This is a genomic window from Paractinoplanes maris, from assembly GCF_023544465.1.
Taxonomy (GTDB): Bacteria; Actinomycetota; Actinomycetes; order Mycobacteriales; family Micromonosporaceae; genus Actinoplanes; species Actinoplanes maris.
Window position 1 is genome coordinate 339,994 of the sequence record NZ_JALPVL010000009.1, and the last position, 57,004, is coordinate 396,997.

A 57,004-nucleotide genomic window follows, 5' to 3' on the forward strand; every position below is an offset into this window, starting at 1 on the left:
CGTGACGATCGCGGCCGGCACGACGTACGTCGTCTCCTACTACGCGCCGACCGGCCGATACGCCACGGACAGCGGCTACTTCACGTCGTCCGGCGTCGACAACGGCTCGCTGCACGCGCTGCGCGACGGCGTCGACGGTCCCAATGGTGTCTACCGCTACGGCACCGGCGGCGGCTTCCCGTCCGCGAGCTGGCAAGGCAGCAACTACTGGGTCGACGTCCTGTTCACTCCCGGCACCTGAGGAGCCCCGATGCACAAACGGTCGTTGTTGCTCGCGCTCTGCCTGGCGCTGGTGGCCACGTTTCTCACCGCGCCGCGGGCGGCGTCGGCCGCCGTCTGCCCCTGCTCGATCTGGTCGGCGACGGCCGTCCCGGCCAACCCGGCCGAGGCCGACACCGCGGCCGTGGAGGTGGGCGTGAAGTTCCGCTCGGACAACAACGGCTTCGTCACGGGCGTGCGGTTCTACAAGGGGAGTGGCAACACCGGCACCCACGTCGGGCACCTGTGGAGCGCGGCCGGGATCAACCTGGGCACAGTCACGTTCACCAACGAGACGGCGACCGGCTGGCAGACCGCCACCTTCGCCGCGCCGGTGGCCGTCACGGCCAACACGACCTACGTCGCCTCCTACTACGCCCCCAACGGCCGGTACGCCGCGGACGACAACACGTTCGCGGCGGCCGGGGTCGACAACGCGCCGCTGCACGCGCTGCGGGACGGTGCCGACGGTCCCAACGGCGTGTACCGCTACGGCGCGGGCGGTGGTTTCCCGGCCAACACGTGGCAGGCGGCCAACTACTGGGTCGACGTCGTGTTCACCGACAACGGCGTCGACACCACCCCGCCGTCGGTGACCGCCGCGAACCCGGCGGCCGGCGCCACCGGCGTCCCCCCGACGACCACCGTGGGCGCGACGTTCAGCGAGGCGCTGCAGGCCGGTACGGTGACCATCGCGGTCGGCGGTGTGGCCGGGGCCCCGGCCTACGACGCGACGTCGCGCACTCTCACCTTCACGCCGTCCGGCCCGCTCGCCCCGTCGACGACCTATACCGTCACGGTCTCCGGCGCCCGAGATCCGGCCGGCAACACGATGACCCCGTACAGCTGGAATTTCACCACCGCCGCGCCCAGCGGGTCGTGTCCCTGCACGATCTGGGCGTCCACCGCCACGCCGGCCACCCCGGCCGTCAGCGACAACTCGGCGGTCGAGCTCGGCGTCCGGTTCCGCACCAGCACCTCCGGCTTCGTCACCGGCCTGAAGTTCTACAAGGGCAGTGGCAACAGCGGCACGCACACCGGGGCGCTGTGGACGAACACCGGCACCCGCCTGAGCACCGTGACCTTCACCGGCGAATCGGCGACCGGCTGGCAGACGGCCACCCTGCCCAGTCCGGTCGCGGTCACGGCCAACACGACATACGTGGCCTCGTACCACACGGACACCGGTTTCTATTCCGCCACCGCCAACGGCCTCGCCTCGGCGGTCTCCCGCGGTCCCCTGACCGCCCTGGCCAACGCGGCCAACAGCGGCAACGGCCTTTACCGGTACGGGGCCAGTGCCTTCCCCACCAGCGCCTACCAGGCCACCAACTACTGGGTCGACGTCGTCTTCGACACCACGGCCACCGACAGCACGCCGCCGTCGCTCACCACCCGCAGCCCGGCGGCCGGAGCCACCGGTGTGGCGACGACCGCGCGAGTGACCGCGACCTTCAACGAGCCGGTGTCCGGGGCCGCCCTCGCGCTCGCCGGTGTCACGGGCACCACGACCTATGACGCGGGCACCAGCACAGTGACCTTCACGCCGTCAGCCACGCTGGCTCCCTCGACCGATTACACCGCCTCGGTCAGCGGCGCCCGGGACACCGCGGGCAACCTCATGGCCCCGCTCACGTGGTCCTTCACGACGGCCGCCCCGCCACCGCCGCCACCGGACCAGGGCCCCGGCGGTCCGGTCCTCGTGGTCAAGACCGCGAGCGGCTTCACCCCGTTCCTGGCCGAGGTCCTGCGCACCGAGGGGCTCAACGAGTTCGCCACCGCCGACCTGTCCACGGTCACGGCGGCGACGCTCAGCCAGTACGACGTCGTGCTGCTCGGCCAGAGCACGCTGACCGCGGCCCAGGCCGGCCTGTTCACGGCCTGGGTCTCCGGCGGCGGCAACCTCATCGCCTTCCGGCCCGACAAACAGCTGGCGAGCCTGCTCGGCTTGACCGCCACCACCGGGACGCTCGCCGAGGGCTACCTGAAGGTCGACACGGCGGCCGCACCCGGCACCGGGATCACCGATCAGACGATGCAGTTCCACGGCACCGCCGACCGCTACACGCTGGCCGGGGCGCGAGCGGTGGCCACGCTCTATTCGACCGCGACCACCGCCACCACCAACCCGGCCGTCACCCTGGCCGACGTCGGATCGGCGGGCGGGCAGGCCGCCGCCTTCACCTTCGACCTGCCGCAGTCGCTGGTACAGACCCGGCAGGGCAACCCCGCCTGGGACGGGCAGGACCGCGACGGCGCGGGGCCGATCCGCTCGGACGATCTGTACTTCGGCGGGTCCTCGCCCGACTGGGTCAACCTGGCCAAGGTGGCCGTGCCCCAGGCCGACGAGCAGCAGCGCCTGCTGGCCAACCTGATCGGCGCGATGAACCTGGACCGTAAGCCGCTGCCCAGGTTCTGGTACTTCCCGCGCAGCCTCAAGGCGGTGGTGGTAGCCACCGGCGACGACCACGCCAACGGTGGCACGGTGGGCCGGTTCGACCAGTTCAGCGCCAACAGCCTGGCCGAGTGCGACTACGCCGAGTGGCGCTGCAACCGCTTCACCTCGTACGTCTTCCCGGACACCCCGTTGACCAACAGCCAGGCGGCGGCGTTCCAGGCGCAGGGTTTCGAGGTCGCCCTGCACCTCAACACGGGCTGCGCCAACTACACGGCCTCGTCGCTGGCGAGCACCCTCACCGGCCAGCTCGCGACCTGGCGGGCGAAATACGCCTCGGTCGCCGCGCCGGCCACCAACCGCACCCACTGCATAGTGTGGTCGGACTGGTCGTCGCAGGCCTCGGCCGAGGCGGCCAACGGGATCCGGCTCGACACGAACTACTACTACTGGCCGGGCAGCTGGGTGAACGACCGGCCCGGCTTCATGACCGGCTCCGGCATGCCGATGCGGTTCTCGGCGAAGGCGGGCGGACTGCTCGACGTCTATCAGGCGGCCACCCAGATGACCGACGAGTCCGGCCAGAGCTATCCGTTCACCGTCAACACGTTGCTCGACCGGGCGCTCGGCGCGGAGGGTTACTACGGGGCCTTCACCGCCAACATGCACACCGATCTGGGGACGACCTGGGACAGCGACCAGGTGCTCGAGTCGGCCCGCAGCCGCGGGGTGCCGCTGATCAGCGCGCTCCAGCTGCTCACCTGGCTCGACGGTCGCAACGGCTCCTCGTACTCGGGCATCTCCTGGTCCGGGACGGGGCTGTCGTTCACCGTGAACGTCGGTGCGGGCGCGACCGGGCTGACCGGCATGGTGCCGACCCTGGGGGTGGGTGGCCGGACGCTGACGACCCTGACCCGCGCGGGCACGGCGGTTCCCTTCACCCGTACGACTATCAAGGGTGTCGAGTACGCCATGTTCACCGCCGCCCCGGGTGCGTACTCGGCGGGATACGGTGGCGCCGCTCCCGCGGTGCGCGCTCCGGCGGGCGGCCCGGCGGCGACGGCGGACAGCCGGGCGCCGGGCACCTCCGCGGTGTCCGTGCTGGCCCAGGCCGACGGCACCGCGGCGGTGAGGTGGCAGACCGATGAGTCGGCCGCGGCCACCCTGCTGGCCGGCCCGGACCCGGCGGCGCTGGAGGCGTGGCCGGCCGACCGCGGCGGCACACGGCACCAGGCGGTGGTGACCGGCCTCGAGCCGGGAGCCACCTACCACTACCGGGTGCGCAGCACCGACCGCGCGGGCAACGTGACCGTGTGGCCCAGCGCCGATCGGCCACCGGCGACCTTCGTCTCGTCGGCCGCCGGGGTGGCCGATCACACCGCCGCCCAGTGGCGAACCGGGGGAGAGAAGAGGGTCTCGGTCACCAGCGACGGCGTGCGGCTGAGCGGTGGCGCCCGGAGCGGGACGCTGATCTCCCGGGTGCTCGACGCGGGCCAGATGGTGACGTGGGACAGGCTGACCTATGAGGCGGCCGTGCCGTCCGGCGCGTCAGCGCTCGTATATGTGCGGACCGGCAGCACGTCCAGCCCCGGCGCCTCCTGGAGCGGCTGGACGCTCGTGCGCCAGGGCGACCGGGTCGCCGGGAGCTCCCGCTACGCGCAATACCGCGTGGAGCTGAGAGCCGGCCGCGCCGGTCCGGTCTTCCGGGGCCTCAGCATCACCTCGGACGCCAAGCCGCGGGACACGCCGACCGAGACCGGCCGGTAGACCCCGATCGCGACGCTCGGCCCGGGAGTCCCGGGCCGAGCGGGGTGGGACGCCCCGGCCGAAACAGGACGCCGGGGCGACATCGGTGGCCGGCCAACCGGACCGCAACCAGAGGGCATCGGGGTAGCTCCCAAGTCGGCGCCTGCGAGGCCGAACCAGGTCTGTGAGAGCCCCGGTAGCGACCGGGACCACTTACCGGAAGGCAGTCGATGCGTTCTTCGATCACCAAGCGTCTGGCCCTGATCGCGATGATCCCCGCCACCCTGCTCGTCGTGGTCGCGTTCGCTTCGTCCGCCCAGGCCGCCGTCACCGGCTCCGCGAAGCTGCAGAGCGACATCGCGGTGCTGACCAACAAGCAGCGCGCGGCCCACGGCTGCAAGGCCGTCGTCGTCAGCCCGGCCCTGACCCGGGCCGCCGTCGGCCACAGCGCCTACCAGGCCCGCACCAAGACCATGAGCCACACCGGTTCGGCCGGTTCGACCTTCATCACCCGCTCGAAGGCCGCCGGCTACAGCCGTCCGCTGAGCGAGAACGTCGCCTACGGCTTCAGCAGCGCTTCCGCCGTTGTCGGGGCGTGGATGAAGAGCCCGGGTCACCGCGCGAACATCCTCAACTGCAAGGCGATCGCGGTCGGCGTCGGCGTGGCCTACGCCGGCGGCACCCCGTACTTCACCCAGGACTTCGGTTACTGACTTCCCGGGACAGCGCAGGGCCTCACCCGTCACGGGTGAGGCCCTGCCGTCGTTTCAGTACGCGCCGGAGCTGCGGGCCACCGCGCTCACCGTGCGCGCGAGGATCGCCAGATCCATGGACAGCGACCAGTTCTCGACGTAGGTCAGGTCCAACCGGATCGATTCCTCCCACGAGAGATCCGAGCGCCCGGACACCTGCCACAACCCGGTCAGCCCCGGCTTGACCACCAGCCGCCGCAACATGTCCGACGGATAGCCGGCCACCTCGCGGGCCAGCGGCGGCCGCGGCCCGACCAGCGACATGTCGCCCTTCACCACGTTCACCAGCTGGGGCAGCTCGTCGAGCGACAGCCGCCGCAGCCACCGCCCGACCGGAGTGACCCGAGGGTCCTGGCGCATCTTGAACAGCTCGCCGTCGGTGTCGTTGAGGTTGCGCAGCTCGGTCAGCCGCTGCTCGGCGTTCACCACCATCGTGCGGAACTTGTAGAGCACGAACAGCCGCCCGTCCTTGCCCACCCGCTCCTGCCGGAAGATGGCCGGCCCCCGCCCGCCGGGGGCGAACATCACCAGCCCGGCCACGACGGCCAGCACCGGCGCCCCGAGCAGCAGCAGGGTCAGCGCCCCGACCCGGTCGAAGACCGCCTTGACCCAGCGGGCGCTGCCCTTCAGGCGGGGGTGGTCGACGTGCAGCATCGGCAACCCGTCGACCGGCCGGATCGTGGTGCGATCGCCGGCCACGTCGACGAGCGTGCTCGCCACGATGAGGTCGATGTCGTCGGGCTCGAGCTGCCAGGCGAGCCGGCGCAACGCGGCACCGTCGATCTCGGGACAGGCCAGCACGACCACCGTGTCAGCCCCTGACCGCCCGACCGCGGCCGCCACCCCGTCGAAGGTGCCGTAGACCGGTGGCATCCCCGCGTCGAAGGCCGCGGCGCCGGATCCGGGGGGCAGGCACGCACCGATGACGCCGAGACCGTGGTGCCGCTCGCGCCGCAGCCGGCGGGTCATGTCGGCCACCGCGCGCCCGTGGCCGACCAGGATGACCCGGTGCAGCCGGTCGCTGCGGGCCCAGGAACGGTGCAGCCGCTGCCGCATCGCATAGCGCGCGGCCAGGTTGGCCAGCACCACCAGCGGCATCACGACGATGACATATCCCCTCGCCAACCGGAGGTCGAACGAGAACGAGACAATCGCCAGGGCCGCGGTCAGTGCCAGACCGGATCGGAACACCCGCACGTACTCGTCGGTGCCGACGAACAGATGGCGGGTCTCGTAGGCGCGATTGAGGAACAGGCACGCCACCCAGACCACGGGGAAAAGAAAAGTGACTACCAGATAGCCACTGATGAGCGGTTCACGGACGGGCGAGCCGAAGCGCACCAGCAGGGCCGAGGACGCCGCGCCGAGGCCGGCCACCGCGTCCAGCACCAGCAGGGCCCGGACGTAGCGGCTCTGCCAGCCATCGCGGGCGCTACCGGACGGCGGGCCGATGTCGAGCCGGGATTTTCGGGCGGAGAGGTCGAGGGTCGACGCTGATCCGACTGTCTGCACGCGGTGCCTCCGTCATCGACCGAGCCTGATCTGTCCGAGTTGCGGACATCGTGCACAATCGGTGTCCCCACGGTCACTCTCCAGGGACGCCTCGCCAAGACTGGCAACCCGGCGACCCCGCGCGCTACGCCTTTCCGTTCGTTCGAATTGGAGGATCGGATGATTCTGAGACCTGTTCGCGTCCAATGTGTCCAGATCGGACTATCGGCATGTCCGGCGCACAGTGTGGCGAAATAGCCAACTGCAGTATGCCTCTTACTACAGGCAATGCCGGTGGTCAATCATCCGCGACGGATGAGCGGCTGTCGTCAATGTGACGAAGGCTTTTCACGTACCGGCTGCATTCTTCATGACTCGGCAGCAATCCGGTCGCCCGAGCCTGCGCCAGTGACGGTGCCGCGCTGTCCTTGGTGGACAGCAGCGGCACGGCGGCCGGCCAGACGATGCCCAGCTCCGGATCGAGCGGATCGATGCCGTGCTCGTGCCCGGGGCGATAGGTGCTCGAACAGAGGTACGCCACGGTGGCCCCGTCGGTGAGCGAGCAGAACGCGTGCCCCAGCCCCTCGGCCAGATAGACCGCCCGCCGTTCCTCGTCATCCAGCCGCACCGACTCCCAGGCCCCGAAGGTCGGCGAGCCGACCCGCAGGTCCACCACCACGTCGAGAACCGCACCGGTCACACACGTCACATACTTGGCCTGCCCGGGTGGGACATCGGCGAAATGGATGCCTCGCACCACATCGCGGGCCGACGTCGACAGGTTGGCCTGGGCCAGATCCAGCGGATGCCCGACCGCGGCGGCCAGCGCGTCGAAGCGGTACCACTCCAGGAAGACCCCGCGCGAGTCACCGTGCTGGGCCGGAGTGATCTCGTACGCGCCCTCGATGGTCAACGGGCGAACCTTCACAGCAGACCACCCTCGACCAGCCGCAGGAGATATTCGCCGTAGCCGCTCTTCAGCAGTGGCTCGGCCAGCTCCCGCACGTCGTCGTCGGAGATGAAGCCCAGCCGCCAGGCCGCCTCCTCGACGCAGCCGATCTTCAGGCCCTGCCGCTCCTCGATCACCCGCACGTATTCCGACGCCTGCACCATCGACTGGAACGTCCCGGTGTCGAGCCACACCGTGCCCCGCTCGAGCACGGTCACGTCGAGGCGGCCCTGACGCAGGTATTCCTCGTTCACCGCGGTGATCTCGAGCTCGCCCCGCGCGCTGGGCACGAGGTCGCCGGCGATGGCCACCACGTCCGAGTCGTAGAAGTAGAGCCCCGGAACCACGTACGTGCTCTTGGGTTTCTCCGGTTTCTCCTCGATGGAGACGACCCGGCGGTCGCTGTCGAACTCGACCACGCCGTACCGCTCGGGGTCGGACACCGGATAGGCGAAGACGCGCCCGCCGCCCGGCTCGCGGAACCGGGCCAGCTGCCGGCCCAGGCCGACGCCGTGGAAGATGTTGTCGCCCAGGATGAGTGCGACCGGTTCGTCGCCGATGAAATCGGCCCCGATCCGGAAGGCCTCGGCGATGCCGTTCGGTTCCGCCTGTTCCGCGTACGACAGGGAGAGGCCCAGGCTGCGGCCGTCACCCAGCAGTCGCCGGAAGAGCGGCTGGTCCTCGGGTGTGGTGATGACCAGGATCTCGCGGATCCCGGCCGACACCAACGTGGTCAACGGGTAGTAGATCATCGGCTTGTCGAAGATCGGCATCAGCTGCTTCGACGTCGCGATGGTAAGGGGCCAGAGTCGCGAGCCGGTTCCCCCGGCGAGCAGAATTCCGCGCACGACCGAAGGTTACGCAGCGATCGCACCGTCTCTACACTCGCCAGCCGTGCACATTTTCGTGACCGGTGGCGCCGGTTTCATCGGATCGGCCTACGTCCGTGGCCTCCTGGACGATGACAAGCACGACGTGACGGTCCTCGATCTTCTGTCCTATTCGGGCAATCGCGACAACCTCCCGGAGACGCGCCCCCGCATGCGTTTCGTTCGCGGTGATATCACCGACGACCACCTGTTGCGGGAGCTTCTGCCGGGCCACGACGCGATTGTCCACTTCGCAGCCGAATCGCATGTGGATCGGTCGATTGAGGGGGCGATGCCGTTCGTCCGCACAAATGTGCTCGGCACGCAGACGTTGCTCGACGCCGCGCGGACGGCCGCGGTAAGTCGTTTCGTGCACGTCTCGACCGACGAGGTGTACGGCTCGATCGACGAGGGCTCGTGGACCGAGACGTGGCCGCTCGACCCGAACTCGCCCTACGCCGCCTCGAAGGCGAGCTCCGACCTGCTGGCGCTGGCGGCCCACCGTACGCATGGTCTGGACGTCGTCGTCACGAGATGCTCCAACAACTACGGGGACCACCAGTTCCCGGAGAAGGTGATCCCGCTCTTCGTCACCAACCTGCTGGACGGCAAGCCGATCCCGCTCTACGGCGACGGCGGCAACGTCCGCGACTGGCTGCACGTCTCCGACCACTGCCGCGGCATCCAGCTGGTGCTGGAGAAGGGCCGATCCGGCGAGGTCTACAACATCGGCGGCGGCACCGAGCTGACCAACCGTGAGCTGACCGGCCGCCTGCTCGAGGCGTGCGGCGCGGGCTGGGACATGGTGCGCCCGGTGACCGACCGCAAGGGGCACGACCGCCGCTATTCGCTGGACATCACGAAGATCGGCCACGAGCTCGGGTACGCCCCCCAGGTCACCCTGGACGACGGGCTGGCCGCCACGGTCGCCTGGTATCGCGACAACCGCGCCTGGTGGGAACCGCTCAAGGCGCGGGGAGCGGCCTGATGCGCTGGCTGGTCACCGGGGCCGGCGGCCTGCTCGGCCAGGATCTGCTGGCCGCCCTCGACGCGGCCGGCGAGACCGACGTGGTCGCGGCGACCCGCGCCGATCTCGACATCACCGACCCGGTCGCGGTCCGCGAGGCCGTCGGCGACCGCTTCGTCCTCAACGCCGCCGCGTGGACCGACGTCGACGGCGCCGAGGCTGACGAGGAGGCCGCGACCGCGGTCAACGGCGAGGCGCTGCGCCACCTGGCGTCCCCCCGCCTGATCCACTTCTCCACGGACTACGTCTTCGACGGGCGGGCCACCACGCCGTACGCCTCGGACGCACCGCGGGCACCGATCAACGCGTACGGCCGGGGCAAGGCCGTGGGGGAGCGGCATGTCCTGGCGGCCGGTGGCTCCGTGGTGCGCACCGCTTGGCTCTACGGCGCGCACGGCCCCAACTTCGTGCGGACCATGCTGCGGCTGGCCGCCGACCGCGACACGGTCGACGTCGTCGACGACCAGACGGGCCCACCCACCTGGTCGGGGGCGCTGGCCCGGCAAGTGGTCGCCCTGGCCCGCGCCGAACCGCCGCCGGGCGTCTATCACGGCACCGCGGCCGGCTCGACCACCTGGTACGGCCTGGCCCAGGCCGTCTTCGCCGAGGCCGGCCTCAACCCGTCCCGGGTCCGCCCGACCACCAGCGACCGCTTCCCGCGCCCGGCTCGCCGCCCGGCCTACAGCGTCCTGGCGCACGACCGGTGGGCGGCGGCCGGCGTCGCCCCGCTGGCCCACTGGCGCCCGATGCTGACTGAGGCGATGCCCACACTGCTGCGCTGAGCTCCGCTGTCGCGGCGCCGTGGTTGTGCGACGATGCGCAGGTGGTGGAGGCAGAGGCGGAGCGCGACGGCCCGGTTCGTGGCGGCGAACGGGGCGAGGGCGAGGCGCTCGACTTCAGCACGCCCGTGCCCGGCACCGAGGTCGAGCGCACGATCAAGACGGTGCGGGCCGAGTCGGACTACCTCGAAATCGAAGAGGTGTGGCGGTCGCCGCACGGCAGCACCTCGCGGCGTTACCTGGTCGCCCCGAGCCCACCCGCGGGCGTCGACCTGCCCTGGCTGCCCCCGGACGCGCCGCTCTCGGTCACCTTCCCCGGCGGCGAGTCCGCGCACCGCGACATCTCGGTCGACAGCCTCGGCCACCTCTTCGACGCCCGCCGGGCGACCGGCTGCCCCGGCTGCGGCAACGTCTACGGGCCCTGCTGCGGTGAGGTGGCCCGGCTCTTCGCCTGCACGACCTGCGACCGCCCGGCCTGCGGGGCGTGCCGGGAAGGCGCCGACATCCCGGCGACCCGGTGTGCCCGCTGCGGCGACACCTCCTGCGGCACCTGCTCCCGGCAGCTCCCGGTCGAGCAGTGCCGGCTGTGCGAGCGGGACGTGTGCCGCCCGTGCCGCGACGGCTCGATCTGCCGCACCTGCGAGGCGCTCGAGCCCGGCTCGGCCGACGGCCTGCCGGAGGAGCTGGTGGCGCGCGGCCTGACCGTGCTGACCGCCGAGGACGACGGTGGCCGGGTGGTCGTGCTGACCGGCGCCCACCGGCGGGAGCTGGTGGTGCTGGACGGCCCGCGCGTCGTGCGCTGGACGACCGCGGCCGACGATCCCCTGCTGCCCCTGCGGATCGCCGCCGCCGGTGTCGCCGGCACCGGCGACGCCGACGTCCACGTCCTGCCCGAGCAGCACTGCCCGCCCGCTCCGCGCGACTGGCTCCCGGTCGACCGGACGAGCGGGACGACGCTGCACTGGGCGGTGATGGCCGGCGACGCCCGCCGGGCCGGAACCTTCACCCCGCCGCCGGTCAGCGACGGCGCCGCGCCGGACGCCGCGCTGCGCGACGAGCTGATGGCCGTGCTGCCCGGCCTCGCCCCGGCGCCCGCCGCGTCCCCGGCGCCCGCGTTCCCCGCGCCCGCCGCGTTCCCCGCGCCCGCCACGTCCCCGGCGCCCGCCCCGTCCTCGGAGGCCTGGCCGGCCGCGGTGGTCACACCGGCGGCGGCGCGGCTCGTGGCCTGCCGGATGCGGACCGAGGACCTGACCGCGGTGGACGGGCGCGGGCTCGTCCGCCGGACGGCCGCCGGCCCCGCCGTGTCCGAGGCCGTCGCCGAGTGGCAGACCCCCGACGAGCCGGTGTGGTGGTCGGAGACCGGCTGGAACCCGGCGCCCGAGGTGGTCTCGCGGGCCCGCCTCGGCGAGTGGGAGGCGGTGCTGGCCCGGGTCGGCGGCCACGCGCTGCTCGGCCTGCGCCACGACGCCCAGGACCCGGTGTGGCACGAGGTCGCCGCGGAGCCGGCCGACCTGTCCCGCGGCCTGGTCGGCGCGGCCCTGATCGAGCCGCACGTCACCGCGTCGATCACCGCGCTGACCACCCCGGACCAGCTCTCCGGCATCACGATCGCCGGGGCCTCGCTGCTCGAGCGGCGCCGCTTCTACCGCGGTGTCGTGGCCCGCCCGCAGGACGACGAGGTGCCGCCGGCCGACGCGCTGGCCGCCGTTGCCGCCGGTGAGGTGCCCGCCGCCCCGGAGGCGACGACCGACCTGTCGGAGTCGCTGATCGCCGAGCTGACCAAGCGGCTGGGCGGCGGCCCGGCCCGGGTGGTGCACCTGGCGATCGGGCTGGAGGTCGAGGAGGTGTGGGTTCTGGCCGACGGTGGCCGGCTGGAGGTCTCGTACGAGGTGGCGGCGGGCGAGTCCCAGGGCCACGTGCCGGACGCGAGCACCGGTGAGCCGCTGACCGAGGCGTACGCGTGCCGCAGTCACCACCTGGCCGCGAGCGTGCGCTCCTGTGCCACCTGCCTGACCAGCACCTGCCGGGCCTGCGAGGACGGCGTCAGTCCCTGCACCCTGTGCGGCGGCCCGGTGTGCCGCCGCTGCGTCGCCGGACCGGACGGCCGCTGCCGGGCGTGCTCGACCGTCAGCAAGGTCGGCGCGCTGGCCCGCAGCCGTTACGGCGCGGCCCGCGGCGACGCCGTCTGGCACGGCGAGGGACCGAACGTCCAGGTGACGATCCGACGGCTGGCCGACGAGTGGACCCTCGAACGGCAGGACCACGAGGGCACGGTGACCTTCCCGCTCGCCGAGCCCGCCCTCACCCACGTCCGGGCGATGCTGCCTTAAGGCCGGAGCAGCAGCGCGTCGAGGGTCTCGCGGGCGCCCAGCAGCGAGCCGCGCAGGCTGACCGTGCGAAGCTCGCGCCCGAGGACCCGGGCCGCGTCGCGGACCCGAGGGCTGGGGTGGCCCTCGCCGGCCGTGAGGGCCGCCTCGACGCGGGTCCACAGATGCCAGGAGTCCTGGTCGAGCAGTCGGCGGGCGGCCTGATCAAGGGCCTCGCAGGTGATGTCGGTGGCGGCGTTCTCGCCGAGCTCGGCCACCCACGTCAGCTCGTCGACGGCCGGCAGGACCTCGGGCGACTCGTGCTCGACAGTCGCGTAGAGCATCGCCAGGACGGTCCGGACGCCGGACGCCCCGGCCGGGAAGCGGGCGCTCAGGTGCGCCGCCCGGCCCAAAGGCAGGTCGACCGCCTCGCGCGTGTCGCGGACCCGGGCGTGAAACGGGCGGTGTTCGCGCTGGGCGAACACCACCGGGCGATGGCCGGCCGCCAGCAGCCGCGCGGCGACCGAGTAAGCCACTCCGAGCTGGGCCGCGAGCGCTCGGACGGCGCGGCGACGGGCCCGGTCGGGCACCGGATGGCGACGCTTGGTTCCGGTCATCACTGCCTCCCTGCGGCCCTCCGGCGTTCCCCTTGCGGCCATCGTAGGACGGGCGGCGTTATGGTGAGGGGGCAGCGCGCAGGCACGAGCGTTGCGCGGCTCCCCACGCGGGCCGCGCGGTCACGCCAAGAGTCCTCGACTCAGCGCATCTCACCCACACGCGATGACGCGCGTCTATCGGTGAGGTGCGTGGGGCCTTGCCCTGAGGACGTGATTGTCGTGTTCGAACGGTTCACCGACCGGGCCCGCCGCGTAGTGGTCCTGGCTCAGGAAGAAGCCCGGCTGCTCAACCACAGCTATATCGGCACCGAGCACCTTCTGCTCGGCCTTCTGCACGAGGGCGAAGGCATTGCCGCGAGGGCTCTGCTGGGGGTGGGGGTCACCCTTTCCGGCGTACGGCTGAAGGTCGAGGACCAGGTCGGCCTGGGCGCATCCTCGCCGAGCGGGCACATGCCGTTCACGCCCCGGGCCAAGAAGGCGCTCGAACTGTCATTGCGCGAAGCCCTGCAGATCGGCCACAACTACATCGGCACCGAGCACCTCCTGCTCGGATTGATCCGGGAGGGCGAAGGGGTCGCGTTGCAGGTGCTGGGAGCAGACCCTTCCCGCGTACGCCGAGAAGTGCTCACCCTGCTGTCGGGCACCCCTTCTTCCCCCGCGCCGGTCACTGTTGCCGCCGCCTCCGCCTCGACGCTGCTCGACCAATACGGGGACAATCTCACTCAGCGCGCCCGGGACGGAAAACTCGACCCGGTCATCGGCCGGGACAGCGAGATCGAACGGGTCATGGTGGTCCTTTCCTGCCGGATGAAGAACAACCCGGTGCTGCTCGGGGATCCGGGTGTCGGCAAGACCGCGGTCGTCGACGGGCTCGCGCAGCGGATCGTCCGGGACGAAGTGCCGGAATCCCTGACCGGCAAACAGCTCTACACCCTCAACATGAGCGACCTGGTCGCCGGATCACGCTATCGCGGCGACTTCGAGGAACGCCTCAAGAAGGTCGTCCGGGAATGCCGCACCCGGGGCGACATCATCCTGTTCATCGACGAGATCCATCAACTGGTCGGGGCCGGTGCCGCCGAGGGCGCGATCGACGCCGCCAGCATTCTCAAGCCGATGCTGGCCCGGGGCGAACTGCAGACGATCGGCGCCACCACGACCAGCGAGTACCGCAAGTACTTCGAGAAGGATGCCGCGCTGGCCCGCCGTTTCCAGCCCGTGCCGATCGAGGAACCCACCCACGCTCAGACGATCGACATCCTGAAAGGCCTGCGCGACAAATACGAGGCCCACCACCGGGTGACCTACAGCGACAGTGCCCTGAGTGCGGCGGTGACGCTGGCCGACCGGTACGTCGCCGACCGTTTCCTGCCCGACAAGGCGATCGACCTGATCGACGAAGCCGGCGCGCGCCTGCGCATTCAGCAGTTGCCTCTGGCCGACGGTGACAAGGAGACCGCGACGCTCGAAGTGGGGGATGAGCAGATCGCCGAGGTGCTGGCCAACTGGACCGGCATTCCGGTCTATCAGCTGACCGAGGAGGAGACGATTCGGTTGCTGGGCATGGAGGCGGAGCTGCACAAGAAGGTCGTCGGCCAGGACGCGGCGGTGGCCGCGGTGTCGCGCGCGATCCGCCGTACGCGGGCCGGTCTGAAAGATCCTCGGCGGCCCGCCGGCTCGTTCATCTTCGCCGGCCCGAGTGGCGTGGGAAAGACATCACTCGCCCGGGCGCTGGCCGCCTTCCTGTTCGGCTCGGAGGACGCGCTGATCCAGCTGGACATGTCGGAGTTCCAGGAGACCCACACGGTGTCCCGATTGGTCGGTGCCCCGCCCGGATATGTCGGCCACGACGACGGCGGCCAGCTCACCGAGAAAGTGCGCCGCAAGCCGTTCTCGGTCGTGCTGTTCGACGAGATCGAGAAGGCGCATGCCGATGTCTTCAACACGCTGCTGCAGATCCTCGAGGACGGTCGCCTGACCGACGGTCAAGGCCGGGTGGTCGACTTCAAGAACACGGTCATCATCATGACGACCAATCTGGGCACGGGTTCGTCGGCACCGATCGGCTTCAATGCCACTCGAACCAGCCGGGTGGCCGAGGCTCTCAAGGATCAGTTCCGGCCCGAATTCCTCAACCGCATCGACGAGACGATCGTCTTCCCCGCATTGACCGAGGACGAAGTGCTCCGGATCGTCGACGTGCTGATGGCCCGCATCCAGGGGCAACTGCGCAACAAGGACATCGAGCTGGAACTGACCGACGCGGCCCGCGCCTACCTGGCCCGGAAAGGCTTTGACCCGGCGATGGGGGCGAGGCCGCTGCGCCGCACCATCCAGCGCGAGATCGAGGACGCCCTGGCCGAGAAGATCCTGTTCAACGACCTGCGCCCCGGCCGCCCGGTGGTGATCGACCACGACGAGAACGGCCTGATCTTCGGCGAGCGCCTGCCGGTGTGACCGTCGACGCGAACGGGGCCGGACCCCTTCCGGCTCCGTTAGCATCGGCAGGATGTCACGGTCGGTGGCGTTGGCGCTGGGTTCCGGTGGGGCGAGAGGGTTCGCCCACATCGGCGTCATCGAGGTGCTCGAGGAACGCGGCTTCACCGTCTCCGCGGTGGCCGGCTCGTCGATGGGCGCCCTGGTCGGCGGGGTGATGGCGGCCGGCCGGCTGAAGGCGTTCAAGGACTGGGCGGTGGCCCTCAAACAACGCGACGTCCTGCGCCTGATCGACCCCAAGTGGGCCGCCGCCGGGGCGATGGGCGCCGACCGCCTGATCAACCACCTGAACGAATTCCTGACCGACATCGAGATCGAGAACCTGCCGATCCCGTACACCGCGGTCGCCACCGACATCGAGGCCCGCCGCGAGATCTGGTTTCAGAAAGGCCTGCTCCGCACGGCGATCAGAGCCTCCATCGCCATCCCCGGCGTCATCACCCCGGTCGTGGTCGACGGCCGCCTGCTGGCCGACGGCGGCCTGCTCAACCCCGTCCCGATCGAGCCGACCGCCGCCTCCGGTGCCGACCTGACCATTGCCGTCTCCCTGCAGGCGCCCCGCCCGGCGCAGGAGCCCGCCAGCCCCGTACGAGCCGCCGCGGCCCCGCAATGGGTCGAGGAGTGGCGCGGCCGCCTGCGCCAGGTGCTGCACACCCGAGGCCCCAAGGCGCCCGCGCTCCCGGAGGACCTGCGCATCGGCACCGTCCTCGGCCTCTCCCTCGACGCGATGCAGGACCTGATCGCCCGCTACCGGATGGCCGGCCTCCCACCCGACATCCACATCGCCGTCCCGGTCAGCGCCAGCGGCATCCTCGACTTCCACCGAGCAGCCGACCTGGTAACCCTGGGCCGGGACCTGGCCACCAAGGCCCTGGACGACGCCGGCTACTGAAGCAGTCAGCGCCCAAGCCGCTGCTCGGCGACCCGCAAGCAGGCCCGCAGGGTCTCCACCGGCACACGCATGGCGCCGGCCAGCACCCGGTCGGTGTCCTGGACACCGCGGGCGGCGAGGTCGTCCCGGATGTCGAGCAGACCGCGGTGGTACGCGTTCCCGTCCTCCGGCAGCAAGGCGAGCTGATCCTCGGCATACCGCCGCACCATCACCGGCCGGGCCCCGACGGTGGCCGTGCCGCCGTGCTCGTTGGTCATGTCGCCGAGATGCCGCGCCGCGCGCCGCAAGCTGTCACGGTTGACGCGCCGCGCCGCGATGACCAGCCGCTGCGGCTCGTCCTCGTCAGCGGTCCACTCGGCCAGCACGTGCAGGCCGGGCTCCTGGCGTTCCAGCTGGGTGGTCATTTGAGGGCCACCTTGACGCCGCCGGAGAAGAGGGAGTCGTGGAGCTCGACGGTGGTGAGCTTGGTGCCCTTCGGGACGTCGAAGACGAGCTTGCCCTTGACGGTGTTGCCCGGGTTGATCTCCTCGAAGAAGACCTGCTGGTCCTCGTTGGCATAGAGGGCGGCCGACGAGTCCACCGAGAACTCGGTCCCCTTGGCGTCGAACGCCTTCTGCACCGAGTCGACCATGGTCTGAGCCTCCTTGCCGATGTTCTTGATCTGAAGGCTGACCAGGCAGAACTGCCCCTGCGCCTTCTTGTTGACGTACTGCGAGCCGACCTTGGCCACGCCGCACTTGAGGCCGGTGACGGTGAACTGGAAGTCGCCGTCCTTGGCCGGCTTGTTCAGCCCCGGCGTCGAGGCCTTCTTCGCCGCGGGAGCCGTCTCCTCGGCCGGCGCCTGCGTGCTGCCGCCCTCGGCGCTGCTGGTGTCGACGCCGCAGGCGAGGAGTGCGAGCACCGCGACCCCGCCGGCGATCCAGGGCAACTTGCGGCGCTTGGCGGGGACGAGGACAGGCTGCGGGTAGGTCATGGGAACTCCACGGAGGCGAAGGGTTGTGTACACAGGATCCGTGTACCGCGACGCCGTTTATAGAAGCAGTGTGCGACAACTATATCAACAGACATCAGGCAAGGCATATGTGTACACTGCCCCCGTGCAGCAGAGAGCGAGAGTCACCGCGGCCGACATCGCCCGCCTGGCCGGAGTCGGCCGGGCCGCCGTCAGCAACTGGCGCAAGCGGTACGACACGTTCCCCACCCCGATCGGTGGCACCGCCGCCAGCCCCCAGTTCGACCTCGACGACGTCGAACGCTGGCTGGCCGACCAGGGCAAACTCCCCGCGGTAGCCGACGAGGACCGCCTCTGGCGCAGCCTCCTGGCCGCCGCCGGCGACCCCGCCGAGGCGCTTGCCGTGGCCGGCGACCACCTGCTGGGTCGCCGGCAACTCCCGTACGACGAACTGCGCCCCACCCGGAGTGGTGGAACGGGCTGGCACCGTTCGACCGCGGGGCAGAACCGATCGTCCGTCATCTCGCCCGCAAGGGATACCTCGACAGCGATGGCGGCATGTACTTCATCGGACCGGAAGCGGAGAAGCGTTTCGGGCAGCGGCATTTCATGGGCATGACAGCCGTGTTCCTGGGTGTCCCGGAGTTCACGGTGCTGGCCGGCCGCAACGAGATCGGCAAGGTCGACCCCTACCTGCTGGTCGAAGAGGTGCAGGGCCCTCGCCGACTGCTGCTGTCGGGGCGGAGCTGGCAGGTCACCTACATCGACTGGAAGCGGCGCCGCTGCTTCGTCGAGCCGGTCGAGTCCGGCGGGCGAGCGCGATGGACGAACACCGGCTTCGCGGGTACGAGCCTCGAGCTGACCAGGGCGATGCGGGAGGTCCTGCTCGGCGCGGACCCGCCGGTCAAGCTGACCCGGCGTGCCGTCGACCAGCTCGCCGATCAGCGTGAGAAGTGCTCGTCGTTGGTGCATCCCGGTGGGAACGTCATCATGCGAGCCGACGACGGTGACCTGAAATGGTGGACGTGGGCCGGGTTCCGGGCCAATGCCACCTTGACGGCAACGTTGAGCGAGGTCACCGACCCTGGCCATCGGTTCAACGACCAATACATCCGGCTTCGCGAGGACCTGACGCCTGCAGCGTGGCGCGAACTCATCGCCGATGCGGAATCCCGCCTGTGCTTGCCCGAAGTCAACAAGAAGGCGCTGGACGGGCTGAAGTTCAGCGAGGCTCTGCCGGAGCGCCTTGCGGTCGCCACTCTGGCCGCCCGCCTCGCCGACCTTGATGGGGCTCGGCGCGTCATCGAGGAACCGACCCGATTCGTCTCCGTGGTCTGAATCAATCCTCGGCCGGCTCGTAGACCGTCTCCAGGCCGCGCTGCACCCGGATCAAATCAGACAGGAATCGGCGCGTCTCGGGGTCGGTGGAGTAGAGGATGGTGCCGCGCATCCCTCGGGTGAGAAGCACCTTGTAGGTGTTGCGGATGAGCCTGTCGGCGGCCTCATCACTTACGGTCTTGGTGCTACGAAATTTAGGATCCTTGGACTCGGCGCGGTTGGTCACGAGCTGTCCGTCCCGTGCCACGAGGTCAGGGCCGATGATGACGCCTGACCATTCGTACTCGAAGCCTTGAGCGGTGTAGACACAACCCACTTGCCCGAAGCCGTTCGGATCCGTAGCCCAGAACGGACTGCCCGGTGCGCCGCCGACACTACGATCGCCACGGACGTTCCACGGTCGCGACCAGTCGCCGATCGTCACATCTTCGACCAATGTGCCATCCTCGTGTGGATCGCTCCAGGGCCAGCAGTATCCCGCTGTGATCCGCGCGTTCTCGCCCATCGACTGCTTGGCGAAGAGGAAGGCCTCCATCTCTTGCGGCGACTGCGCCACGCGCAAGTCGACCCGACCGTCGCCCTCCCACACGGACGGGCGACCGTTCTCAAGACTGAGCAGGTCCAGCACCCACTCCCCGTAAGCCTCACTGCCACCGCACCGGAACTGGTCGTGCAGTGACACCAGACTGACCTCGAGGTCCATTGCCCGGGCGTGAGCCGTGATGATTTCTACGTTGCCCTGCTCGCCCGGCCGGACAACCTGGTGATCGTCGAGGAGGAACACAGGTACGCGGGCTGCCGACAGCAGTTCATCGACCTGCGGACGTGCTGCTTGTCGAACTTCCTTCCTGGTCCACTGATTCACGGACGTCTCCCGGATGCGATGGGCTTCGTCGCAAATCAGTACCTCGATTCCGTTGCGGTCAGTGCTGGTAAAGCTGTTGAAGTACTGGAACAGTTTCTGGGTGCGGCCGGAACCTTTTCCCGCATACTTCCGCAAGGTCATTGTGAAAGACCTGGAGCCAGTTGCGTGTAAAACTGACTCGCCTCGGCGAGCTAGCTCACTGAGAAGGCTGAGCGCGATCACGCTTTTGCCGCTCCCGGGCCCGCCGGAGACCACAACGACGCTCTTGTGGTCTCCTCGCCTGGCCCGTTCAACAGCATGCAGGACCAGCTCGTACGCGAGCCGCTGCTCGTCCAGGAGCGTGAAGAAAGACCCTTCGTTGAGCTCACGAGCCGCATAGGCCAACAGCTGCCGGCTTGGCCGCACAGCGCTCTTCAAGAAACGATCGGCGGCCGCAGCGCCTGGCTCTCGGACGTCGAGCAATGCCCTCAGATAAGCCAGGAATGCGCCGCGGCGCTCTTTTGTGAAGATGCGGCTCCGTTCGTCCGCCGGGCGCTCAAAGAGTTCCTGGACGTCTCGGTCGACCGCGTTGTGGAGATAGACCGCACCGCGTACGGCATCCTGGTGGTCGACGAAAAGGCCAAGGAAATCTACTATGTAGTCGCAATATTCGGCCACTTGAAGGCCAGGATGCAGTCGCGGCCCGGCGGTGTGGGCGACGTTGACCAGCTCGTCGCTGTCCTCGTACCGCCCGGCGGCCGACCACTGCTTGAGTTCGACGACGACGAAAGAGTCGTCGCCGGTTTTGGGGTGCGAGCCCGCGAGGACGACATCCACACGGCGGCTGGTCAGTGGGAGCTGATACTCCAGAAGCACCTCGACGTCGTGCAGACCGGCGTCCGCCAGGTCCTGCGCGAGTATGGAGAGGCTCCGCTCCCATGACCTGCGTTCGGAGGGTCCGACGCCATGGCCGCTCATCCGAAGTTGCTCGGACAGCCGGTCAACCAGGGTTCCTTCGGTGACGAGACGAAGAAGGGCGGCCGCGGAAACGCGAAATGCCGACATGAAGAGATGCCCCCGGGCAGCACGAATTGATCGTGCGGATGGGAGGCATATCCTGCGTTCGGAAGCCTGTCGGACCGCATACGGACTGCCTGCACTTTAGCGGCCCGAATCTTGGGTGGCTACGACGCGCCGCTCGCACGTCGATGTCGCAGGTTAACTATCCTCGGATGATCGGTTGTCCGAGCCGTCCGAAGTGACCACACCGCGGGGTATTTGAAGCCCCTACGGTCTGCTGATGGCCATCGCGTTCGAGTTGTGGGGGCAGCGCGGCTACCCGCATGCCGAGGTTGTCGGGGAGTCGCATTACGGGCGGGCCATCCGGTCCCTCTTCGGCAAGGACTTCAAGCCCGACGGCTCGGAAGTCATGCGCCCGGCCGTCCTGATGCCCGAATCGGGCAACCCGCACGACCCTTACGCCGTCGGCGTGTGGATCGACGGCGACCAGGTCGGCCACCTGTCCCGGACGGACGCGGCCCGCTACTACCCCGTCCTCATCCAGCTCCTGACCGGCGGCTGGGCTCCGCAGGTGACCGCCCGGGTGTGGGGCGCCGAGTGGGACGACTTCGACGGCCGAGGGGCGGCGTTCCGCGGCTCCGTACGTCTGGACCTCGCCGAGCCCCACCTGATCGTCCCGGCCAACCTGCCGCCGAGCGAGAGCCACTGCCTGCTGCCCTCCGGGAACGCGATCCAGGTCACCGGCGAGGACAAGCACCTGGCCGAGCTGACCCCGTTCCTGCGCCCCGAGGGCGAATGCTGGGCCCACGTCACCCTGCACGAGATCGCTGAGCGGGCTGCCCGCACCCTGGTCGAGGTGCGCATGGACGGCGTACGAGTCGGCCGGCTCACCCCGAAGATGAGCAGCGAGCTCCTCCCCGCCATCCACCACCTGGCCGAGCAGGGCCTGACCACCGCGGCCCGCGCCATAGTCAAAGGCAACCGCATCAAGGCCGAGGTCATCCTGTACGTCGTACGGGCCCACGAACTACCCGACACCTGGCTGGGCGACCGCCCCCCAGAAACACCCCAAGAGCACGCCCCTGTCCCACCACCACCCACCGGCGTCCGTTTCGCCATCCCACCGGACTGGCCCACCCCACCCGACGGCTGGACACCGCCATCAGGCTGGCGCCCCGACCCCGCCTGGCCCCCCGCCCCACCCGACTGGCAGTGGTGGGTCCTGGTCTGGGAATGAGCCCGGACGCAGCTCCTGGAGGCTGCCCCCGACGTGGTGAAGCGCCGCACGGCACGGTCGCCGGCGGCGTATGAGGGCACGGTGAAGGAACGCCTGTTTCACCGACCCGGCAGCCGGACCGGCTAGGGTGCCGGGCTGCCGGGTGGGATGTCAGTCGTCCGGGTTGCTTTGGGCGGTTTCGCCGCCTGACGTGAACGTTGTTCCGGCGCCGGTGCCCTCGACCGTCACGCGGTCGTCGTTCATCAGCACCTTGCGGATCGACGTCCAGGCCGCTCGGTAGTTCTTGTCGTCGATGCCGAGGCGGGTCAGGGTTTCCTTCAGGTCTTTGCCGGTCATCGGGGTCGCCGACTCCTGGAGGGCCCGGATCACCACGGCGCTCGGGTCACGGTCGAAGGCAGCCCGGAGCTCGTCCGGCTCCACCAGCGACTGGAACAGCAACGACCCGCGGGGGGTGACCTGCTCGTAGTCGCCGAGGTGGACTTCCTCCTCCGCGCTGTCGTCCCACTTGACCCGGTAGAGGTCGCCGTCCTGGTCGAGCACGGTGCCGACCCGCACGGGCCGGCTTTTCACGTAAGGGAGCCGAACGATGGCTCGTTGATGGTCCACCGTAGCGACTGTAGTGCCACTCTCCCCGGGACATGCCGGGACCCAGCGTCCTGGCGACCCGGGCGACGTCCACCGGGCGGCTCGTTGACCAACTACGGTGACAGCGTGCGCGGTGCTCAGTGGGTCCCCGGGATTCAAGCCGCCGCGTCCTACCGGGCCGAGTGGCTGCCCAAAGACCTGGTGGCCGGTCTGGTGCTCACCACGCTGCTGGTGCCCCAGGGCATGGCCTACGCCGAACTGGCGGGCCTCCCGCCCATCACCGGCCTCTACACCTCGATCCTCTGCCTGGTGGCCTATGCGATCTTCGGCCCCTCCCGGGTGCTGGTGCTGGGCCCCGATTCCTCGCTCGGCCCGATGATCGCGGCCGTCGTCGTGCCGATCGTGCTGGCCGGCGGCGACCCCGGCAAAGCGGTGGCGCTGGCGTCGGTGCTGGCGTTGCTGGTGGGGCTGTTCATGACCGTGGCGGCCGTGGCCAAGCTCGGTTTTGTCGCCGATCTGTTGTCTCATCCCACCCAACTGGGTTACATCAACGGTCTCGCCGTCACCATTTTCTTCTCCCAGCTGCCCAAGTTGTTCGGCTTCCCGGTCGAGGGTGAGGGCCTGTTCGACGACATCACCGGTTTCGTCACCGGGCTGGGCGGCACCGTGCCGGCCGCGGTGGCCATCGGCGCCGGGGGACTCGCCGTGATCCTGGGATTGCAGAGGGTGCTGCCCCGGGTGCCGGGCATCTTGGTCGCGGTGGTCGGCGCCATCGCGGCGGTCACCCTGCTCGACCTCGACGACGTCGCCGTCGTGGGGCCTCTCCCGCAGGGCTTCCCGCCCTTCACCATCCCGCTCGTCACCCTCCAGGAGCTGGGCGTGCTGGCCGCGGCCGCGGTCGGCATCACGCTCGTCTCGGTCACCGACACCATCTCCACGGCCTCGACCTTCGCCGCCCGCGCGGGGCAGGAGGTGCGCGGCAACCAGGAGATGGCCGGCATCGGGGCGGCCAACCTCGCGGCCGGGCTCTTCCAGGGCTTCCCGGTCAGCACCAGCGGGTCGCGCACCGCGGTCGCGGCCACCGCCGGGGCCAAGTCGCAGGTCACCGGGCTCGTCGGGGCGGTCGCCATCACGCTGATGCTCCTGCTGGTGCCGGGGCTGCTCCAGGACATGCCGCAACCCATGCTGGCCGCGGTGGTCATCGCCGCCTCGATCGGGCTGCTCGACGTGGCCGGCATGGTGCGGCTCTGGCGGCAGCGCCGCGTCGAGTTCGCGCTCGCCCTGGCCGCCTTCGTCGGGGTGGCGGTGTTCGGCGTGCTGCCGGGCATCGCGGTCGCCGTGGCCCTCTCGGTGCTCAACGTCTTCCGCCGCGCCTGGTGGCCCTACCGCACGGTGCTCGGGAAGCCGGACGGCGTCGACGGCTACCACGACCTGAACCAGTATCCCGATGCCACCCAGCTGGACGGCCTGGTCATCTGGCGGTTCGACGCGCCGCTCATCTTCGCCAACGCGCGCACGTTCCGCGAGGAGGTCCGTCGCCTGGCCCAGCGACGGCCCCGGTGGATCGTCGTCGCCGCCGAGCCGATCACCGACGTCGACACCACGGCCGCCGACATGCTCGAGGAACTCGACGAGGAACTCAACGCGAAGGGCATCTCCCTGGTGTTCGCCGAGCTGAAGCACCCGGTCAAGGAGAAGATCGACCGGTACGAGCTCACCCGCACGATCGACCCGGAGCACTTCTATCCGACCCTGGACGACGCGGTCGCCGCCTATCGAGAGAGACACCGGACATGACGTCGGTCTACGAGATCAACACCTGGCCCTGGCTCGCCCGGCTCGGCGTGCACAGCCTGGCCGACGTGCCGGCCGAGACGTGGGACGAGCTGGTCGGCTTCGACGCGGTCTGGCTCATGGGCGTCTGGGAACGCAGCCCGGCCGGCCGCGCCATCGCCCTGGACAACGAGGGCCTCAACCAGGATTTCCGCGCCGCCCTGCCCGACTTCTCCGACAAAGACGTCGTCGGTTCGCCGTACTGCATCCGCCGCTACGAAGTGGACGAGCATCTGGGCGGAGCCAAGGGGCTCGCCCGGGCCCGGGCCGAGCTCAACGCCCGAGGACTCAAGCTGATCCTCGACTACGTCCCCAACCACGTGGCCCCCGACCATCCCGCGGTCACCGCGAACCCGGACTGGTTCATCAACGGCACCCTCGACGACCTCGCGAAGGACCCGGGCAGCTGGTTCCGCTCCGGCGACCGGGTCATCGCCCGCGGCCGCGACCCGTACTTTCCGCCCTGGCCCGATGTCGCCCAGCTCAACGCCTTCCACCCGGGCCTGCGCGAGGCCACCCTGACGACCCTGCGGCGCATCGCCGAGCAGTGCGACGGTGTCCGCTGTGACATGGCCATGCTGGTCTTCACCGAGATCTTCGCCCGCACCTGGGGCGACCGCGCCGGCCCGCGCCCGGCCCACGAGTTCTGGCCCCAGATCATCTCGCAGTTGCGCAGCGACTTCCTGTTCATCGCCGAGGCCTACTGGGACACCGAATGGGAGCTCCAGCGGCAGGGCTTCGACCTCTGCTACGACAAGCGACTCTACGACCGTCTCGCCCACGAGGACGCCGCCGCCGTCCGCGCCCATCTCACGGCGGGCCTCGACTACCAGAACAAGCTGATCCGCTTCATCGAGAACCACGACGAGCCCCGCGCCGCCACCGCCCTGCCCGGTGCGCGGGGCCGGGCCGCCGCGGTCGCCGTGGCCACCCTGCCCGGCTCGATGCTCTGGCACGACGGCCAGTTCGAGGGCCGGCGGGTCAAGCTCCCGGTCTTCCTCGGCCGGTTCCCCGACGAGCCGGTCGACGAGGATCTGCGCGCCTTCTACGACCGCTTCGCCAAGAACCAGAAGACCGGCCGCTGGCAGCTCCTGGACTCCACCGACGTGCTCGCCTGGGCCTGGCAGGACGGCGACACCCGCCACCTCGTCGTCATCAACTTCGCCGACCGCGGAGCCCGGACCCACGTACGCCTGCCCTGGCCCTCGGCCGGATCCCGGTGGCGCCTGACCGATCTGCTCGACGACCGCGTCTTCGACCGGGACGGCGACGACCTCGACGCGGCCGGGCTCTACGTCGACCTGCCCCCGTGGGGCTGCCATCTGCTGGAGGTGCGCCGATGAAAGCGCTGGACGACGCCCTGCTCATCACTCCCGGCCCGGACCTCGTCTATTTCACCGGCCTCCGCCCGCCGATGACCGAGCGGCTGACCATGCTCATCCTCCCGGCCAGAGTGCTGGTCGTGCCGGCCCTGGAGCATCCCGGCGACCTGCCCGGCCTCGAGGTCGTCGCCTGGCACGACGGTGACGACCCGTACGCGCTGGTGGCCGAACTGTTGCGGGAACCGGCATACGCCATCTCCGACTCGGCGTGGGCGATGCACCTGATCGCCCTGCAGCAGGCCGCGCCGCACGTCCGCTTCACGTCGATGACCGCCACCCGGCCCCTGCTGCGGGCGGTCAAGTCCGAGGCCGAGGTCGCGTTGCTGGCCGCGGCGGCCGCGGCGGCCGACGCCACCTACGAGCAGATTCTTTCCGTACGATTTCGAGGGCGCACCGAGGTGCGGATCGCCGCCGAGCTGAGCGACCTGCTGCAGCAGCACGGCCACGAGCAGGTCGACTTCACCATCGTCGCGTCGGGCCCGAACGGGGCCGATCCGCACCACCACATCGGCGACCGCGTGCTGACCGAGGGCGACATGGTCGTGCTCGACTTCGGCGGCCTCAAGGACGGCTACGGCTCCGACACCTCGCGCACTGTCCACGTCGGACAGCCGTCGGAGGAGGAGCAGCAGGTCTTCGACATCGTGCGCACCGCCCAGCAGGCGGCCTTCGAAGCCGTACGGCCGGGGGTGGCCTGTCAGGAGATCGACCGGGTGGCCCGCGGCATCATCGAGGACGCCGGATACGGCCAGTTCTTCATCCACCGGACCGGCCACGGGATCGGCCTGACCACCCACGAACCCCCTTATCTGGTCCGCGGTGAACAGCAGCCGCTCGTGCCCGGCATGTGCTTCTCGATCGAGCCGGGCATCTATCTGCCCGGCCGTTTCGGCGTGCGGATCGAGGACATCGTCACCGTCACCGAGACCGGTGGCCGGCGGCTCAACACCACCGACCACGGCCTGGCCATCGTCAGCTGAGGTCAGGCGCCCGACTGCCGCTTGTCCTCCTCGACGTCGTCCGCGCCCACCGGGACGCCGTCGGAGTCGCGCTGGGCGTCCCGCAGCGCGTCGCCGTCCGCGTCCGCGCCCGACCGCACCGCGTCGGCCTCGGCGTCGCCGGCACCGACGGTCGCCCCGGCCGGTGCGGCCCCGCTCGCCTCTTTGGTGTCCTCGCCGAACTCCCCGGCCAGCGACGCGGCGACCGGCAGGCCCTGCGGCCCGGATGGATTCGTCATGACGCGCTCCTCTCACGCAGTGATACGCAGGCCGAATACCCGGCTCGATCGTCGATAACCAGTCGAGTTACGTATCCCGTTCCGGGCGCGGAAGGGACAGGGTTGGGGAGAACCGATCCGCGAACCTGGGGAGAGCACATGAAACCGACCATCGTCCTCGTGCACGGCGCCTTCGCCGAGTCGGCCAGCTGGGACGGCGTCATCAAGCTGCTGAAGGCCGACGGCTTCCCGGCCGTGGCCGTGGCCAACCCGCTGCGCGGCGTCAAGTACGACTCCGACTACCTGCGCGCCACGCTCGCCTCCATCGAGGGCGACATCGTGCTGGTCGGCCACTCGTACGGCGGCATGCTCATCACCAACGGCGCCACCGGCGTCCCGAACGTCAAGGCTCTGGTCTACGTCGGGGCCTTCGCGGCCGACGCGGGGGAGAGCGCCGCCGCCCTGTCCGGCCAGTTCCCCGGCAGCTCGCTGGGCGAGACGCTCAACCCGGTCAAGCTGCCCGACGGCAGCAGCGACCTCTACATCAAGCAGGACCTCTACCACCACCAGTTCGCCGCCGACTCGTCCGCCGGTGACGCCGCCGTCTGGGCCGTCACCCAGCGCCCGATCACCGACGGCGCGCTCAACGAGGCGTCCGGCGACCCGGCCTGGAAGTCGATCCCGTCGTGGTTCTTGTTCGGCAGCGAGGACCTCAACATCCCGGTCGCCGCGCACCGCTTCATGGCCGAGCGGGCCGGTTCGCGCCGCACGGTCGAGCTGGCCGGCGGCTCGCACACCGTGGCCATCCCCGAGGCGGCCAAGCTGGTCGAGCTCATCAAGGAGGCATCAGGCGCCTGACCCCGGGTATGCCCCCTGCGGTGCGACAACCGGAGGGGGCACGGCATGGCGGACGAGCGGACAGTCTCGGACCTGGTGGTGGAGCGGCTGTCGGCGTGGGGTGTCGAGCGGGTGTTCGGCTATTCCGGCGACGGCATCGACGGCGTGGTCGGGGCTCTGCGGCGGGCCGGCAAGCCGGCCTTCGTCCAGGCCCGGCACGAGGAGAACGCGGCGTTCATGGCGGTGGCCCAGGCCAAGTACGCCGGTGGGGCCGGGGTCTGTCTGTCCACTCAGGGGCCGGGCGCGGTGCACCTGCTCAACGGGCTCTACGACGCCAAACTGGACAGCAAGCCGGTCGTCGCGATCGTCGGCCAGCAGGCGTCGAGCGTGCTCGGCAGCTCCTACCAGCAGGAGATCGACCTGCAGCGGCTGTTCGGTGACGTGTGTGCGCAGTTCGTGCAGACCGCCCACACCCCGGAGCAGCTGCCCATGCTGATCGACCGGGCCTTCCGGACGGCGCTGGCCACCCGCAGCCCGACGTGCGTGATCCTGCCGCACGACGTGCAGACGGCTCCGGCTCCGGACGAGCAGACCCAGGAGCACGGCGTGATGATGACCAGCCCCGGTCTGCGCCCGGCCCGGGTGGTGCCCTACGAGACCGATCTGCGGGCGGCGGCCGAGGTGCTCTCGGCCGGTGAGCGGGTGGCCATCATGGTGGGTCAGGGCGCGTACGGGGCCAGGAGCGAGATCCTCGAGCTGGCCGACCGCCTCGGCGCCGGCCTCACCGCCTCGCTGCTGGGCAAGCCGGTGCTGGACGAGACCCTGCCGTTCCACACCGGGGTGATGGGCCACCTCGGCACGACCGCCAGCGCCCAGCTGATGCAGGAGTGCGACACGCTGCTGCTGGTCGGCACCAACGACCCGTGGACCGAGTTCTACCCCAAGCCGGGGCAGGCCCGGGCGGTGCAGATCGACATCGACGGGCGCCGGCTCGGCGTCCGCTACCCGATCGAGGTGCCGCTGATCGGCGACGCCGCCGAGACCGTGCGCGCGCTGACCGCCCTGGTCGAGCCGAAGGGCAACCACGATTGGCGCAAGCGGGTGGAGGACTGGGTGACCCGCTGGCACGAGATCGCCGCCGCGCGGGCCGCGGCCGGGGCCGAACCGCTGAACCCGCAGCACGTCGTGCGCTCGCTGACCGGCCGGCTGCCCGCCGACGCGCAGGTGGCCGTCGACGTCGGCTCGGTCGTCTACTGGTACGCCCGCCACCTGCGGCTGCCGCCGGGCGTGCCGGCTCACCTGTCGAGCACGCTCGCGTCGATGGGTTGCGGTGTCCCGTACGGGATCGCGGCCAAGCTGGCCGCGCCGGAGAGCCCGGTCGTGGTGCTGAGCGGGGACGGCGGCCTGCAGATGACCGGGCTGGCCGAGCTGGTCACCGTGGCCGCGCGCTGGCGGGACTGGGCCGACCCGCGGTTCGTGGTGTGCGTGCTGAACAACCGCGACCTGGCCGAGGTGAGCTGGGAGCAGCGCGAGATGGAGTCCGAGCCCCGGTTCGCGGCTTCGCAGGATCTGCCCGACGTGCCGTACGCGAAGTATGCCGACCTGCTCGGGCTGCGCGGCCTGCGGGTCGAGTCACCCGGCGACATGGACGCGGCCTGGGAGACGGCGCTGACCGCCGACCGCCCGGTGGTCATCGACGCCCGCACCGACCCCGCCATGCCGCTGCTGCCGCCGAACCAGCCGACCGAGAAGGTGCGGGCCATGTATGCCGGCCTGGCCGCCGAGCAGGGTCCGATCGCCCGCCGGGCCGAGGCCCACCTGCGCCGCGAGCGCGCCGACGAAGGGTTCGACGACTAGTTTTCTCCCATGGAAGTGCTCAGCGACCGCGCGCTCAACCGGGCCCTGATGACGCGGCAACTGCTCGACCGGCGGCGGGTCCGCCCGGCCGTCGAGGCGGTCGAGCACCTCATCGGGCTGCAGGCTCAGGAGCCCCAGGAGCCGTACGTCGGCCTCTGGAGCCGCCTCGAGGGGTTCCAGCCGGCCGAGCTGGTCGAGGCGCTGGAGAGCCGGCAGGTCGTGCGTACGCTGCTGATGCGGCGCACGATGCACCTCGTCACGGCGGCCGACTGCCTGGGACTGCGCGGGCTGCACCAGCCGATGCTCGAGGCCCGCGTCAAAGCCGTGTACCGCCGGGAGATCGAGGATGTCGATCTCGCCGAGCTGGCCGAGGCCGGAGGGCCGCACTTCGCCCGGACGCCGAGCATCCTGCTCGAGGTGGGGCGCGCGGTCGGTGCGCGCTGGCCGTCGGTCCCGGCCCGCGTCCTCGGCGACCTGCTGAGCTCGCTGGTGCCGCTCGTGCAGGTGCCGCCGCGCGGTGTCTGGGGCCGGACGGCGCCGGCCCGCAACACGACGATCGAGGCCTGGCTGGGCCGCCCGGTGCCGCCGCCGTGCGTGGCCGACGACCTCGTCCTGCGCTACCTGCGGGCGTTCGGGCCGGCCTCGTCGAGTGACATCCGGGCCTGGTCCGGGCTGAGCGGCCTGCGCGAGTCGATCAAGCGGCTGCGGCCCCGGCTGCGCAGCTTCCGCGACGCCCGTGGCCGCGAGCTGCTCGACGTGCTCGACGGGCCGCTGCCGGAGGAGGATCAGCCGCAGCCGCCGCGTTTCCTGCCCGCCTTCGACAACGTGGTGCTGGGCTTCGACGACCGCCGCCGGGTGATCGACGACGCGTACCGCAAGCACAGCGTCGAGGGCGCCCGGTTCGTGCTGGTCGACGGGCGGGTCGCGGGCCGGTGGACCATCACCGGCGACACCCTGCACGCCACCATGTTCTTCCCGGTGGACCTCGATCCGGTCGTCGCCGAGGCGGAAAACCTGCTTGCCTGGCACGGCATTCCGGGGCGTACTGTCATAGAAGTCCACGAATGACGGGGGAGATGCAGGCATGTCGCAGAGCGTCCGGGACAATCTGGCCGACCGTGAGTTCCATGCCAACCCCCACCCGGCGTATGCGTTGTGGCGGCGCGAGGGCCCGGTGCGGGAGGTCCGCATCGCCAGCGGCGCGATCGTCTGGCTGGTGACCCGTTACGACGACGCCCGGCAGGCGCTGACCGACCCGCGTTTCTCCAAGACCGGCCGCGACGACGGCCACCCGTCGAGCGAGATCGAGCGGGCGTTGTCGCGGCACATGCTGGCCGTCGACCCGCCCGACCACACCCGCCTGCGCCGCCTCGTGTCGGCCGCCTTCACGGCCCGCCGCATCGAGGCGCTGCGCCCCCGGATCACCGAGATCACCGAGAGCCTGCTGGACGCGTTCCCCGGGCCCGGTCAGGACTTCGACCTGATCGACGCGTTCGCCTTCCCGCTGCCCATCCAGGTGATCTGCGAGCTGCTGGGCATCCCGGCCGAGGACCAGGACGCGTTCCGCCGGTGGTCCAACATCATCGTCGGTGGCGTCGCCTACCAGGCCGACTTCCCGGCCGCCGCGCAGGCGATGGTCGCCTACATCCGGGCGCTGCTGGCCGCCCGGCGGGCCCAGCCCGGCGACGACCTGCTCTCCGGCCTGATCGAGGTGCGCGACAGCGAGGACCGGCTCAGCGAGGACGAGCTGATGTCGATGGTCTTCCTGCTGCTGATCGCCGGCCACGAGACCACCGTCAACCTGATCGGCAACGGTGCCTCGCTGCTGCTCGGTGAGCGGGAGCGCTGGGAGCAGTTGTGCGCGCAGCCGGAACTGCTGCCCACGGCGATCGAGGAGTTCCTGCGGTTCGAGTCCCCGGTGGAGGTCGCCACCTTCCGCATCACCAAGTCGGCGGTCGAGCTCGGTGGCCGCACGATCCCGGCGTACGCGCCGGTCGTGATCAGCCTGCTCTCGGCCAACCGGGACGACTCCCGCTTCGCCGACCCCGACGAGCTGCGGCTCGACCGCCCCAACAATCCGCACCTGGCCTTCGGGCACGGCATCCACTACTGCCTGGGCGCCCCGCTGGCCCGTCTCGAGGCGCAGATCGCCTTCGGCGCGCTGACCCGCCGATTCCCGTCGCTGCGCCTGGCCGTCCCCGCGTCGGAGCTGCAGTGGCGCCCCGGTCTGCTCCTGCGCGGCCTGTTCACCCTGCCGGTGACCACCGGCCCCGGGTGACCGGGGCACAACCGGCTTTGGCAAGCTTTCCCGGGTGGAAGCACTCCGGCTGATCCTGCTCTTCATTCACCTGGTCGGCTTCGCGCTGCTGCTCGGCGGGGCGATCGCTCAGTTCCTCACCGGCAAGTTCCGGATCAATCCGGCCGTGCTGTGGGGCTCGATCATCCAGTTGCTGTCCGGCCTCGCGCTGGCGGCCCCGCTGCGGGGCGGCGGCGACGCCGAGCCCAGCCCGATCAAGCTCGGCGTCAAGCTCCTGCTGGCCATCCTGATCTTCATCATGGTGTTCGTCCCGCGCAGGCGGGAGGCCGTGAACAAGGGCCACTTCATCGGCATCATCACCCTGACCCTGGCCAACGCCGCGGTCGCCGTCTTCTGGCGCTGACTCCTTTTTCCCTGACGACTGTCACGCTCCGTGCATGACAGTCGTCACTTTTTGTACGCCTGATTTCCCGCCGCCTCGCCCGGGTCGGTGATGTGTGCGACAACGTCGGCGCTGAATGCCCGACCATTTCTGTGTGCGTGCACGCCGTTGAGCGAAAAAGGCATCGGTCGAACGGTGAATCATGGCCGGGACGACTGGCGGCCGGCGACGGCATTCCGGGGACCGTCCCCGCCCGGGAACGGTCACTGATTCGTACATCGAGTATTCGACCTGCTAAAACGCGGGCCCATGTCCGGCCTGCGGGCTTAGGAGGGTAACTGGGACGGGTTGCGGGTGTTTCGGCGTGCGCGTCGCAAAGAACGCCATTGCCCGGAGCGTTTCCCGGGCCGAAACAATGGCGTCAGAACTGTAAATCATGGCCGGGCAGACTCTTATCCCATTCATAGGAAAGATCGGTATGGTCCCGGCCACGGGTTGATCAACTGCCTTGCTTCGCCACTTTCAGGAGCGCCTCGCCATGACTGACAGCATCGACGCCAGCGTCGTCATCCCTACGCACAGCGAGCGTCGCTGGGATTCGCTGCGGCGCACGGTTGCGTCCGCCCAGGAGCAGAAGGTGACCCCGGCGGAGATCATCGTCGTGGTCGACCACAACCCCGGGCTGTTCGAGCGGGCCACGGCGGAGTTCGCCGGCGTCACCGTGCTCGAGAACGAGTCGGCCCGCGGTGCTTCCGGCAACCGCAACACCGGCGCCTTCCACGCCCGGTCCGAGCTGATCGCGTTCCTCGACGACGACACCGTCGCCCACGACACCTGGCTGGGTCACCTCGCCGCGCCGTTCGCCGACCCGGCGGTGGTCGGCGCCGGTGGCCTCATCGTCCCGGCGTGGGAGAGCAACCGCCCGCGCTGGATGCCCGACGAGCTGCTGTGGACGGTCGGCGTCTCGTACGCGGGCATGCCGACCTCGGTCGCCGAGATCCGCAACGTGTGGTCGGCCAGCATGATGATCCGCCGGGACGCGTTCGAGAAGGTGGGCGGCTTCCGGGTCGGCTTCGGCAAGCTGGGCGACCAGAACCGGCCCGAGGACACCGAGCTGTGCCTGCGGATCAGCGCCGAGACCGGTGGCCACTGGATGTACGTCCCCGACTCGGTCATCGAGCACGACGTTCCGCTCGACCGGTCGACGTTCCGCTTCTTCCTGCGCCGCTGCTATGCCGAGGGGCGCGGCAAGGTGCAGATGGCCGGCCTGCTCCCGCGCGACCAGAAGCTCGGCGCCGAGCAGGACTACTTGCGCCGCACCCTGCCCCGCGCGGTCGCCCACAACATCAAGGCCGCCACCCTGGGCCACGGCGGTCACCACGCCCTGCGCGCGGCCACGGTGATCGCCGCGGTCGCCGCCGCCGGCTTCGGGGGCGGCGTCGAGACGATCCACTCGCTCGGGGAAGCCGAGACGGCCACCCGCTGAGCTCACCTTTTGATCATTACGCGTGCCCGCGCAAGCCATTGGTCGGTCCCGATTAACCCGGGGCCCCTAGCCTGCGGCCATGCGAAAGATCGTCCGCAACGTTCTCGCCGGGACCGGCGTCCTGGCGCTCACCCTGCCGCTGGCCGGCACCGCGTCCTACGCCGGCGGCCACCAGGTCACCAAGCCCACGCTGACCGGCTGGGCCGCGCTGCCCGCCGGCACGTTCGTCCCGGGCAGTGAGCAGTCCGGCGCGCTGGCCACCGGCAACCTCAACGGCTTCACCGTGCCCTTCGCCGACCAGCCGATCCAGGGCTTCTCGGGCATCGTCGACAACGGTGACGGCACCTTCGACGTGCTCTCCGACAACGGGTACGGCAACCAGGCCAACTCGGGCGACTTCCTGCTGCGCGTCCAGAAGCTGGCCCCGGTCCCGCGGACCCAGCAGGTCGACGTGCTCGGCGGCATCAACCTGACCGACCCCGGCCAGCTGGTCCCGTGGGCGCTGACCCGCACCGACCGGGTGCTCACCGGCGCCGACTTCGACCCCGAGTCGATCCAGAAGGGGGCCGACGGCTCCTACTGGATCGGTGACGAGTTCGGCCCGTACCTGCTGCACTTCGACCGGGCCGGCCGAATGCTCGACGCGCCGGTCGCACTCGACGGCGTGATCGCGCCCGAGACGGCCGCCCGCACCGGGGTCACGGCGACCGCGCGCAGCAGCAAGGGCTTCGAGGGGCTGGCCCAGTCGCCCGACGGGCGCTACCTCTACGGGCTGCTCGAGGGCACGGTCGCCGGCGATCCGGCCGGGGAGCTGCGGCTCAACGAGTTCGACGTACGGGCGAAGAAGTACACCGGCAAGCGCTGGACCTATCAGCTGGACAACCCGGATTTCGCCATCGGTGACGCGATCGCGGTCGACAAGAACCGGTTCCTGGTCATCGAGCGGGACAACGGCCAGGGGGCGACGGCGGTCGTCAAGAAGATCTACCTCGCCGAGAAGCGCGGCACCCAGCTGCGCAAGACCCTGCTGGTGGACCTCATGAACATCGCCAACCCGCGCCGGATCGGCGGCTTCGGCCCGACGTTCACGTTCCCCTTCCAGACCATCGAGGACGTGGTCATCCTCGACGACCGGACGATCGCCGTCCTCAACGACAACAACTTCCCGTTCTCGACCGGCCGCAGCGCCACCGCCGCCGACAACAACGAGTGGATCACCATCGCGCTGCCCAAGTCCTTGAACGCGGACAAGCGCCTGCTCAAGTAAGTCGTCGTCCCAGAGCGCCCGGTGCCGTCCCACGGCACCGGGCGTTTTTGCGCGCCCCGGCCGTCGAGCGACTCGGGCCGGGATCGTCTGGCCGGAGCCGGCCGCGGTCTGCGAGCTGAGCCACAGCCGCAAGCCCGGTCGCCGAAGATCATTACCTAGCCTCCTAGGATGCTGGAGGAGGGGTCGCCTTTGGCTAGAAAGACCGGGTCTTTGTCGGCGTTCAGTGTCTAAAGTGGAGTGATCACTCCGTTACAAAGGGGACGCTAGGCTGATGAACGGTCAACCGGCTGTCAAAGCCCCAAAACGGACGGAGAGTGAACCATGGCCGCACGCGCGCCGCGTGCTGATGCGTTGCGTAACAGGTCCCGCGTTCTCGCGGCGGCCGAGCAGGTGTTCGTGGCGCGAGGCACGGCAGTCTCCACCGAGGAGGTGGCTCGCGCGGCGGGCGTCGGCATCGGCACCGTCTTCCGGCACTTCCCGACCAAGGCGGCACTGATCGAAGCGGTTTTCCGCGAACGCTTACGCCGCTTCGGCGAGGAAGCCGACCAACTGGTCCAGGCCGACGACCCGAGCCAGGCGATCTGGGTCTTCCTCAACCGGGTGGCCGAGGTGGCCGCGGGCAAGCAGGCCTGGGCCGACGCCTTCGCCGCGACGAACGTACGAGATGCTCTGACCCCGGCCCGTGAGCAGCTGCCGCTGGCCCTGGGCACCCTGCTCGAACGAGCCCAGCAGCAGGGCGCCATCCGCCCCGACGTCACGGTCGGCGAACTGGTGGCCCTCATGCTGGCCGTCTCCCGGGTTCCCGAGCTCGACGCCGACGGCGCCGCCCTGCGGGCCCGTGTGCTCGCCATCGTCTTCGACGGGCTCCGGGCCAGGGCCTAAGGTGGGCGGATGGCTCCGTCGAGCGTCGCCTGGATCGACCATCACTACGACCGGGAGAACGCGGGGCTGGGACGCAGCCGGTTCGCCGAGCACGTGTGGGTGAACGCCAAGGAGTTCGACGACTGCTGGGGTGACATCTCGCCGGTCGGCTTCGCCTGCGTGGCCTGGCGGCTCGCCACCGCGCCGCACCTCGACCCGGGCTTCGTGCGATTCCATCGCCGCGTGCTGAGCGCCGCCTGCCGGCGCAACACCTGGGACGGTTCGCTGACCGCCGCCGTCGAGCTGGTCGCGCCCTGGCCGGCCGCGCTGAGCGGATCGCAGGCCTGGACGCAGGATCGCGGCTGGCGCGGCTGGCCGGAGACGTTCGGGCAGTTCCTCGCCCCGTCGCAGCAGGAGCTGAGCCGCACCCCGCACCTGCGCTCGACGCTGACCGCCGAGGCCCCGCTGGCCTTGACCGAGCTGCCCAAGCTGCCCGAAAGCCCCGGCCCCGAGCTGCCCGACCTGGCCGAACGCACCGTGACCGTCCTCGTCCGCGAGCTGAACGACCTGCTCGCACCCATGCTCACCCAGCTCGGGGGTGCTCGGTGACGCGGCTGCTGCGGGCGCTGCACGACGACGCCGATCAGGCCGAGGCTGTGCGGGACGAGCACTCGGCGATCTCCCGGCACGAGCTGCTGGGCCGGGCGTCCGCGCTGGCCGCCGAGCTGGCCGGCCGCCGCATGATCGCCGTGGACGCCACCCCCACGATCGACACCGTCATCCGGATCACCGCCGCGCTGCTGGCGGGCGTTCCCGCCGTACCCGTGCCGCCCGACGCCGGCGAACTGGAGCGAGCCCACCTCCTCCGCGACTCCGGCGCCGAGCTGGTCGACGGGCCGACCACCCGGACTGCCACCACGGTGCCCGCCGAGCCCGGCCCCGACGCCCCCGCGCTGATCCTCTACACCAGCGGCACCACCGGACCGCCCAAGGGCGCCGTCATCTCCCGCCGGGCGCTCGCCGCCGACCTCGACGCCCTGGCCGAGGTGTGGCAATGGACGCCGGACGACACACTGGTCCACGGCCTGCCGCTCTTCCACGTCCACGGGCTGGTGCTGGGCGTGCTCGGTCCGCTCCGGCTCGGGTCGCGGCTGGTTCACACCGGCCGGCCCACACCCCAGGCGTACGCGGCCACGCCCGGCACCATGTATTTCGGCGTGCCCACGGTGTGGTCGCGGGTCTGCGCCGCCCCCACTGAGGCCCGCGCCCTCAGCCACGCCCGCCTGCTGGTCTCCGGCAGCGCACCGCTGCCCGTCCCGGTCTTCGACGACCTGGTCGCGCTGACCGGTCAGGCGCCGGTCGAGCGGTACGGCATGACCGAGACCCTGATCACCGTGAGCGCCCGCGCCGACGGCGAACGCCGCCCCGGCCAGGTCGGCCTGCCCGTTCCGGGCGTCGAGACCCGGCTGGTCGGCGAAGCGGGCGAAGCCGTGCCACCGGGCGACATCGGTCACCTGCAGGTCCGCGGGGCCACACTCTTCGACGGCTACCTGGGTCAGGAAAGGACCGAGGGCTGGTACGCGACCGGTGACGTCGCCACAATCGGGGCCGACGGCTGGCACCGGATCGTCGGCCGGGCCTCCACCGACCTGATCAAGACCGGCGGCTACCGGGTCGGCGCGGGAGAGGTCGAGGACGCGCTGCTGCTGCACCCGGCGGTGCGCGAGGCAGCCGTGATCGGCACCCCGCACCCCGACCTGGGCGAGCAGATCACCGCGTACGTGGTGGCCGAAGGCGCCCGCGAGGGCGACCTGATCGCCTGGGTCGCCGACCGCCTGGCCGCCCACAAACGGCCGCGCGCCGTGCATCTGGTCGACGCCCTGCCGCGCAATGCGATGGGCAAGGTTCAAAAGGGAGCGTTGCGGTGAGGGTGGGTCTGAGTCCGCAGTGGTGGTTGCGGGTGCTGATCGTCGGCTGCGGACTGGCCGGTCTGCTGATCGGCGAGCATCGGCTCGCGTACTACACCAGCCAGAGCAACATCATCACGCTCGGCTACTTCGGCGGCGTCCTCTACTGGATGATCCGCCGCCGCACGACCGCCCCAGCAGCGCCCCGGCTGCGCGGCGCGGTCACCCTGTGGATCGTCATCACCGGCCTGATCTCCCACTTCATGCTCCAGAACGGCGAGAACCCGCTGCCCGGCCTGCTGATCGACGACCCGTCCCGGCAAGTGCTCAACTGGTCCCGCTTCCTGGTCCACTACGCCGTCCCGGTGCTCGTCCTGACCGACTGGCTTGCATTCGGGCCGCGCCGCGTCTCCCCATGGCGAGACCTTCCGCTGTGGATCCTCTACCCACTGGGCTACGGAGCGACCTCGGTGGCCCGGGCGGTCGCGTTCCCCACGGTCAGCGACCGCTACCCCTACTTCTTCCTGGACCCCACTTCCCAGGGGTACGGCTGGGTGGCCGGCCAGTTCGTCAAGCTCGGCGTCATCTTCGCGATCCTGGGAGCGGTCTTGCTGGCCTACGACCGCCTGGCCGCCCGCCTCACCCACACCATCCCCGAACCTCCCACCGACGCCACAGCCCCTACCCAGGCCACAGCCCCCGCTGCCGCGACTGACCCGGCAGGCGCACCCAAAGCCGCGCCCGCCGAGTCCCAGCCCGCCCGGTCCTAGCGTGCCGAGTCCTAGCGTGCCGAGTCCTAGCGTGCCGAGTCCTAGCGTGCCGAGTCCGAGCGTGCTGAGTCCTAGCCTGCGCGGTCCGAGCGTGCTGAGTCCTAGCCTGCGCGGTCCGAGCGTGCTGAGTCCTAGCCTGCGCGGTCCGAGCGTGCTGAGTCCTAGCCTGCGCGGTCCGAGCGTGCTGAGTCCTAGCCTGCGCGGTCCGAGCGTGCTGAGTCCTAGCCTGCGCGGTCCGAGCGTGCTGAGTCCCAGCCTGCGCGGTCCCAGCCTGCGCGGTCCCAGCCTGCGCGGTCCCAGCCTGCGCGGTCCCAGCCTGCGCGGTCCCAGCCTGCTGAGTCCCACCCGCGCGGCCCTAGCGTGCTGAGTCCTAGCTTGCACGGTCCCAGGGTGCCGAGTCACAGCCCGCGCTCCTAGGGTGCTGAGTCCGAGCCTGTGCGGTCCGAGCGCGCCGAGTCCCAGCGTGCGCGGTCCGAGGGTGCCGAGTCACAGCCCGCGCTCCTAGGGTGCTGAATCCCAGCCCGTGCGGTGCGGACGCGCCGAGTCCCAGCGTGCGCGGTCCTAGGGTGCCGAGTCACAGCCCGCGCTCCTAGGGTGCTGAATCCCAGCCGGTGCGGTGCGGTGCGGTGCGGACGCGGCGAGTCCTAGCTTGCGCGGTCCCAGCGTGCGAGTCCCAGCTCGCGCCGCCCCGGCGTGCCGGAGTTCAGCCTGCAGACTCCGAGGCGGAGCCGGCGAGGATGGGGCTCAGCTTCCGATCCGGGCGAACCTGACCTGGCTCGCGGACCAGATCCTGGCCAGCTTGACGCGGTCGCCGGGCTTGGGGGCGTGCCACACCCGGCCGGCGCCGGCGTAGACGGCCACGTGGTAGGCGCGGCCCCCGGACATCCAGAACACCAGGTCGCCCGGGCGAGCGGCGGCCTGGGAAATCTTGCGGGCCGCTGTGTACTGCGCCTGGGCGGTCCGCGGCAGCGTGAGGCCGACTTTCCCGTACGCGAATCCGGACAACCCGGAGCAGTCGAACGCGCCGGGACCTCGAGCCCCGTATTTATACGGCTTGCCCTGCTGAGCCCGGGCCACCGCGACGATCTTGTTGCCACGGATGATCCCCGCGGCCACGGGAGTCAGTTTCGGCGTGGCCCCGGCCCGGGCGGCTGACGGGGTGGCTGCGGCTTGGGCGGCCGACGGGGTGGCCTCGGCCCGGGTGGCCGACGGGGTGATGAGCAGCGTGGTGGCGATGGCCGTCGCGGCGATGAGCAGCAGTAGGCGGCGCAGTGGCAGTGGGAAAGACAAGACGATCCTCGGTCCTTCAACCGCCTGCGAGGTTAGCTGTCGGATTAGGCCTGAAGGCGGCCCGTCGCTCGCGCGACCTCACCCCGAGCCGGCCCGTCACGGCGCCGGCGATTTGGTTCCCCCGTTCCCGCCCACTGAAGTTCCTGTCGGTGTCAGGTCGGGCCGCCCTCAGGTGGGCGGGACTCGGCGTCCCGGAGCGGCCACGGTTGGACGATCGGCCGGGTTTCGCGAACCTGACGCTTTCCCGGGCGCCCCACCGGACACTTCCGTCCCGGATCGGAATCTTCGTCCGATGTCTTTCCGGACATCCGGGATCAACAGCGGGTAACCAGCGCGATATCCGGCGCTCATCGCGGTGAGGCTCGTCACCGAATTGCCGCTGCCCAACCGCGGGATCGAGTCGCCGGCACTCCCGAGCCGCACCGCTCGCGGTTACGCAGAGCAACCTAAGACATCCCTTAGGTAGCTGTTGACATTGGACGGCGCTCAGGAAAGATGCTCGGCAATCGCAGGAGGTGCAGCGTGCAGGTGCCCGCGCCGTTCGAGTACGAGCGTGCCACCAGTGTGGACCAGGCCATCGGTCTGCTGGAACGTCTGGGCAGCTCAGCGCGTCTGGTGGCGGGCGGTCACAGCCTGCTGCCGATGATGAAGCTACGGCTGGCCAATTTCGACTATCTGATCGACATCAACCCGCTGCACGCCGAGCTCGGCTACATCCGGCTCACCGCTGACGACGTACGGATCGGGGCCCTGACCCGGCACCGCGAGCTGCTCGAGTCCGATGAGCTGGCCGCCGCGTTCCCGATCTTCCGGGACGCCGAGCGGGTGATCGCCGACCCCGTGGTGCGCAACCGCGGCACCCTCGGCGGTTCGCTGTGCCAGGCCGACCCGTCCGAGGATCTGTCCGCGGTGTGCACGACGCTCGACGCGAGCTGTGTGATCCGTGGCCCGGGCGGCGCCGAGCGGGTCGTGACGATGGAGGAGTTCCACGTCGGGCCGTACGAGACGGCGGTCGGCGACGACGAGATGCTCACCGAGGTGCGGTTGCCGCTGCGCGCGGGTGGGGGCAGCGCGTACGAGAAGGTCGAGCGCCGGGCCGGGGACTGGGCCGTGGTGTCGGCCGGCGCCGCGGTCTGGCTGGCCGCCGACGGCACGATCGCCGACGCGCGGGTGGGGCTGGCCGCGGTCGGTCCCAACACGACCGGCATCCCGCAGATCTCGGCCGCGTTGCGCGGGCGCGCGCCGGCTGAGGAACTCTACGAGCAGGCCGGGGCGATCGCGGCGCGCAGCTGCGACCCGGCCACCGACCAGCGGGGCAGCGCCGACTACAAGCGCCACCTGGCCGACGAGCTGACCCGGCGGACGCTGCGCACCGCCGTGGTCCGGGCGAGGAGCTGAACCCATGCAGGTCACGATGATGGTCAACGATGTCGAGGTCACCCGGGAGATCGAGGGCCGGCTGCTGCTCGTGCACTTCCTGCGCGACGTGCTCAGCCTGACCGGCACCCACTGGGGCTGCGACACCAGCAACTGCGGCACGTGTGTGGTGTGGCTCGACGGTGAGCCCGTCAAGTCGTGCACCGTGCTCGCCGCGATGGCCGGCGGCCACGAGGTCCGTACGGTGGAAGGCCTGGCCAAGGGCAGTGAGCTCGACCCGATCCAAGAGGGTTTCCGGCAGTGCCACGGCCTGCAGTGCGGCTTCTGCACCCCGGGCATGATGATGACCTGCCGGGCGCTGCTCGACAAGAATCCCGACCCGACCGACGCCGAGATCCGCGAGGCCATCTCGGGTCAGATCTGCCGGTGTACGGGCTATTCGACGATCGTCCGCTCGGTGCGCTGGGCGTCGGTCCACGAGGCGGCGGCGGTGAACCAGTGACCACAGTCGAGGAGCCGAAGACCACCACCTTCGACGACAACGATCAGACGCCGGTCGGGTTCGGCCGGATGCTGCGCAAGGAAGACCCGCGCCTGCTGCGGGGCCGCGGCCGCTTCACCGACGACGTGCAGCTGCCGGGCATGCTCCACCTGGCCATCCTGCGCTCGCCGTTCGCCCACGCGCGGGTGGTCAGCGTCGACACCAGCGCCGCCGAGGCCGCGCCGGGTGTCAAAGCCGTGGTCACCGGCGAGACCCTCAAGGGGCTCGGCCTGGCCTGGATGCCCACGCTGTCCAACGACGTGCAGGCCGTGCTGGCCACCGACAAGGTGCGCTTCCAGGGTCAGGAGGTCGCGTTCGTCGTCGCCGAGGACCGGTATGCCGCCCGCGACGCGCTCGAGCTGATCGACGTGGAGTACGAGGTCCTCGACCCGGTCATCGATGTGCGCCGGTCGCTCGAGCCGGGGGCGCCGCTGATCCGCGACGACCTCGAGGGCAAGACCGACAACCACTGCTTCGACTGGGAGACCGGCGACGAGGCCGAGACCGAGGCCGTGTTCGCCCGGGCCGACGTGGTGGTCAAGGAGGACATCGTCTACCCCCGCGTGCACCCGGCGCCGATGGAGACGTGCGGCGCGGTCGCCGACTTCGACGCGGTCGAGGGCAAGCTCAAGCTGTGGTCGACCACCCAGGCCCCGCACGCCCACCGCACTCTCTACGCGATCGTGGCCGGCCTGCCCGAGCACAAGATCCAGGTGATCGCGCCGGACATCGGCGGCGGCTTCGGTAACAAGGTGCCGATCTACCCCGGTTACGTCTGCGCGATCGTCGGCTCCATCGTCACCGGCAAACCGGTGAAGTGGATGGAGGACCGGTCGGAAAACCTGATCAGTACGGGATTCGCCCGCGACTACATCATGCGGGGCGAGATCGCGGCCACCCGCGACGGCAAGATCCTGGCCATCCGCACCAATGTGCTGGCCGACCACGGCGCCTTCAACGGCACCGCGGCGCCGGTGAAATACCCGGCCGGCTTCTTCGGCGTCTTCACCGGCAGCTACGACATCGAAGCGGCCTACTGCAAGATGACCGCGGTCTACACCAACAAGGCACCCGGCGGGGTCGCGTACGCGTGCAGTTTCCGCATCACCGAGGCCGTCTATCTGGTCGAGCGCATCGTCGACTGCCTGGCCGCCGAGCTCGACATGGACCCGGCCGAGCTGCGCCTGAAGAACTTCATCCAGCCCGACCAGTTCCCCTACACGACCAAGACCGGCTGGGTCTACGACTCCGGCAATTACGAGCCCACGATGCGCCAGGCCATGGACATCGCCGGCTACGCCGAACTGCGCGCCGAGCAGGCCGAGAAACGGGCCCGCGGCGAGCTGATGGGCATCGGCATCTCGTTCTTCACCGAGGCTGTCGGGGCCGGGCCGCGTAAGAACATGGACATCCTCGGCCTCGGCATGGCCGACGGGTGTGAGCTGCGGGTGCACCCGACCGGCAAGGCCGTCGTCCGGCTGTCGGTGAAGACGCAGGGGCAGGGGCACGAGACGACGTTCGCCCAGATCGTGGCGGAGGAGATCGGCATCCCGCCGGCCGACATCGAGGTCGTGCACGGGGACACCGACCAGACCCCGTTCGGCCTGGGGACGTACGGAAGCCGGTCGACCCCGGTCTCGGGAGCCGCCGCCGCCCTGGTCGCGCGCAAGGTTCGCGACAAGGCGCAGATCATCGCGTCGGCCATGCTCGAGGTGACGGTGGCCGACCTGGAGTGGGCCAAGGGCGCGTTCCAGGTCAAGGGCGACCCGGGCAAGTCGGTGACCATCCAGCAGATCGCCATGCGGGCGCACGGGGCGGGCGACCTGCCCGAGGGCATCGAGGGTGGGCTCGAGGCCCAGATCTGCTACAACCCGTCCAACCTGACCTACCCGCACGGGGCGTACATCTGCGTCGTCGACATCGACCCCGGGACAGCCCAGGTCAAGGTGCGGCGCTTCATCGCGGTCGACGACTGCGGCACCCGCATCAACCCGATGATCATCGAGGGTCAGGTGCACGGCGGGCTCACCGACGGCGTCGGCATGGCGCTGATGGAGATGATCGCCTTCGACGAGGACGGTAACTGTCTCGGCGCGTCCCTGATGGACTATCTGATCCCGACCGCGCTCGAGGTGCCCGACTGGGAGACCGGATACACGGTCACGCCGTCGCCGCACCACCCGATCGGAGCCAAGGGCGTGGGGGAGTCGGCCACCGTCGGCTCGCCCCCGGCCATCGTCAACGCCGTCGTCGACGCGCTCAAGCCCTTCGGGGTGCGGCACGCCGACATGCCGCTCACCCCCTCGCGGGTGTGGGACGCCATGCGCGGCCGCGCCACCCCGCCGATCTGAGGTCCCGATGACGATCAGCATCTCCTCGCGGGCGGCCGAGCTCACGATCTCCCGGCGCCCGTTCGTGCACGCGACGGTCGTCCGCGCCCAGGAGCCGACCTCGGCCCGCCCCGGCGACGACGCGGTCATCCTGGACGACGGCTCGATCGAGGGTTTCGTGGGCGGGGTGTGCGCCGAGAGCTCGGTGCGGGCGGCGGCGCTCGACACGCTGAAGGACGGCAACACGCTGCTGCTCCGGGTGCTGCCGGACGACGGGGCCGCGTTCCCCGAGACGCCGGGCGCGCTGGTCGTGGTCAACCCGTGCCACTCCGGCGGGGCGATCGAGATCTTCCTGCAGCCGGTGCTGCCCAAGCCGCTGCTCGGCGTCGTGGGCGGCACGCCGATCGGGCGGGCGGTGGCGTCGCTGGCCGAGTTCCTGGACTTCGAGGTCGCGCCGGGCACGTCGTTCGACGGCGCGGCGGCCGTGGTGGTGGCGGGGCTCGGGCGCGATGAGGAAGAGGCGATCCGGATCGCCCTGGACGCCGGGATTCCGTACGTGGCCCTGGTGGCCAGCCACAAGCGGGGCGCGATCGTCCTGGACGGGATGAGGCTGACGCCGGCGGAACGGGGCCGGGTGCGCGCGCATGCGGGGCTGGACATCGGTGCGCGGACGCCGAAGGAGATCGCGCTGTCGATCCTGGCCGAGATAGTCCGGGAGCTCCGGGCCGACGTCCCCGCGCCCACGGTGGTCACGCTCTCGGCCTCCGCCCCCCGGCAGGCGATCGACCCGGTCTGCGGCATGACCGTCATCATCGATGACGACACCCCGCACGCCGTCGTGGACGGGCAGGACTACTGGTTCTGCCGGGTGGGGTGCCGCGACAGCTTCGTGGCCGGCTGACCGATGGGGGTCACCGGGCTGGTGCTGGCCGCGGGCGGTTCACTGCGGCTGGGGGAGGCCAAGCAACTGCTTCCCTACCGCGGCCGTACGCTGCTCGACGCCACCCTCGACGTCGCGCGCTCGTGCGGTTTCGATCAGCTGCTGGTCACGCTCGGCGGGTCGGCCTCCGACGTCCGGGAGCGGGTCGACCTCACCGGCTGCACGGTGATCGAGAATCCGGCGTACTCGTCGGGCTGTGGCTCCTCGGTCAGCTCGGCGATCCCGTCGGTCGCCGGTGACACGCTGGTGTTGCTGCTCGGCGATCAGCCGGGCGTCACCCGGGCCGACGTCCTCTTCCTTCTGGCCGCGCCGACCCCGCTCGCCGTCTGCCGCTACGACGACGGTCTCGGTCACCCCTTTCTCTTCCGCCGCGCCACGTTCGCCGGCCTGTCCGACCTGCACGGCGACAAGGCGGTCTGGAAAATGCTGCACTCCGGCGCCCATCCGGTGACCGAGGTGCCGGTCGACGGGCCGGTGCCGATCGACGTCGACACCCGCGACGACTACGAGCGGCTGCTGGCCGGTGAGGCCCGGTGAACTCGGCCGAGCAGGTGCGGACCCGGCTCGACGCCGTGGACTACCTCGTCGACGACGGCCTGGCCATGGCGATGTTCCTCGCGTTGCGGCTGGGCAAGCCGCTGCTGCTCGAAGGGGAACCCGGCGTCGGCAAGACCGCGGCCGCCAAAGCTCTCGCGCTCGTGCTCGAGACGCCGCTGATCCGGCTGCAGTGCTACGAGGGGCTGACCGCGGGCGAGGCCCTCTACGAGTGGAACTACCAGCGGCAGCTGCTGGCGATCCGGCTCGCCGAGGCCCGCCAGGAGAAACTGGGCGACGCCGACCTGTTCACCGCCGAGTTCCTGCAGGAACGGCCCATCCTGCGCGCCGTCCGGCACCGCGGGCCGACCCCGCCGGTGCTGCTGATCGACGAGATCGACCGGGCCGACGACGAGTTCGAGGCGCTGCTGTTCGAGTTCCTCGGCGAAGCCGCGATCACCGTGCCCGAGCTGGGCACCTTCACCGCGCTGCGGCCGCCGGTCGTGGTGCTCACCTCCAACCGCAGCCGCGACCTGCACGACGCGCTGCGGCGCCGCTGTCTCTACCACTGGATCGAGTTCCCGGCCCCGGCCCGCGCCGCCGAGATCGTCCGCCGGTCGGTTCCCGGCGCGACCGAGCCGCTGATCCGCAGCACCGCTGACTTCATCCGACGCGTACGCGGTCTGGAGCTCGACAAGGCACCCGGCCTGGCCGAGACCATCGACTGGGTGTCGGCCCTGTCGGCATTGGGCGTCACCGACCTGACCGACGCCGCGGTCGTCAGCACCCTCGGCACCATCGCCAAAACCCCCGACGACCGGACAGCGGTGGCCCTCGCCGCCCACCAGGAGACCCCATGAAGATCACCAACGAGTTCACCGTGCACACCTCGATCGACCGCGCCTGGCAGGTGCTGACCGATCTGCCGGGCATCGCCCCCTGCCTGCCCGGGGCCCAGCTGACCGGCGTGGACGGCGACGTGTACCAGGGCAAGGTGAAGGTGAAGGTCGGCCCGGTGATCTCCGACTTCGCCGGGACGGCCCGGTTCACCGAGAAGGACGACGAGGCCTACCGCGCGGTCATCGACGCCAAGGGCCGCGACGCCCGGGCCGGCGGCAACGCCTCGGCCCTGGTCACCGCCGTCCTGACCCCGGCCGGCGACAGTACGCTGGTCAACGTCGACACCGACCTGAAGATCAGTGGAAAGCTGGCCCAGTTCGGCAGCGGCATGATCAAGGAGATCTCCGGCAAACTGCTGGCCCAGTTCGTCACCAACCTGGAAGCCAAGCTGGCCACCGACTCCTCGCCGAACGCCGCCGAGACCTCCACAGCCGCCGACTCCCCAGCGGCGGCGCCGGCCAGTCCTGTCGTTGCCACGTCGGCCAGTCCTGCGGTCGCGGCGTCGGACGGACTCTCGGTTGCGGCGTCGGCCGGATCCGCGGCTGCGTCCTCTGTCCCGTCGGCTGCCGCGGTGGAGACGGTTCCGGGGACGGCCGCCGTGGTGGCGCCCGGCCCGCCCGCTGCGGCGCCGGGCCCGGACGCTCCCAGCCCGGGCTCTCTCACCGCCAACCTGGTGCCCGCCGACCCGGGCGCGGCCGAGCCGGCGACCCCGGCCGTCGCCGGGAGCGAGCCCCTGGCCGCCTCGACCACGACGGAGCCGGCAGCGCCCGCCGGGCACACCACAACGGCCGGCGGCCACAACACGACGGCGGCGGGGCAGGCGACGGCGGCCGAGCCGGCGGATTCGACGATCCGGGATCCGCACGAGGCGGTGAACGGAGCCGTCGCCGGTCGGCCGGCCACTCTCGCGAAGCCGGTTCCCCGGTCGGCCGCGCCCGCCGCCGACGGTGAGCCGGAAGCGCTCGACCTGTTGGCGATCGCCGGTGGCTCCGTCTACAAGCGACTGATCCCGCTGGGCGTCGTCGTGGCCGCGCTCGTCGCCTTCATCGTGTGGCTCGTTGGCCGGCGCTGAGCTTCCCTCCGGTGCGGCGGCCGGGCACCCCGGCCCGGACCGCCCGCCGCCGGCCCGGCCGGTGCTGCTCCGTGGCACCGACCGGGCCGCCTTGGCCGTGGCGTTGGTCGACCGCCTGCGCCGGGCCGGGCTGCCCACCGGCCTGACCGAGGCCGGCGACCTGGTCCACGCGCTCGACGTGAGCCCGCCGCTGACCGTCGGCGCGCTCTATTGGACGGCCCGGGTGGCCCTGGTCCGCCGCCAGCCCGACCTGGCCGTCTTCGACGAGGTCTTCGCCGCCGTCTTCGCGGACGCCCCACCGCTGCCCCTGACTCGGGCCTCCGGCCCCCTTGTCGCGCGGCGGGACGACGTACACGTGCCTGTCCCGGCCCAAGCCGGTGACCCGGCCGACGGCGGTGGCCTGCCGTGGGCCACCCTGCCGCCCGCGGTCGCTCCGGCCGATCCGACCGACTCGGCGCTCGCCACTCCCGAGCGCCGCCCCAGCGCGCTGGCCGCCCTGGCCGAGCTGCCGTTCGAGGATCTCGACGCGAGCCAGACCGACCAGCTCGGCGAGGCCTTGCGAGCCACCCTCACCCGCTGGCCCACCCGCCGGACCCGCCGCCAGGCGGCCGACCCGTCCGGTCGCCGCATCGCGTTACGCCCCACCATCGCCCGTGCCCGCCGCACAGCCTGGGAGCCCGTGGCCCTCGTCCGGGAACGCCCGATCCGCCGCCCGCGCCGGGCCGTCCTGCTCTGCGACGTGAGCGAATCCATGCGCGCCCAGGCCACCGCCTACTTGCACTTGATGCGCGCCTTCACCCTGGTGGCCGACGCCGAGGTCTTCGCCTTCGCCACCACGCTGACCCGCCTGACCCCGGCTCTGCGGCACACCTCAGCCACCGAAGCCGTCGCCCGCGCCGGCACCTTGGTGACCGACCGCTTCGGCGGCACCAGGATAGCCACGAACATTTCCGCGGTCCTCAACTCCCACCACGGCAACGCCCTGCGCGGCGCCCTGGTGATCGTCGCCTCCGACGGCTGGGACAGCGACCCGGCCGACCAGATGGATGCCGCGATGGCCCGCCTGCGCCGCCGGGCCCACCGCATCCTCTGGCTCAACCCCCGCGCCGGAGCCCCGGGTTTCATTCCGAGCGTGGCCGGCATGGCCGCCGCCCTCCCTTATTGCGACCGCCTGCTGCCCGCGGCGACGTTCCACGATCTGACCCGCGCCGCCCACCTCCTGCAAGAGGTGGGCGGCTGAGGAATACGACCGGTGTCAGCGCGGCATCCGGGCGATCACGTCGTCCCAGATTCCCTCGGGCAGGTCGTGGCCCACGCCGGGGTAGACCACGAACTCGGCCCCCGGGATCTGGGCGGCCAGGTCGCGGCCTCCGCTGGGTTTGATGAGCTGATCTTCGGCGCCCGAGACGACCAGAGTGGGCGCGGTGATGGTGGACAGCGGGGGCAGCTTCACGGCCCGGCCCGCGGCGAGGTGCCGCTGTGTCGTGCGGGGGTCGCGGGGCGCGCGGTTGTGGCTGAGCGTCGCCGCCTCGCGAACCCACTCCTCGGGGAAGGGGTAGCCGGGCGAGGACTGCGCGCGGTAGATCGCGATCAGGTTGTCGATCTCCTGCTCCGGCGTGGTCGCCTTCGGCAGCTTGCGGAACTCGCGGAAGACGCCGAATTTCAGGTATCGCAGGATCTGCAGTGCCCGCGCGGTGGCTGGGAAACTCATACAGAGGGTGAGGCCGCTGACCCGCTCGGGGTGCAGCAGCACCAGGCCCTGGGCGTAGGCCGACGCACCGCCCAGGACGTGCGCGGAGTCCCAGCCCAGCGCGTCCATCACCGCCAGCCCGTCATCGATCATGTCGGCCATGGTGTAGAGGGGCGGGGTGCGGCCCAGAAGCGCGCGCCACGGGTGGCCGTCCGCCGGTGGGGGGTAATGCGTGGACAGGCCGGTGTCCCGGTTGTCGTAGCGGGCCACGTGGTAGCCCGCCTCGACCAGGCGCTCGCAGAACGCGTCGGGCCACCAGACCATCTGATAGTCGATGCCGAGCACCAGCAGCAGTGGTTCACCGCCCGTGCCGAAGGTCTCGTACGCGATTCTGGCGTCCTTGTTCACGGCGTATTCGATGCCCATACCAGCCTCCCCGTGGCTTTTTCATGCGAGTGCATGGTAACGGTGGTCACCCGTCGTTAGCAATGCGCTCGCATGAGATAAGTTCGGAGCGTGCCGAAGCAGGTCGACCATGAACAGCGCCGCCGCCTTCTGGCCGAGGCGGTCTTCGCAGTCATCGGCACGCAAGGGTTCGAGGCGGTGAGCCTGCGCGACGTCGCCGAACAGGCCGGTGTCTCGATGGGCACTGTGCAGTACTACTTCCCGACCAAGCGGCAGATGCTGTCGTTCGCGCTGGCGCACATGCGCGAACGCGTGCTGGCCCGGCTCCAGGGCGCCGTCACCGCGTTGCGCGAGCCCACCCGCCGCGACCTGATCCGGGCCGCCACCGCGGTGATGCTCCCGGTCGACGCGGCCGGCCGCGAAGAGGCCTGCGTAAATATCGCGTTCTTCTCAGCCGCCACGGTCACGCCGGCGTACGCCGAGCAGCTCCGCGACGGATACGGGCGCATCCTGACGGTGTCGGTCGCCAGTTTCCGCGAGGCGTCCCGGTTGGGCGAACTGCGCGACGGAGTCGACCCCGACGTCGAGGCGCCGGCGCTCTACTTCCTCACCCAGGGTCTGGTCGGCCCGATTCTCGTCGGCCTCTACCGCCCGGACGAGGCACTGGCCCTCGTCGACGCCCAGCTGGACCGGGTGTTCCGCCCGGCACCACCGTGAACGGGTCAGCTCCACAGCGTGACGTGCACCGACGGCCGGAAGTGGCCGACCTTGGCCCCCGCGCCGCGCATCATGGCCTGGATGGCCCGGGGCGTGCAGGCGAAGCGGGCCAGTTCGGCGGCGGCCGACGGGGCCCCCTGCTCGGCCAGCGTCATGGCCTGCCAGCCCGCCTCGAGCACCGCATGCGGCGACGCCAGCTGGATCAGCGTGCCGTTGCGGACGTCCGGAGCCACCGCGAAGGACAGTGCCGGCGCCAGGCCCTTGCCGCGCTTGGCCTCCTCGAGCGCGGCCGCGTTGCTCTGGTAGATCTGCTGGCGCTCCTCGGGCACCCCCAGCCGGGCCAGCAGGTCGGGGATCGCGCCCGCGGTGGCCGTGGCGGACGGGCCCAGCAACCACGTCTGGTCACGCAGCTGGGACGCCGACGGTCGCAGGTGGACGATCGGGTGGTCGGGGCCGGCCACGACCACGATGCGGTAATTCATGACCGGCCGGGCGGCGAACGCCGGGTCGAGCACCGGGGGCGGCGGCCCGATCGCGATGTCGATCGTGCGGCTCACCAGCAGTGCCTCGAAGGAGCCGGAGTCGCGCACGCTCAGCTCCAGGTCGAGGTCGTCGGCACGGGCGGCGAAACGCTCGATCAGGCCGGGTGCGGCGTGCTCGGCGAACAGGCTCGACGCGCCGACCCGCAGCAGGCGGCGTCCCCGCCCGGCCGCGCTCACCTCGAGCACCGTGATGTCCTGCAGCCCGAGCAACTCGGTGGCCCGGCTGGCCAGACGCAGGCCACCCGGCGTGAAGGCGAGCCCGGCCGCCGTACGGGAAAAGAGCTGATCGCCCAGCTCGCGCCGCAACTGACCGATGTGCAGGGAGACCGCCGACTCGGAGACGGCCAGATGGGCCGCGGCCTGTTTGACCGAGCCGAGCCGGACGACGGTGGAGTAGGCGCGCAGCTGGGTCGGAGTCATCACGGGCGTTCACCACGTCGAGCCACGATCGCCCCCATGCCGTCTCCGAGCTGTTCTCACAACCTATCGCGCCTGGTGCTCTCTTCCTCGTCCTCCGGCGGCGGCGGAAACGTCTCCGCGTAGGCCGACCCGATGAACCCGGCCGTGTCCGACCCCTCGCCGTAGATGTCGGTGACGAGCTCGTTCATCCGCGACGCGAGCTGAGCCTGAGCCCGCCGGCTGGTCTCCAGAATGGCCCGGGACAGCTCGCCGGGGGAGAGGCGCAGCGCCCGCTCGCTCAGCTCGAGCCCGGCCAGCCCGCCCGAGTGGTCGACGGTCACCTCGACCTCGCCGCCGTGGGCCGACGCCGACGCGCGGACGTGCTGCATGCGGCGGCTCAGCTCGGTCGTCTGCGTGGTCTGCTGCTCGACCCGGCGCTGCCACTCGGTCAGGAAGTCCTCGGGATCCGGCACCGCACATCCTTCGCAGAGATCGACGTCCGCATCGTACCCAACCGGCACCCGGCGCACTGCCCGTGAAGTGGACAGCCTCGTGCGCTGTCATCTAACATTTCAGTTGTGGAACGGGTGCACCGCAGACTGCTGCGCGAGACGGCGTACGAGGCCATTCGGGACGCCGTCGTGCGCGGCGAGCTGGCCCCGGGCGCCGCTGTGAACAGCGCCGAGCTGGCCGACCGGCTCGGCCTGTCCCGGGCCCCGGTCCGCGACGCGCTGTCCCGGCTGGCCGACGAGGGTCTGGTCGAGACCAAGCCGCAGAGCTACACGCGGGTCACCCAGGTCGCGCCGCACGAGGCCCGCGATGCCGCCGCGGTGGTGCGGGCCATGCACGAGCTGGCCGCCGCCGCGACCGTCGGCTCGCTGTCGCCCGGCGACCTCGCCGACATGCGCGCGGCCAACCAGCGGTTCGAGGCCGCCACCCGCACCGGCGACATCGACGCCGCCCTGGCCGCCGACGACGAGCTGCACGGCGTGCTCGTGCGGGCCAGTGGCAACCGGGCGCTGGCCGCGACCATCGAGCGCTACACCCCGCTGATCCGCCGGCTCGAGCGCCGGCAGTTCGCGCAGCACCACGCGCGCCGCTCGGTCGAGCGGCACGACGACCTGATCGCCGCCTGCGCGGCCGGCGATGCCGCCACGGCAACCGAGCTGACCGGCCTGATCTGGCGGTCGCTGGAACACCTAGGAGACGATCATGGCGATTGAGTTCGACCGTTACCCGCTGCTCTTCGGCCCGTCCCCGGTGCACCGGCTCGACCGGCTCACCGCGCACCTGGGCGGCGCGGCCGTCTGGGCCAAGCGGGAGGACTGCAACTCCGGCATCGCCTACGGCGGCAACAAGACCCGCAAACTCGAATACCTGGTGGCCGACGCGCTGGCCCAGGGCTGCGACACGCTCGTCTCGATCGGCGGGGTCCAGTCCAACCACACCCGCCAGGTGGCCGCGGTCGCCGCCCGGGCCGGCCTCAAGTGCGTGCTCGTGCAGGAGAGCTGGGTCGACTGGCCCGACCCGGTCTACGACAAGGTCGGCAACATCCTGATCAGCCGGCTGGCCGGGGCCGAGGTGCGCCTGGTGCGCTCCGAGTTCGGCATCGGCTTCAAACAGAGCTGGGAGCAGGCGCTGCGCGACATCGAGGACTCCGGCGGCAAGCCGTACGCGATCCCGGCGGGCGCCTCCGACCACAAGCTCGGCGGTCTGGGCTTCGCCAACTGGGCGTACGAGGTGCAGGCGCAGGAGGAGCAGCTGGGCGTCTTCTTCGACACCGTCATCGTCTGCTCGGTCACCGGCAGCACCCAGGCCGGCATGATCGCCGGGTTCGCCGCCCTGCGGGACGCCGGTGCCCGCCCCCGCCGCGTGCTGGGCATCGACGCCTCGGCCAAGCCCACCGAGACCCGCGCGCAGGTCGCCCGGATCGCCCGTGACACCGCGTCGCTGATCGGCCTGCGACGCGACCTCACCGAGGACGAGATCCTGCTCGACGAGCGTTACCACGCCGGCGTCTACGGCATCCCCGACGAGGCCACGCTCGACGCGATGCGCCTGGCCGCCCGCACCGAAGGCATGGTCACCGACCCGGTCTACGAGGGCAAGTCGATGGCGGCCCTGATCGACCTGGTCACCCGCCGCGAGGTCCCGGCCGACTCCACGGTCCTCTACGCCCACCTCGGCGGCCAGCCCGCGCTGAACGGCTACAGCGCCCTGTTCTCCTGAAGAGTGTCGCGTCGGGCAGCATGGTGCGATGCCCTTCGCCGATCAGCTCATCAGCCGCGGGACGGCCGAGAGCCTCACCCGAGCCCTCCAGCCGGCCGCGCCGGACGAACCCCTGACGGCGTTGCGGGCCGCCGTCCGGCAGCTCGACGGGCTGGCCCTGCGGGAACGCGCCGACCTGCTCCGCGACGCCCTGCTGGCCGACCTGCCGGGCGGCTATCCCGAGCTGGCCCGGACGGTGCGGTCGGCCCGGGCCGGTGCGCCGGAGTTCGGTGGGTGGATGATCTGGCCGGTCACCGCCGCGGTGGCCGGCCGGGCCGTGGCCGACGGCGGGCCCGAGGCGTTCGACGACGCCCTGGCGCTGCTGGCCGAGCTCACCGGTCTGCTCACCGCCGAGTTCGCGATCCGGACGCTGCTGCGGCACGACCTCGACCGGGCGCTGGCGGCGGCGCTCGGGTGGACCCGGTCGGGCGACACCGACGTACGCCGGTTGGCCTCGGAGGGCACCCGGCCCTATCTGCCGTGGTCGGTGCGGGTGCCCGAGATCCTGCGCCGGCCGGGCGTCACCGTGCCGATCCTGGACGCGCTCTACCGCGACCCCAGCGAGTATGTCCGCCGCTCGGTCGGCAACCACCTCAACGACCTCAGCCGCGATCACCCGGCCCTGGTCGTCGAGACCGCGACCCGCTGGTTGGCCGACCCCGACGGGAACACCGCCCCGATGGTGCGCCGCAGCCTGCGTACGCTGATCAAACGCGGTGACCCGGGAGCGCTGGCGTTGCTGGGGTTCAGCGCCGCCGCGACCACCCTGGAGATCGACCAGGTCTCGCTGGACCGCACGGTGGTACCCATCGGCGAGGCCGTCGAGTTCCGCTCGGCCATCCGCAACACCGGCGACGAGCCCGCCCGGCTGGCGATCGACTACGTCGTCCACCACCGGAAGGCGAACGGCACCCAGACCGCCAAGACCTTCAAGCTGACGACCGCGACCCTCGCCCCGGGCCAGAGGTTGGAGGTGCGGCGCACCCACCAGTTCCGGGTGATCACCACCCGCCGCTACTACCCGGGCCCGCACGCGATCGCGTTGCAGGTCAACGGTGTCGCCACCGACAGCGTGACGTTCGAGCTCAGCTAAGCCGTGAGGCGGCGGGCCAGCCGTCCACCGTAGAGATACTGCCCGTCGTCCAGGATCGTGAACGTGTCGAACCGGCCCTGGGACGGCTCGGTGCTGATGAACGTGGTCCCCGCGAGGGCGACGTAGCGGCGGGTGGACGGGCTTTCGCCGGCGGCGGCGGCCGGTCCCCGCGGCGTGGCGGTCACCTCCAGGCCGTCGTCGGTCGGGGTTATCTCGTACGTGCCCAGGGGGAACCCGTAGCGGCCGGCGAACCGGGCCGGGCCGGGCTCGTGCGGCCCGGCCGGCGGGACCGGGCGGGCCGGCACGGTGAGACCGGTCAGTTCCCGGACGACCGTGGTGAGCACCTCGTCGAAGAAGGCAACCGACCGGGCGCCGGTCGAGCAGATCGCCACAACGAGGCGGTGGCCGGGCACCACCCGCCACACCGTGGCCTGGCCGATCACGTCGCCGTCGTGGCCGTGGACCGCGGCGCCGTCCCAGTCGTAGATCTCGAAACCCAGGCCACGCCGGCCGCCGCCCGGCACCCCGGCGCCGGGCAGGGTGAGCTGGGCCGACGTCATGGCCGCGACCGCCCCGGCCGACAGCAGATCCGCCCCGTCGTCGAGGAAGAGCCGGCCGAAACGGACCAGCTCGCGGGGAGCGGCGCAGGCGGTGGTTCCGGCCGGCGCCAGGGACCGGGGCAGCTGCCACGGCCGCACCACCGCACCACCCACGTGACCGGCCGCGGCCCGGAACAGGATCGCCTCCTCGGCCAGCAGGGCCATGTGGCGGGCGCCCAGCGGCTCGATCAGGCGCTCACGCAGCACCGACTCCCAGGTGCCGCCGCGCAGATGCGCGGCCAGGGCGCCGAGCACGGCGAAACCGGCGTTGCTGTACGAGTAGAGGGCCCCCGGCGGCGACACCTGGGTCGCGTGGTCGCGCAGGTGAGCCACGTACCGATCGAGGGCGTCGTCACCGCGGCCGGTGTCCTCGAACAGGTCGCCGTCGAAGCCCCCGGTGTGCAGAAGCAGCTGGCGGACGGTCACCGTCTCGCTTGCCGTGCGGTCGACCACCCCGAACGTCGGCAGGTAGCGCCGCACCGGCTCGTCGAGCTCGACCAGGCCCTCGTCGACGAGCTGCATCACCAGCGCGGCGGTCCAGACCTTGGCCACCGAGCCGATCTGGAACACGCTGTCGGGGGTGGCCTCGACGCCGGTGTCCCGGTTGAGCACCCCGGTGGCCGCCTCGATCAGCGTGTCGCCGTGGCCCACCGCGACCGCCGCCCCGGTCACGTCATGCCGGGCGGCCGCCTCATCGAGCAGCTCGGGCAGATCCATCTCAGGCCGGCGGCGGGTCGAGCAGCGTGTAGAGGTGAACGATCCGGTCGTTCTCGATGATCGAGACGTCCAGGCCGCTGGCCACCGGCGGCTGCCCGGCCGGCCCCAGGTGCCAGGCCAGCATGGCCAGGTTGCCGCTGACCCGGACCTCACCGGCCGGGCTGAAGACAAAATCGGGCGCCCGATCGAGCAGCTGCTGTGCTTTCTCGTTGAGCGCGTCGCGCCCCACCACCGTCTCGTCCGGGTCGGCGAACGTCACCCGCTCGGCATAGATCTCGGCGACGACGGCCGCACGCTTCTGCGGGTCGCGCTCGGCGAAAACGCCCAGCAGATTGCGGTGCGCGAGGTCAGCGATACGGCTCATCCGGCCAGCAGATCATGATTCAACCGGCGACGTCCAGGCGCTGGGTGCCGACCACGGACAGCAGGCGCAGCGCCTGCTCATCGGCCGAGCCCGGGACGGCGGTGTAGATCACCACGCGCTGGTCGCGGTCGGTGATGTCGAGCACGTCGCAGTTCACCGTGATCGGGCCCACCACCGGATGCCGGAACGTCTTGCGCAGCACGGACTCGTCGGTCACGTCGTGCGACGCCCACAGCTCGCGGAACAGCTCGCTGCCGGCCTGCAACTCCCGGATCAGCGACGTCACGGCGAGGTCATCGGGATAGCGCGCGGCCGTCGCCCGCAGGCGCTGGGCGCAGTGCCGCGCGAAGTTCTGATGATCGGAGACCCCGTAGAGGAGCCGGCCGTGCCGATCAGGCCCGAGGAAGGCCCGCCGGGCCAGATTGCGCTCGCGCACGGGCAGTGCCGTGAAGTCCTCCAGCAGGGCGGCGGCCAGCTCGTTCCACGCGAGGACGTCGAAGGTGGCCGAGATGACGGTGGCGGCGGCCTGCGGCGGGCAGGCCCACGTCGACCGGGGTGATGCGCTCGCGTCTCGACCGCAGAAAAGCGGCCAGCTCCTGCCGGTCCATGGCGATCAGT

The 57,004-nt window shown here is 70.9% G+C and carries 52 protein-coding genes, 1 pseudogene and 1 riboswitch (1 of these 54 cut by a window edge); of the genes and pseudogenes, 37 read left to right on the forward strand and 16 right to left on the reverse strand.

Going from position 1 to position 57,004, the window contains the following annotated elements:
* The 3 genes from NAG42_RS26910 to NAG42_RS26920 all read left to right on the forward strand — a co-directional run.
* Positions 1 to 241, forward strand: the 3' portion of a protein-coding gene (locus NAG42_RS26910; RefSeq protein WP_250034302.1) for a N,N-dimethylformamidase beta subunit family domain-containing protein. The gene continues 2,915 nt to the left of window position 1, outside the view; the window shows 241 of its 3,156 coding nt (coding positions 2,916-3,156); the start codon falls outside the window, past its left edge; its stop codon occupies positions 239 to 241.
* Between the two features lie 9 nt (positions 242 to 250).
* A complete protein-coding gene (locus NAG42_RS26915) occupies positions 251 to 4,420 on the forward strand; it encodes a DUF4082 domain-containing protein (RefSeq protein WP_250034303.1) in 4,170 nt (1,389 codons plus the stop codon).
* A gap of 209 nt (positions 4,421 to 4,629) precedes the next feature.
* Entirely contained in the window at positions 4,630 to 5,112 is a 483-nt protein-coding gene (locus NAG42_RS26920) for a CAP domain-containing protein (protein WP_250034304.1), read from the forward strand.
* Between the two features lie 54 nt (positions 5,113 to 5,166).
* On the opposite strand, the gene NAG42_RS26925 is transcribed toward NAG42_RS26920, so the two are convergent.
* The 3 genes from NAG42_RS26925 to rfbA form a co-directional block, all read right to left on the reverse strand.
* The gene (locus NAG42_RS26925; RefSeq protein ID WP_250034306.1) at positions 5,167 to 6,663 is read right to left on the reverse strand and encodes a sugar transferase; all 1,497 of its coding nucleotides are present in this window, start codon (positions 6,661 to 6,663) and stop codon (positions 5,167 to 5,169) included.
* 277 nt (positions 6,664 to 6,940) lie between these two features.
* Complete coding sequence (locus NAG42_RS26930; protein ID WP_250034308.1) at positions 6,941 to 7,570, reverse strand: dTDP-4-dehydrorhamnose 3,5-epimerase family protein; 630 nt, start codon at positions 7,568 to 7,570, stop codon at positions 6,941 to 6,943.
* Positions 7,567 to 8,439, reverse strand: a complete 873-nt coding sequence (rfbA, locus tag NAG42_RS26935) for a glucose-1-phosphate thymidylyltransferase RfbA (RefSeq protein ID WP_250034310.1) — start codon at positions 8,437 to 8,439, stop codon at positions 7,567 to 7,569. Before rfbA ends, NAG42_RS26930 begins: the two co-directional genes overlap by 4 nt.
* Before the next feature lie 46 nt (positions 8,440 to 8,485).
* On the opposite strand from rfbA, the gene rfbB reads away from it, so the two are divergent.
* From rfbB to NAG42_RS26950, 3 genes are read left to right on the forward strand one after another with little or no spacing between them, the layout of a single operon-like run.
* Positions 8,486 to 9,448 (forward strand): dTDP-glucose 4,6-dehydratase, encoded by a 963-nt coding sequence (gene rfbB / locus NAG42_RS26940; RefSeq protein WP_250034312.1) that lies wholly within the window; start codon positions 8,486 to 8,488, stop codon positions 9,446 to 9,448.
* The gene (rfbD, locus tag NAG42_RS26945) at positions 9,448 to 10,269 is read left to right on the forward strand and encodes a dTDP-4-dehydrorhamnose reductase (protein WP_250034314.1); all 822 of its coding nucleotides are present in this window, start codon (positions 9,448 to 9,450) and stop codon (positions 10,267 to 10,269) included. Before rfbB ends, rfbD begins: the two co-directional genes overlap by 1 nt.
* Positions 10,270 to 10,310: 41 nt before the next feature.
* Positions 10,311 to 12,596, forward strand: coding sequence for a hypothetical protein (locus NAG42_RS26950; protein ID WP_250034316.1), 2,286 nt, complete (start codon positions 10,311 to 10,313; stop codon positions 12,594 to 12,596).
* Here NAG42_RS26950 and NAG42_RS26955 read toward each other — a convergent pair.
* Complete coding sequence (locus NAG42_RS26955; protein ID WP_250034317.1) at positions 12,593 to 13,189, reverse strand: hypothetical protein; 597 nt, start codon at positions 13,187 to 13,189, stop codon at positions 12,593 to 12,595. The genes NAG42_RS26950 and NAG42_RS26955 overlap by 4 nt on opposite strands.
* 219 nt (positions 13,190 to 13,408) lie before the next feature.
* On the opposite strand from NAG42_RS26955, the gene NAG42_RS26960 reads away from it, so the two are divergent.
* On the forward strand, positions 13,409 to 15,646 hold the full coding sequence (locus tag NAG42_RS26960) for an ATP-dependent Clp protease ATP-binding subunit (protein ID WP_250034548.1): 2,238 nt from the start codon (positions 13,409 to 13,411) through the stop codon (positions 15,644 to 15,646).
* A 52-nt stretch (positions 15,647 to 15,698) separates the two neighbouring features.
* On the forward strand, positions 15,699 to 16,577 hold the full coding sequence (locus NAG42_RS26965) for a patatin-like phospholipase family protein (RefSeq protein WP_250034320.1): 879 nt from the start codon (positions 15,699 to 15,701) through the stop codon (positions 16,575 to 16,577).
* Positions 16,578 to 16,582: 5 nt separating this feature from the next.
* Here the strand turns inward: NAG42_RS26965 and NAG42_RS26970 are convergent, their stop codons facing one another.
* Positions 16,583 to 16,981 carry a hypothetical protein gene (locus tag NAG42_RS26970; RefSeq protein ID WP_250034321.1) on the reverse strand — a complete coding sequence of 133 codons (399 nt, stop codon included), beginning with the start codon at positions 16,979 to 16,981 and terminating at the stop codon, positions 16,583 to 16,585.
* A complete protein-coding gene (locus tag NAG42_RS26975; RefSeq protein ID WP_250034331.1) occupies positions 16,978 to 17,550 on the reverse strand; it encodes a DUF4352 domain-containing protein in 573 nt (190 codons plus the stop codon). The genes NAG42_RS26970 and NAG42_RS26975 overlap by 4 nt, the downstream gene beginning before the upstream one ends.
* Positions 17,551 to 17,674: 124 nt before the next feature.
* Here NAG42_RS26975 and NAG42_RS26980 point away from each other — a divergent pair, with 124 nt between their 5' ends.
* Together NAG42_RS26980 and NAG42_RS26985 are read left to right on the forward strand one after the other, a co-directional pair.
* Positions 17,675 to 18,148, forward strand: coding sequence for a helix-turn-helix transcriptional regulator (locus tag NAG42_RS26980; protein ID WP_250034332.1), 474 nt, complete (start codon positions 17,675 to 17,677; stop codon positions 18,146 to 18,148).
* Positions 18,145 to 18,867, forward strand: a complete 723-nt coding sequence (locus NAG42_RS26985) for a hypothetical protein (protein WP_250034334.1) — start codon at positions 18,145 to 18,147, stop codon at positions 18,865 to 18,867. Before NAG42_RS26980 ends, NAG42_RS26985 begins: the two co-directional genes overlap by 4 nt.
* 1 nt (position 18,868) lies before the next feature.
* Here the strand turns inward: NAG42_RS26985 and NAG42_RS26990 are convergent, their stop codons facing one another.
* Positions 18,869 to 20,776 carry a DUF2075 domain-containing protein gene (locus NAG42_RS26990; RefSeq protein ID WP_250034336.1) on the reverse strand — a complete coding sequence of 636 codons (1,908 nt, stop codon included), beginning with the start codon at positions 20,774 to 20,776 and terminating at the stop codon, positions 18,869 to 18,871.
* 235 nt (positions 20,777 to 21,011) lie between these two features.
* Between NAG42_RS26990 and NAG42_RS26995 the strand changes: the two genes are divergently transcribed.
* Positions 21,012 to 21,968, forward strand: a complete 957-nt coding sequence (locus NAG42_RS26995) for a hypothetical protein (RefSeq protein WP_250034337.1) — start codon at positions 21,012 to 21,014, stop codon at positions 21,966 to 21,968.
* A gap of 150 nt (positions 21,969 to 22,118) precedes the next feature.
* On the opposite strand, the gene NAG42_RS27000 is transcribed toward NAG42_RS26995, so the two are convergent.
* Positions 22,119 to 22,538, reverse strand: coding sequence for a hypothetical protein (locus NAG42_RS27000; protein ID WP_250034339.1), 420 nt, complete (start codon positions 22,536 to 22,538; stop codon positions 22,119 to 22,121).
* Between the two features lie 141 nt (positions 22,539 to 22,679).
* Between NAG42_RS27000 and NAG42_RS27005 the strand changes: the two genes are divergently transcribed.
* The 3 genes from NAG42_RS27005 to NAG42_RS27015 are packed head-to-tail and all read left to right on the forward strand — an operon-like array spanning position 22,680 to position 26,748.
* Entirely contained in the window at positions 22,680 to 24,350 is a 1,671-nt protein-coding gene (locus NAG42_RS27005) for a SulP family inorganic anion transporter (RefSeq protein ID WP_250034341.1), read from the forward strand.
* Positions 24,347 to 25,729, forward strand: a complete 1,383-nt coding sequence (locus NAG42_RS27010; protein ID WP_250034350.1) for an alpha-amylase family glycosyl hydrolase — start codon at positions 24,347 to 24,349, stop codon at positions 25,727 to 25,729. The genes NAG42_RS27005 and NAG42_RS27010 overlap by 4 nt, the downstream gene beginning before the upstream one ends.
* Complete coding sequence (locus NAG42_RS27015; RefSeq protein WP_250034352.1) at positions 25,726 to 26,748, forward strand: aminopeptidase P family protein; 1,023 nt, start codon at positions 25,726 to 25,728, stop codon at positions 26,746 to 26,748. The genes NAG42_RS27010 and NAG42_RS27015 overlap by 4 nt, the downstream gene beginning before the upstream one ends.
* A gap of 2 nt (positions 26,749 to 26,750) precedes the next feature.
* Here the strand turns inward: NAG42_RS27015 and NAG42_RS27020 are convergent, their stop codons facing one another.
* Positions 26,751 to 27,005 carry a hypothetical protein gene (locus NAG42_RS27020; RefSeq protein ID WP_250034354.1) on the reverse strand — a complete coding sequence of 85 codons (255 nt, stop codon included), beginning with the start codon at positions 27,003 to 27,005 and terminating at the stop codon, positions 26,751 to 26,753.
* A 138-nt stretch (positions 27,006 to 27,143) separates the two neighbouring features.
* Here NAG42_RS27020 and NAG42_RS27025 point away from each other — a divergent pair, with 138 nt between their 5' ends.
* The 11 genes from NAG42_RS27025 to NAG42_RS27075 all read left to right on the forward strand — a co-directional run bounded on the left by NAG42_RS27025 (position 27,144) and on the right by NAG42_RS27075 (position 38,608).
* Positions 27,144 to 27,842, forward strand: a complete 699-nt coding sequence (locus NAG42_RS27025) for an alpha/beta fold hydrolase (RefSeq protein WP_250034356.1) — start codon at positions 27,144 to 27,146, stop codon at positions 27,840 to 27,842.
* Positions 27,843 to 27,887: 45 nt separating this feature from the next.
* A complete protein-coding gene (locus NAG42_RS27030) occupies positions 27,888 to 29,678 on the forward strand; it encodes a thiamine pyrophosphate-requiring protein (protein ID WP_250034358.1) in 1,791 nt (596 codons plus the stop codon).
* A 9-nt stretch (positions 29,679 to 29,687) separates the two neighbouring features.
* Positions 29,688 to 30,746 (forward strand): winged helix DNA-binding domain-containing protein, encoded by a 1,059-nt coding sequence (locus tag NAG42_RS27035; protein WP_250034359.1) that lies wholly within the window; start codon positions 29,688 to 29,690, stop codon positions 30,744 to 30,746.
* Positions 30,747 to 30,762: 16 nt separating this feature from the next.
* A complete protein-coding gene (locus NAG42_RS27040) occupies positions 30,763 to 31,956 on the forward strand; it encodes a cytochrome P450 family protein (protein ID WP_250034361.1) in 1,194 nt (397 codons plus the stop codon).
* Between the two features lie 34 nt (positions 31,957 to 31,990).
* Positions 31,991 to 32,338 (forward strand): hypothetical protein, encoded by a 348-nt coding sequence (locus NAG42_RS27045; RefSeq protein ID WP_250034362.1) that lies wholly within the window; start codon positions 31,991 to 31,993, stop codon positions 32,336 to 32,338.
* Positions 32,339 to 32,855: 517 nt separating this feature from the next.
* Positions 32,856 to 33,803 (forward strand): glycosyltransferase family 2 protein, encoded by a 948-nt coding sequence (locus NAG42_RS27050; RefSeq protein ID WP_250034363.1) that lies wholly within the window; start codon positions 32,856 to 32,858, stop codon positions 33,801 to 33,803.
* 79 nt (positions 33,804 to 33,882) lie between these two features.
* Positions 33,883 to 35,070, forward strand: a complete 1,188-nt coding sequence (locus NAG42_RS27055; RefSeq protein ID WP_250034364.1) for an esterase-like activity of phytase family protein — start codon at positions 33,883 to 33,885, stop codon at positions 35,068 to 35,070.
* 321 nt (positions 35,071 to 35,391) lie between these two features.
* A complete protein-coding gene (locus NAG42_RS27060) occupies positions 35,392 to 35,952 on the forward strand; it encodes a TetR/AcrR family transcriptional regulator (RefSeq protein WP_250034365.1) in 561 nt (186 codons plus the stop codon).
* Between the two features lie 9 nt (positions 35,953 to 35,961).
* Positions 35,962 to 36,540 (forward strand): hypothetical protein, encoded by a 579-nt coding sequence (locus NAG42_RS27065; RefSeq protein WP_250034366.1) that lies wholly within the window; start codon positions 35,962 to 35,964, stop codon positions 36,538 to 36,540.
* Positions 36,537 to 37,859 carry an AMP-binding protein gene (locus NAG42_RS27070; RefSeq protein ID WP_438872449.1) on the forward strand — a complete coding sequence of 441 codons (1,323 nt, stop codon included), beginning with the start codon at positions 36,537 to 36,539 and terminating at the stop codon, positions 37,857 to 37,859. The genes NAG42_RS27065 and NAG42_RS27070 overlap by 4 nt, the downstream gene beginning before the upstream one ends.
* Complete coding sequence (locus NAG42_RS27075; RefSeq protein WP_250034367.1) at positions 37,856 to 38,608, forward strand: Pr6Pr family membrane protein; 753 nt, start codon at positions 37,856 to 37,858, stop codon at positions 38,606 to 38,608. Before NAG42_RS27070 ends, NAG42_RS27075 begins: the two co-directional genes overlap by 4 nt.
* A gap of 744 nt (positions 38,609 to 39,352) precedes the next feature.
* On the opposite strand, the gene NAG42_RS27080 is transcribed toward NAG42_RS27075, so the two are convergent.
* Entirely contained in the window at positions 39,353 to 39,898 is a 546-nt protein-coding gene (locus NAG42_RS27080; RefSeq protein ID WP_250034368.1) for a C40 family peptidase, read from the reverse strand.
* A gap of 5 nt (positions 39,899 to 39,903) precedes the next feature.
* Positions 39,904 to 40,060, reverse strand: a riboswitch (cyclic di-AMP (ydaO/yuaA leader).
* A gap of 360 nt (positions 40,061 to 40,420) precedes the next feature.
* On the opposite strand from NAG42_RS27080, the gene NAG42_RS27085 reads away from it, so the two are divergent.
* From NAG42_RS27085 to NAG42_RS27120, 8 genes are read left to right on the forward strand one after another with little or no spacing between them, the layout of a single operon-like run.
* Complete coding sequence (locus NAG42_RS27085) at positions 40,421 to 41,296, forward strand: FAD binding domain-containing protein (RefSeq protein WP_250034370.1); 876 nt, start codon at positions 40,421 to 40,423, stop codon at positions 41,294 to 41,296.
* 4 nt (positions 41,297 to 41,300) lie between these two features.
* Entirely contained in the window at positions 41,301 to 41,777 is a 477-nt protein-coding gene (locus NAG42_RS27090) for a (2Fe-2S)-binding protein (RefSeq protein WP_250034372.1), read from the forward strand.
* Entirely contained in the window at positions 41,774 to 44,167 is a 2,394-nt protein-coding gene (locus NAG42_RS27095; RefSeq protein WP_250034374.1) for an aerobic carbon-monoxide dehydrogenase large subunit, read from the forward strand. The genes NAG42_RS27090 and NAG42_RS27095 overlap by 4 nt, the downstream gene beginning before the upstream one ends.
* A gap of 7 nt (positions 44,168 to 44,174) precedes the next feature.
* Positions 44,175 to 45,047: an XdhC family protein gene (locus NAG42_RS27100; RefSeq protein WP_250034375.1), complete on the forward strand. Its 873-nt coding sequence runs from the start codon at positions 44,175 to 44,177 to the stop codon at positions 45,045 to 45,047.
* Positions 45,048 to 45,050: 3 nt separating this feature from the next.
* Positions 45,051 to 45,623 carry a nucleotidyltransferase family protein gene (locus tag NAG42_RS27105; RefSeq protein ID WP_250034377.1) on the forward strand — a complete coding sequence of 191 codons (573 nt, stop codon included), beginning with the start codon at positions 45,051 to 45,053 and terminating at the stop codon, positions 45,621 to 45,623.
* A complete protein-coding gene (locus NAG42_RS27110; RefSeq protein WP_250034378.1) occupies positions 45,620 to 46,480 on the forward strand; it encodes an AAA family ATPase in 861 nt (286 codons plus the stop codon). The genes NAG42_RS27105 and NAG42_RS27110 overlap by 4 nt, the downstream gene beginning before the upstream one ends.
* Positions 46,477 to 47,592: an SRPBCC family protein gene (locus NAG42_RS27115; protein WP_250034381.1), complete on the forward strand. Its 1,116-nt coding sequence runs from the start codon at positions 46,477 to 46,479 to the stop codon at positions 47,590 to 47,592. Before NAG42_RS27110 ends, NAG42_RS27115 begins: the two co-directional genes overlap by 4 nt.
* Positions 47,579 to 48,832: a vWA domain-containing protein gene (locus NAG42_RS27120; protein ID WP_250034383.1), complete on the forward strand. Its 1,254-nt coding sequence runs from the start codon at positions 47,579 to 47,581 to the stop codon at positions 48,830 to 48,832. The genes NAG42_RS27115 and NAG42_RS27120 overlap by 14 nt, the downstream gene beginning before the upstream one ends.
* A 15-nt stretch (positions 48,833 to 48,847) precedes the next feature.
* Here the strand turns inward: NAG42_RS27120 and NAG42_RS27125 are convergent, their stop codons facing one another.
* Positions 48,848 to 49,708, reverse strand: a complete 861-nt coding sequence (locus NAG42_RS27125; protein WP_250034385.1) for an alpha/beta fold hydrolase — start codon at positions 49,706 to 49,708, stop codon at positions 48,848 to 48,850.
* A 90-nt stretch (positions 49,709 to 49,798) separates the two neighbouring features.
* Here NAG42_RS27125 and NAG42_RS27130 point away from each other — a divergent pair, with 90 nt between their 5' ends.
* Positions 49,799 to 50,404, forward strand: coding sequence for a TetR/AcrR family transcriptional regulator (locus NAG42_RS27130; protein WP_250034386.1), 606 nt, complete (start codon positions 49,799 to 49,801; stop codon positions 50,402 to 50,404).
* Positions 50,405 to 50,409: 5 nt separating this feature from the next.
* On the opposite strand, the gene NAG42_RS27135 is transcribed toward NAG42_RS27130, so the two are convergent.
* Together NAG42_RS27135 and NAG42_RS27140 are read right to left on the reverse strand one after the other, a co-directional pair.
* Positions 50,410 to 51,366, reverse strand: coding sequence for a LysR family transcriptional regulator (locus NAG42_RS27135; protein ID WP_250034388.1), 957 nt, complete (start codon positions 51,364 to 51,366; stop codon positions 50,410 to 50,412).
* Positions 51,367 to 51,422: 56 nt separating this feature from the next.
* The gene (locus NAG42_RS27140) at positions 51,423 to 51,818 is read right to left on the reverse strand and encodes a YbaB/EbfC family nucleoid-associated protein (protein WP_250034390.1); all 396 of its coding nucleotides are present in this window, start codon (positions 51,816 to 51,818) and stop codon (positions 51,423 to 51,425) included.
* A 105-nt stretch (positions 51,819 to 51,923) separates the two neighbouring features.
* On the opposite strand from NAG42_RS27140, the gene NAG42_RS27145 reads away from it, so the two are divergent.
* From NAG42_RS27145 to NAG42_RS27155, 3 genes are read left to right on the forward strand one after another with little or no spacing between them, the layout of a single operon-like run.
* Positions 51,924 to 52,568: a GntR family transcriptional regulator gene (locus NAG42_RS27145; RefSeq protein ID WP_250034392.1), complete on the forward strand. Its 645-nt coding sequence runs from the start codon at positions 51,924 to 51,926 to the stop codon at positions 52,566 to 52,568.
* Positions 52,558 to 53,574: a 1-aminocyclopropane-1-carboxylate deaminase gene (locus NAG42_RS27150; RefSeq protein WP_250034394.1), complete on the forward strand. Its 1,017-nt coding sequence runs from the start codon at positions 52,558 to 52,560 to the stop codon at positions 53,572 to 53,574. The genes NAG42_RS27145 and NAG42_RS27150 overlap by 11 nt, the downstream gene beginning before the upstream one ends.
* A gap of 28 nt (positions 53,575 to 53,602) precedes the next feature.
* Positions 53,603 to 54,706 carry a DNA alkylation repair protein gene (locus NAG42_RS27155; protein WP_250034402.1) on the forward strand — a complete coding sequence of 368 codons (1,104 nt, stop codon included), beginning with the start codon at positions 53,603 to 53,605 and terminating at the stop codon, positions 54,704 to 54,706.
* On the opposite strand, the gene NAG42_RS27160 is transcribed toward NAG42_RS27155, so the two are convergent.
* The 3 genes and pseudogenes from NAG42_RS27160 to NAG42_RS27170 form a co-directional block, all read right to left on the reverse strand.
* A complete protein-coding gene (locus NAG42_RS27160) occupies positions 54,703 to 56,022 on the reverse strand; it encodes a serine hydrolase domain-containing protein (RefSeq protein ID WP_250034404.1) in 1,320 nt (439 codons plus the stop codon). The two genes, NAG42_RS27155 and NAG42_RS27160, sit on opposite strands and share 4 nt — an antisense overlap.
* 1 nt (position 56,023) lies before the next feature.
* A complete protein-coding gene (locus tag NAG42_RS27165; protein ID WP_250034406.1) occupies positions 56,024 to 56,386 on the reverse strand; it encodes a nuclear transport factor 2 family protein in 363 nt (120 codons plus the stop codon).
* A gap of 19 nt (positions 56,387 to 56,405) precedes the next feature.
* A pseudogene (locus NAG42_RS27170) lies at positions 56,406 to 56,900 on the reverse strand (MmyB family transcriptional regulator); the annotation flags it as partial.
* Positions 56,901 to 57,004 lie beyond the last annotated feature (104 nt).

Coding starts and splice junctions, on each gene's coding strand:
- NAG42_RS26915 (WP_250034303.1), top strand. CDS start 251: ATGCACAAACGGTCGTTGTTGCTCGCGCTCTGCCTGGCGCTGGTGGCC.
- NAG42_RS26920 (WP_250034304.1), top strand. CDS start 4,630: ATGCGTTCTTCGATCACCAAGCGTCTGGCCCTGATCGCGATGATCCCC.
- rfbD (WP_250034314.1), top strand. CDS start 9,448: ATGCGCTGGCTGGTCACCGGGGCCGGCGGCCTGCTCGGCCAGGATCTG.
- NAG42_RS26955 (WP_250034317.1), bottom strand. CDS start 13,189: ATGACCGGAACCAAGCGTCGCCATCCGGTGCCCGACCGGGCCCGTCGC.
- NAG42_RS26965 (WP_250034320.1), top strand. CDS start 15,699: ATGTCACGGTCGGTGGCGTTGGCGCTGGGTTCCGGTGGGGCGAGAGGG.
- NAG42_RS26970 (WP_250034321.1), bottom strand. CDS start 16,981: ATGACCACCCAGCTGGAACGCCAGGAGCCCGGCCTGCACGTGCTGGCC.
- NAG42_RS26975 (WP_250034331.1), bottom strand. CDS start 17,550: ATGACCTACCCGCAGCCTGTCCTCGTCCCCGCCAAGCGCCGCAAGTTG.
- NAG42_RS26985 (WP_250034334.1), top strand. CDS start 18,145: ATGACAGCCGTGTTCCTGGGTGTCCCGGAGTTCACGGTGCTGGCCGGC.
- NAG42_RS26990 (WP_250034336.1), bottom strand. CDS start 20,776: ATGTCGGCATTTCGCGTTTCCGCGGCCGCCCTTCTTCGTCTCGTCACC.
- NAG42_RS26995 (WP_250034337.1), top strand. CDS start 21,012: ATGGCCATCGCGTTCGAGTTGTGGGGGCAGCGCGGCTACCCGCATGCC.
- NAG42_RS27010 (WP_250034350.1), top strand. CDS start 24,347: ATGACGTCGGTCTACGAGATCAACACCTGGCCCTGGCTCGCCCGGCTC.
- NAG42_RS27015 (WP_250034352.1), top strand. CDS start 25,726: ATGAAAGCGCTGGACGACGCCCTGCTCATCACTCCCGGCCCGGACCTC.
- NAG42_RS27020 (WP_250034354.1), bottom strand. CDS start 27,005: ATGACGAATCCATCCGGGCCGCAGGGCCTGCCGGTCGCCGCGTCGCTG.
- NAG42_RS27025 (WP_250034356.1), top strand. CDS start 27,144: ATGAAACCGACCATCGTCCTCGTGCACGGCGCCTTCGCCGAGTCGGCC.
- NAG42_RS27030 (WP_250034358.1), top strand. CDS start 27,888: ATGGCGGACGAGCGGACAGTCTCGGACCTGGTGGTGGAGCGGCTGTCG.
- NAG42_RS27035 (WP_250034359.1), top strand. CDS start 29,688: ATGGAAGTGCTCAGCGACCGCGCGCTCAACCGGGCCCTGATGACGCGG.
- NAG42_RS27040 (WP_250034361.1), top strand. CDS start 30,763: ATGTCGCAGAGCGTCCGGGACAATCTGGCCGACCGTGAGTTCCATGCC.
- NAG42_RS27050 (WP_250034363.1), top strand. CDS start 32,856: ATGACTGACAGCATCGACGCCAGCGTCGTCATCCCTACGCACAGCGAG.
- NAG42_RS27055 (WP_250034364.1), top strand. CDS start 33,883: ATGCGAAAGATCGTCCGCAACGTTCTCGCCGGGACCGGCGTCCTGGCG.
- NAG42_RS27060 (WP_250034365.1), top strand. CDS start 35,392: ATGGCCGCACGCGCGCCGCGTGCTGATGCGTTGCGTAACAGGTCCCGC.
- NAG42_RS27065 (WP_250034366.1), top strand. CDS start 35,962: ATGGCTCCGTCGAGCGTCGCCTGGATCGACCATCACTACGACCGGGAG.
- NAG42_RS27090 (WP_250034372.1), top strand. CDS start 41,301: ATGCAGGTCACGATGATGGTCAACGATGTCGAGGTCACCCGGGAGATC.
- NAG42_RS27100 (WP_250034375.1), top strand. CDS start 44,175: ATGACGATCAGCATCTCCTCGCGGGCGGCCGAGCTCACGATCTCCCGG.
- NAG42_RS27105 (WP_250034377.1), top strand. CDS start 45,051: ATGGGGGTCACCGGGCTGGTGCTGGCCGCGGGCGGTTCACTGCGGCTG.
- NAG42_RS27115 (WP_250034381.1), top strand. CDS start 46,477: ATGAAGATCACCAACGAGTTCACCGTGCACACCTCGATCGACCGCGCC.
- NAG42_RS27125 (WP_250034385.1), bottom strand. CDS start 49,708: ATGGGCATCGAATACGCCGTGAACAAGGACGCCAGAATCGCGTACGAG.
- NAG42_RS27135 (WP_250034388.1), bottom strand. CDS start 51,366: ATGACTCCGACCCAGCTGCGCGCCTACTCCACCGTCGTCCGGCTCGGC.
- NAG42_RS27150 (WP_250034394.1), top strand. CDS start 52,558: ATGGCGATTGAGTTCGACCGTTACCCGCTGCTCTTCGGCCCGTCCCCG.
- NAG42_RS27155 (WP_250034402.1), top strand. CDS start 53,603: ATGCCCTTCGCCGATCAGCTCATCAGCCGCGGGACGGCCGAGAGCCTC.
- NAG42_RS27160 (WP_250034404.1), bottom strand. CDS start 56,022: ATGGATCTGCCCGAGCTGCTCGATGAGGCGGCCGCCCGGCATGACGTG.
- NAG42_RS27165 (WP_250034406.1), bottom strand. CDS start 56,386: ATGAGCCGTATCGCTGACCTCGCGCACCGCAATCTGCTGGGCGTTTTC.